General features: G+C 72.7%; 50 protein-coding genes and 1 pseudogene. 30 read left to right on the top strand and 21 right to left on the bottom strand.

Translation table 11 applies throughout. From position 1 onward, the window contains the following. Nucleotides 1-104: 104 nt before the first annotated feature. From rocD to AB0G63_RS31935, 3 genes are all read right to left on the bottom strand, one after another. Nucleotides 105-1331: an ornithine--oxo-acid transaminase gene (gene rocD / locus AB0G63_RS31945; protein ID WP_360757422.1), complete on the bottom strand. Its 1227-nt coding sequence runs from the start codon at nucleotides 1329-1331 to the stop codon at nucleotides 105-107. After that, nucleotides 1328-2140, bottom strand: a complete 813-nt coding sequence (gene ddaH / locus AB0G63_RS31940; RefSeq protein WP_360757420.1) for a dimethylargininase — start codon at nucleotides 2138-2140, stop codon at nucleotides 1328-1330. The genes rocD and ddaH overlap by 4 nt, the downstream gene beginning before the upstream one ends. Nucleotides 2141-2369: 229 nt before the next feature. Then, nucleotides 2370-2855 (bottom strand): Lrp/AsnC family transcriptional regulator, encoded by a 486-nt coding sequence (locus AB0G63_RS31935; RefSeq protein ID WP_324784928.1) that lies wholly within the window; start codon nucleotides 2853-2855, stop codon nucleotides 2370-2372. A gap of 77 nt (nucleotides 2856-2932) precedes the next feature. Here AB0G63_RS31935 and AB0G63_RS31930 point away from each other — a divergent pair, with 77 nt between their 5' ends. The 4 genes from AB0G63_RS31930 to AB0G63_RS31915 all read left to right on the top strand — a co-directional run bounded on the left by AB0G63_RS31930 (nucleotide 2933) and on the right by AB0G63_RS31915 (nucleotide 7215). Then, nucleotides 2933-3682: a response regulator transcription factor gene (locus tag AB0G63_RS31930; protein WP_360757417.1), complete on the top strand. Its 750-nt coding sequence runs from the start codon at nucleotides 2933-2935 to the stop codon at nucleotides 3680-3682. A gap of 2 nt (nucleotides 3683-3684) precedes the next feature. Then, nucleotides 3685-4080 carry a hypothetical protein gene (locus AB0G63_RS31925; RefSeq protein ID WP_360757427.1) on the top strand — a complete coding sequence of 132 codons (396 nt, stop codon included), beginning with the start codon at nucleotides 3685-3687 and terminating at the stop codon, nucleotides 4078-4080. Between the two features lie 211 nt (nucleotides 4081-4291). Next, on the top strand, nucleotides 4292-6004 hold the full coding sequence (locus AB0G63_RS31920; protein WP_360757415.1) for a cation acetate symporter: 1713 nt from the start codon (nucleotides 4292-4294) through the stop codon (nucleotides 6002-6004). Next, complete coding sequence (locus AB0G63_RS31915; RefSeq protein ID WP_360757412.1) at nucleotides 6001-7215, top strand: histidine kinase; 1215 nt, start codon at nucleotides 6001-6003, stop codon at nucleotides 7213-7215. Before AB0G63_RS31920 ends, AB0G63_RS31915 begins: the two co-directional genes overlap by 4 nt. A gap of 3 nt (nucleotides 7216-7218) precedes the next feature. Here AB0G63_RS31915 and AB0G63_RS31910 read toward each other — a convergent pair whose 3' ends face one another. The 5 genes from AB0G63_RS31910 to AB0G63_RS31890 form a co-directional block, all read right to left on the bottom strand. Next, complete coding sequence (locus tag AB0G63_RS31910) at nucleotides 7219-7389, bottom strand: hypothetical protein (RefSeq protein WP_360757409.1); 171 nt, start codon at nucleotides 7387-7389, stop codon at nucleotides 7219-7221. Nucleotides 7390-7583: 194 nt separating this feature from the next. Then, the gene (locus AB0G63_RS31905) at nucleotides 7584-8534 is read right to left on the bottom strand and encodes a cytochrome c oxidase assembly protein (protein ID WP_360757407.1); all 951 of its coding nucleotides are present in this window, start codon (nucleotides 8532-8534) and stop codon (nucleotides 7584-7586) included. 103 nt (nucleotides 8535-8637) lie between these two features. After that, nucleotides 8638-9663 (bottom strand): 6-phosphofructokinase, encoded by a 1026-nt coding sequence (locus AB0G63_RS31900; RefSeq protein ID WP_360757404.1) that lies wholly within the window; start codon nucleotides 9661-9663, stop codon nucleotides 8638-8640. Between the two features lie 246 nt (nucleotides 9664-9909). Further along, complete coding sequence (locus tag AB0G63_RS31895; RefSeq protein ID WP_324784936.1) at nucleotides 9910-10638, bottom strand: glutamine amidotransferase; 729 nt, start codon at nucleotides 10636-10638, stop codon at nucleotides 9910-9912. 23 nt (nucleotides 10639-10661) lie between these two features. Next, nucleotides 10662-11900 (bottom strand): MurT ligase domain-containing protein, encoded by a 1239-nt coding sequence (locus AB0G63_RS31890; protein ID WP_324784937.1) that lies wholly within the window; start codon nucleotides 11898-11900, stop codon nucleotides 10662-10664. 112 nt (nucleotides 11901-12012) lie between these two features. Between AB0G63_RS31890 and def the strand changes: the two genes are divergently transcribed. Further along, nucleotides 12013-12576, top strand: coding sequence for a peptide deformylase (gene def, locus AB0G63_RS31885; protein ID WP_360757401.1), 564 nt, complete (start codon nucleotides 12013-12015; stop codon nucleotides 12574-12576). Between the two features lie 79 nt (nucleotides 12577-12655). On the opposite strand, the gene AB0G63_RS31880 is transcribed toward def, so the two are convergent. Next, nucleotides 12656-13300: a TetR family transcriptional regulator gene (locus tag AB0G63_RS31880; RefSeq protein WP_324784939.1), complete on the bottom strand. Its 645-nt coding sequence runs from the start codon at nucleotides 13298-13300 to the stop codon at nucleotides 12656-12658. Nucleotides 13301-13469: 169 nt separating this feature from the next. On the opposite strand from AB0G63_RS31880, the gene AB0G63_RS31875 reads away from it, so the two are divergent. Further along, nucleotides 13470-14696: an acyl-CoA dehydrogenase family protein gene (locus tag AB0G63_RS31875; RefSeq protein WP_360757397.1), complete on the top strand. Its 1227-nt coding sequence runs from the start codon at nucleotides 13470-13472 to the stop codon at nucleotides 14694-14696. 886 nt (nucleotides 14697-15582) lie between these two features. After that, nucleotides 15583-16245 carry a transcriptional regulator gene (locus AB0G63_RS31870; RefSeq protein WP_360757394.1) on the top strand — a complete coding sequence of 221 codons (663 nt, stop codon included), beginning with the start codon at nucleotides 15583-15585 and terminating at the stop codon, nucleotides 16243-16245. An 8-nt stretch (nucleotides 16246-16253) separates the two neighbouring features. Here the strand turns inward: AB0G63_RS31870 and AB0G63_RS31865 are convergent, their stop codons facing one another. From AB0G63_RS31865 to AB0G63_RS31845, 5 genes are all read right to left on the bottom strand, one after another. Continuing rightward, nucleotides 16254-16490 carry a DUF6213 family protein gene (locus AB0G63_RS31865; RefSeq protein ID WP_324784941.1) on the bottom strand — a complete coding sequence of 79 codons (237 nt, stop codon included), beginning with the start codon at nucleotides 16488-16490 and terminating at the stop codon, nucleotides 16254-16256. A gap of 25 nt (nucleotides 16491-16515) precedes the next feature. Then, nucleotides 16516-17901, bottom strand: coding sequence for an NADP-dependent succinic semialdehyde dehydrogenase (locus AB0G63_RS31860; protein WP_360757391.1), 1386 nt, complete (start codon nucleotides 17899-17901; stop codon nucleotides 16516-16518). A gap of 72 nt (nucleotides 17902-17973) precedes the next feature. Next, a complete protein-coding gene (locus tag AB0G63_RS31855; protein WP_360757389.1) occupies nucleotides 17974-18441 on the bottom strand; it encodes an NUDIX domain-containing protein in 468 nt (155 codons plus the stop codon). Then, a complete protein-coding gene (locus AB0G63_RS31850; RefSeq protein WP_360757387.1) occupies nucleotides 18438-19976 on the bottom strand; it encodes an ATP-dependent DNA ligase in 1539 nt (512 codons plus the stop codon). The genes AB0G63_RS31855 and AB0G63_RS31850 overlap by 4 nt, the downstream gene beginning before the upstream one ends. Nucleotides 19977-20017: 41 nt before the next feature. Next, a complete protein-coding gene (locus AB0G63_RS31845) occupies nucleotides 20018-20980 on the bottom strand; it encodes an NAD(P)/FAD-dependent oxidoreductase (protein WP_360757384.1) in 963 nt (320 codons plus the stop codon). Between the two features lie 78 nt (nucleotides 20981-21058). Between AB0G63_RS31845 and AB0G63_RS31840 the strand changes: the two genes are divergently transcribed. The 6 genes from AB0G63_RS31840 to AB0G63_RS31815 all read left to right on the top strand — a co-directional run bounded on the left by AB0G63_RS31840 (nucleotide 21059) and on the right by AB0G63_RS31815 (nucleotide 26370). Continuing rightward, nucleotides 21059-21637, top strand: a complete 579-nt coding sequence (locus AB0G63_RS31840; RefSeq protein ID WP_360757381.1) for an XRE family transcriptional regulator — start codon at nucleotides 21059-21061, stop codon at nucleotides 21635-21637. Nucleotides 21638-21822: 185 nt separating this feature from the next. Beyond that, nucleotides 21823-22788: an NADPH:quinone oxidoreductase family protein gene (locus AB0G63_RS31835; protein WP_360757378.1), complete on the top strand. Its 966-nt coding sequence runs from the start codon at nucleotides 21823-21825 to the stop codon at nucleotides 22786-22788. Further along, entirely contained in the window at nucleotides 22785-23966 is a 1182-nt protein-coding gene (locus tag AB0G63_RS31830; RefSeq protein ID WP_360757376.1) for an acyl-CoA dehydrogenase family protein, read from the top strand. Before AB0G63_RS31835 ends, AB0G63_RS31830 begins: the two co-directional genes overlap by 4 nt. Continuing rightward, on the top strand, nucleotides 23963-25036 hold the full coding sequence (locus AB0G63_RS31825) for an acyl-CoA dehydrogenase family protein (protein ID WP_360757373.1): 1074 nt from the start codon (nucleotides 23963-23965) through the stop codon (nucleotides 25034-25036). Before AB0G63_RS31830 ends, AB0G63_RS31825 begins: the two co-directional genes overlap by 4 nt. Nucleotides 25037-25211: 175 nt before the next feature. Further along, the gene (locus AB0G63_RS31820) at nucleotides 25212-26075 is read left to right on the top strand and encodes a phosphatidylinositol-specific phospholipase C/glycerophosphodiester phosphodiesterase family protein (RefSeq protein WP_360757371.1); all 864 of its coding nucleotides are present in this window, start codon (nucleotides 25212-25214) and stop codon (nucleotides 26073-26075) included. A gap of 100 nt (nucleotides 26076-26175) precedes the next feature. After that, on the top strand, nucleotides 26176-26370 hold the full coding sequence (locus AB0G63_RS31815) for a hypothetical protein (RefSeq protein WP_360757368.1): 195 nt from the start codon (nucleotides 26176-26178) through the stop codon (nucleotides 26368-26370). A gap of 3 nt (nucleotides 26371-26373) precedes the next feature. Here AB0G63_RS31815 and AB0G63_RS31810 read toward each other — a convergent pair whose 3' ends face one another. Together AB0G63_RS31810 and AB0G63_RS31805 are read right to left on the bottom strand one after the other, a co-directional pair. Continuing rightward, entirely contained in the window at nucleotides 26374-27570 is a 1197-nt protein-coding gene (locus AB0G63_RS31810) for a phosphodiester glycosidase family protein (protein WP_360757425.1), read from the bottom strand. Between the two features lie 128 nt (nucleotides 27571-27698). Continuing rightward, a complete protein-coding gene (locus AB0G63_RS31805) occupies nucleotides 27699-28058 on the bottom strand; it encodes a DUF779 domain-containing protein (protein WP_360757366.1) in 360 nt (119 codons plus the stop codon). A gap of 137 nt (nucleotides 28059-28195) precedes the next feature. Between AB0G63_RS31805 and AB0G63_RS31800 the strand changes: the two genes are divergently transcribed. From AB0G63_RS31800 to AB0G63_RS31775, 6 genes and pseudogenes are all read left to right on the top strand, one after another. After that, a complete protein-coding gene (locus AB0G63_RS31800) occupies nucleotides 28196-29509 on the top strand; it encodes a phosphodiester glycosidase family protein (RefSeq protein WP_360757364.1) in 1314 nt (437 codons plus the stop codon). 132 nt (nucleotides 29510-29641) lie between these two features. Then, nucleotides 29642-33016, top strand: a complete 3375-nt coding sequence (locus AB0G63_RS31795; protein WP_360757362.1) for a pyruvate carboxylase — start codon at nucleotides 29642-29644, stop codon at nucleotides 33014-33016. Between the two features lie 153 nt (nucleotides 33017-33169). Further along, on the top strand, nucleotides 33170-33448 hold the full coding sequence (locus AB0G63_RS31790) for a metal-sensitive transcriptional regulator (RefSeq protein WP_324784955.1): 279 nt from the start codon (nucleotides 33170-33172) through the stop codon (nucleotides 33446-33448). Between the two features lie 86 nt (nucleotides 33449-33534). Next, nucleotides 33535-34026 carry a DUF1360 domain-containing protein gene (locus AB0G63_RS31785; protein ID WP_360757359.1) on the top strand — a complete coding sequence of 164 codons (492 nt, stop codon included), beginning with the start codon at nucleotides 33535-33537 and terminating at the stop codon, nucleotides 34024-34026. A 135-nt stretch (nucleotides 34027-34161) separates the two neighbouring features. Then, nucleotides 34162-34728 (top strand): hemerythrin domain-containing protein, encoded by a 567-nt coding sequence (locus AB0G63_RS31780; protein WP_360757356.1) that lies wholly within the window; start codon nucleotides 34162-34164, stop codon nucleotides 34726-34728. 11 nt (nucleotides 34729-34739) lie between these two features. Then, nucleotides 34740-35143: pseudogene (locus tag AB0G63_RS31775) on the top strand (MFS transporter); the annotation flags it as partial. Nucleotides 35144-35281: 138 nt separating this feature from the next. Here the strand turns inward: AB0G63_RS31775 and AB0G63_RS31770 are convergent. Together AB0G63_RS31770 and AB0G63_RS31765 are read right to left on the bottom strand one after the other, a co-directional pair. Further along, nucleotides 35282-35830 carry a hypothetical protein gene (locus tag AB0G63_RS31770; RefSeq protein WP_360757353.1) on the bottom strand — a complete coding sequence of 183 codons (549 nt, stop codon included), beginning with the start codon at nucleotides 35828-35830 and terminating at the stop codon, nucleotides 35282-35284. Nucleotides 35831-36002: 172 nt separating this feature from the next. Continuing rightward, complete coding sequence (locus AB0G63_RS31765) at nucleotides 36003-36539, bottom strand: hypothetical protein (RefSeq protein WP_360757351.1); 537 nt, start codon at nucleotides 36537-36539, stop codon at nucleotides 36003-36005. Between the two features lie 241 nt (nucleotides 36540-36780). Between AB0G63_RS31765 and ctaD the strand changes: the two genes are divergently transcribed. Next, complete coding sequence (gene ctaD / locus AB0G63_RS31760; protein WP_360757348.1) at nucleotides 36781-38478, top strand: cytochrome c oxidase subunit I; 1698 nt, start codon at nucleotides 36781-36783, stop codon at nucleotides 38476-38478. 67 nt (nucleotides 38479-38545) lie between these two features. Here ctaD and AB0G63_RS31755 read toward each other — a convergent pair whose 3' ends face one another. Further along, a complete protein-coding gene (locus AB0G63_RS31755; protein WP_360757346.1) occupies nucleotides 38546-38983 on the bottom strand; it encodes a lasso peptide biosynthesis B2 protein in 438 nt (145 codons plus the stop codon). Nucleotides 38984-39131: 148 nt separating this feature from the next. On the opposite strand from AB0G63_RS31755, the gene AB0G63_RS31750 reads away from it, so the two are divergent. Together AB0G63_RS31750 and AB0G63_RS31745 are read left to right on the top strand one after the other, a co-directional pair. Continuing rightward, a complete protein-coding gene (locus tag AB0G63_RS31750; protein WP_360757343.1) occupies nucleotides 39132-39584 on the top strand; it encodes a multicopper oxidase domain-containing protein in 453 nt (150 codons plus the stop codon). Beyond that, entirely contained in the window at nucleotides 39581-39952 is a 372-nt protein-coding gene (locus tag AB0G63_RS31745; RefSeq protein ID WP_360757341.1) for a hypothetical protein, read from the top strand. Before AB0G63_RS31750 ends, AB0G63_RS31745 begins: the two co-directional genes overlap by 4 nt. Nucleotides 39953-39988: 36 nt before the next feature. Here AB0G63_RS31745 and AB0G63_RS31740 read toward each other — a convergent pair whose 3' ends face one another. Continuing rightward, nucleotides 39989-40933 carry a LysR family transcriptional regulator gene (locus AB0G63_RS31740; protein ID WP_360757338.1) on the bottom strand — a complete coding sequence of 315 codons (945 nt, stop codon included), beginning with the start codon at nucleotides 40931-40933 and terminating at the stop codon, nucleotides 39989-39991. A 77-nt stretch (nucleotides 40934-41010) separates the two neighbouring features. Further along, nucleotides 41011-42264 carry an ROK family transcriptional regulator gene (locus AB0G63_RS31735; protein ID WP_360757335.1) on the bottom strand — a complete coding sequence of 418 codons (1254 nt, stop codon included), beginning with the start codon at nucleotides 42262-42264 and terminating at the stop codon, nucleotides 41011-41013. A gap of 364 nt (nucleotides 42265-42628) precedes the next feature. Here AB0G63_RS31735 and AB0G63_RS31730 point away from each other — a divergent pair, with 364 nt between their 5' ends. From AB0G63_RS31730 to AB0G63_RS31695, 8 genes are all read left to right on the top strand, one after another. Next, nucleotides 42629-43927: an ABC transporter substrate-binding protein gene (locus tag AB0G63_RS31730; RefSeq protein ID WP_360757332.1), complete on the top strand. Its 1299-nt coding sequence runs from the start codon at nucleotides 42629-42631 to the stop codon at nucleotides 43925-43927. Between the two features lie 76 nt (nucleotides 43928-44003). Beyond that, nucleotides 44004-44930, top strand: coding sequence for a sugar ABC transporter permease (locus AB0G63_RS31725; RefSeq protein ID WP_360757329.1), 927 nt, complete (start codon nucleotides 44004-44006; stop codon nucleotides 44928-44930). 14 nt (nucleotides 44931-44944) lie between these two features. Beyond that, complete coding sequence (locus tag AB0G63_RS31720) at nucleotides 44945-45787, top strand: carbohydrate ABC transporter permease (RefSeq protein WP_360757326.1); 843 nt, start codon at nucleotides 44945-44947, stop codon at nucleotides 45785-45787. Nucleotides 45788-45796: 9 nt separating this feature from the next. Beyond that, complete coding sequence (locus AB0G63_RS31715; protein ID WP_360757324.1) at nucleotides 45797-46186, top strand: DUF6379 domain-containing protein; 390 nt, start codon at nucleotides 45797-45799, stop codon at nucleotides 46184-46186. Further along, nucleotides 46183-47277, top strand: a complete 1095-nt coding sequence (locus tag AB0G63_RS31710; protein WP_360757322.1) for a sugar phosphate isomerase/epimerase — start codon at nucleotides 46183-46185, stop codon at nucleotides 47275-47277. The genes AB0G63_RS31715 and AB0G63_RS31710 overlap by 4 nt, the downstream gene beginning before the upstream one ends. Next, a complete protein-coding gene (locus AB0G63_RS31705) occupies nucleotides 47277-47675 on the top strand; it encodes a DUF6379 domain-containing protein (RefSeq protein WP_360757319.1) in 399 nt (132 codons plus the stop codon). The genes AB0G63_RS31710 and AB0G63_RS31705 overlap by 1 nt, the downstream gene beginning before the upstream one ends. A 9-nt stretch (nucleotides 47676-47684) precedes the next feature. Continuing rightward, complete coding sequence (locus tag AB0G63_RS31700) at nucleotides 47685-48710, top strand: TIM barrel protein (RefSeq protein WP_360757317.1); 1026 nt, start codon at nucleotides 47685-47687, stop codon at nucleotides 48708-48710. 2 nt (nucleotides 48711-48712) lie between these two features. After that, complete coding sequence (locus AB0G63_RS31695) at nucleotides 48713-49489, top strand: TIM barrel protein (protein ID WP_360757314.1); 777 nt, start codon at nucleotides 48713-48715, stop codon at nucleotides 49487-49489. Nucleotides 49490-50016 lie beyond the last annotated feature (527 nt).

The following is a 50016-nucleotide window of genomic DNA, read 5'->3' as shown; positions in this document are numbered from 1 at the left end:
GTGCTTGCTTTTGGCCCTTGGGGTGGGGGGCCCGGGGGGCAGGCGGGGGGCCGCCGCGGGGGGGGGGGGGGGGGGCCCCCGCGGCCGGGCCAGGGGGCCGGTGTTCAGGCCCCCTGCGTCAGCACCTTCTCCAGCGTTCCGAGCGCCGACTCCAGCTCCTCGCCGGTGATCGTCAGCGGCGGCGCCAGCCGGATCGTGGAGCCGTGGGTGTCCTTGACGAGGATTCCCTCACCCAGCAGCCGCTCGCCGATCTCCCGGCCGGTGCCGATCGCCGGGTCGATGTCGACGCCCGCCCACAGGCCCCGGGCGCGGAAGCCGGTGACGCCCTTGCCGACGAGGGCCTCCAGGCCGTCCCGCAGGACGACGCCCAGCTCGGCCGCCCGGCGCTGGTACTCGCCCGTCTCCAGCAGCTCGACCACCGCCGTGCCGACGGCCGCGGCCAGCGGGTTGCCGCCGAACGTAGAGCCGTGCTCGCCCGGCCCCAGCACGCCGAGCACGTCCCGCCGGGCGAGAACCGCGGACACCGGCACGATGCCGCCGCCCAGCGCCTTGCCCAGCAGCAGCATGTCGGGGACGACCGACTCGTGCTCCACCGCGAGGGTGCGGCCGGTGCGGCCCAGGCCCGACTGGATCTCGTCGGCGATGAACAGACAGCCCGCGCGGCGGGTCAGCTCCCGTACGCCGGCCAGGTAGCCGTCGTCCGGCACGATCACGCCGGCCTCGCCCTGGATGGGCTCCAGCAGCACCGCGGCCGTCGTCTCGTCGACCGCCGCCTCCAGGGCCGCGAGGTCGTTGTAGGGGACGATGCGGAAGCCGGGGGTGAAGGGGCCGAAGCCCTTGCGCGCCGTCTCGTCGGTCGAGAAGCTGACGATCGTCGTCGTGCGGCCGTGGAAGTTCTCCGCCGCGACCACGATCGTCGCCCGGTCGGCGGGGACGCCCTTGACCTCGTAGGCCCACTTGCGGGCCACCTTGATGCCGGACTCCACGGCCTCGGCGCCCGTGTTCATCGGCAGCACCATCTCCTGGCCCGTCAGCTCCGCCAGGCGCTCGGCGAACTCGGCCAGGCGGTCGTTGTGGAAGGCGCGCGAGGTGAGGGTGAGACGGTCCAGCTGGCGGTGTGCGGCCTCGACCAGCAGCGGGTGCCGGTGGCCGAAGTTGAGGGCGGAGTAGCCGGCCAGCATGTCCAGGTAGCGGCGGCCCTCCACGTCCTCCACCCAGGTGCCCTCGGCCCGGGCGACCACCACCGGCAGCGGGTGGTAGTTGTGGGCCAGGACCGGCTCCTCGGCGCGGATGAGGTCGGCGGACGTGCGCGTGGTGACGGGAGCGGTCATGAGCGGATCTCCTGAGTGCAGCACTTGATGCCGCCGCCTGCCTTGCGGAACTCCGACAGGTCGACGGGGACGGGGAGGTAGCCGCGGTCGGCGAGGGCGGAGGCGAGGGCCTCCGCCTGGGGCGCGATGAAGACGTGGCGGCCGTCGGACACGGAGTTGAGACCGAACGCCATCGCGTCCTCACGGGTGGCGAGCACCGCGTCCGGGTACAGCCGCGCGAGCACCTCGCGGCTGCCGGCCGAGAACGCCTCCGGGTAGTACGCGATGTTGTCGTCGTCGAGGACGAACAACGCGGTGTCCAGGTGGTAGAAGCGCGGGTCCACCAGCGTCAGGCTGATCACCGGGTGGCCGAAGAACTCCTGCACCTCGCGGTGGGCCTCGCGGGTGGTGCGGAATCCGGTGCCGGCCAGGACGTAGCGGCCCGTCCAGACGAGGTCGCCCTCGCCCTCGCAGACGGACTCGGGCCGGTGCACGTCGAAGCCGGCCGACTTGAACCACGTGTCGTAGTGCGTGGACTCAGGGCGCCTTTCGGGCGCGTGGAAGAGGGAGCCGAAGACGCGGCCGTCGACGACGACCGCCGAGTTCGCGGCGAAGACCATGTCGGGCAGGCCGGGGGCCGGCTCCAGTACGTCGACGGTGTGACCGTGGTGGCGGTAGGCGCGGATCAGCTCCTGCCACTGTTCCTGGGCCAGGTCGGCGTCGACGGGTGCGTCGGGCCGCATCCAGGGGTTGATCGCGTACTGCACGGCGAAGTGTCTGGGTTCACAGACGAGGAAGCGCCGCCGGCGCGGCACACGGGAGTCGGGCACAGAGGGGTTCCTCCGCTTCCTGGGGTGTGGGCTGGGTTGACACCACGGTAGGAAGCGACCGATACGACCGACAAGAAACGGATATTGCGCGTCAGCGCAGGAATGCTGCGTTCTTTCCGCTCATTGCGCACGCCTGCTGCGCATACTTCCGGTACTTTCGCTCATCCGGAGGACTTGGTCGAGGCCACCCGGTCGGCGGCACACAGTCGGAAGCACCATTCGTGAGCACTCATTCGGGCGCGGGCTGACTGGCGCCCGCCTCGGGGCTCTCCGGCAGCAGATGCGACAGCACCATCACGCTGATCGTCTTGCGGATGAACGGCTCCCGGCGGATCCGTTCCAGCACCTCCTCGAAGTGCTCGACGTCCCGCGCCCGCACGTGCAGCAACGCGTCCGCGCCGCCGGTCACCGTCATCGCGGCCGTGATCTCCGGATGGTTGCGGACCACCTCCGCCAGCCGCCGGGGCGGGGCGGCGCCCTCGCAGTACACCTCGACGTACGCCTCCGTGCGCCAGCCCAGCGCCGACGGCCGCACCGTGGCCGTGAACCCGGTGATCACCCCCGTGTCCCGCAGCCGGTCCACGCGCCGCTTCACCGCCGTCGACGACAGCCCGATGGCCGCCCCGATCTCGGCGAAGCTGGTCCTGGCGTTCGCCATCAGCGCGGTGACGATCTTCCGGTCGAGCTCGTCGAACGGGGCGGGCCTGCTGTTCATGGCGGCACTGTACCCAGCGTGAACGGCCGCTCCCGGCACATGTCCAGGCGCGCGGATTGCTCCTACACTCCGGGTTCATGCTGCGCGCCCTCGCCGTCGACGACGAACGCCCCTCACTGGAGGAGCTGCTCTATCTGCTCAACGCCGACCCCCGCATCAGCAGCGCGGAGGGCGCCGGCGACGCGACCGAGGCGCTGCGCCGCATCAACCGGGCCCTGGAGTCGGGGCCGGGCGGGGCCGAGGCCATCGACGTCGTCTTCCTCGACATCCACATGCCGGGCCTCGACGGACTCGACCTCGCCCGGCTGCTGAGCGGGTTCGCCGAGCCGCCGCTCGTCGTGTTCGTCACCGCCCACGAGGACTTCGCCGTCCAGGCCTTCGACCTCAAGGCCGTCGACTACGTGCTCAAGCCCGTCCGCAAGGAGCGCCTCGCCGAGGCGGTGCGCCGGGCCGCCGAGATCGGCAACGCCGCCCCGCGCATCCCCGTGCACGAGCCCGACCCCGACCAGCTGCCCGTCGAGCTCGGCGGCGTCACCCGGTTCGTCGCCGTCGACGACATCACCCACGTCGAGGCCCAGGGCGACTACGCCCGCCTGCACACCGACAAGGGCAGCCACCTGCTCCGCATACCGCTGTCCACCCTGGAGGAGCGCTGGCGCGCCCGCGGCTTCGTCCGCATCCACCGCCGCCACCTGGTCGCGCTGCACCACATCGGCGAGCTCCGGCTGGACGCGGGCACCGTGAGCGTGCTGGTCGGCGGCGAGGAGCTGCAGGTCAGCCGCCGCCACGCGCGCGAACTGCGGGACCTGCTGATGAGGAGGACGTGATCGTGCCGCAGGACCCCGCCGAGCGCCGCGTCGTCGTCACCGGCCCGCACCGGCGCGTTCTCCCCCACGCCCGGCTCCGCTCGCGGGGGCGGTACCCGCACACCTCCGGCTACTACCGGCCGCGCACCGAGATCGACGAGCAGACCACCCTCGGCCACACCTACGTCCGCTCGCTGATGCGCACCCAGTTGCGGGCCGCCCTCGGCGTCTTCGCGGTGCTCGTGCTGCTCGTCGGACCGCTGCCGCTGGTGTTCTCCGCCATGCCCTACGCCCACCGCCTCGAGTGGGCCGTCCTCGGCTTCTGCCTGTACGCCCCGCTGGTCCTGCTGGCCCGCTGGTACGTCCGCCGCGCCGAACGCAACGAACGGGACCTCGTACGACTGGTCGAGGACCGGTGAAGCGCAGCGGCCGACGAGACCGACCACACCGAGCGACCGACCACACCGAGCGACCGACCACACCGAGCGACCGACCACACCGAGCGACCGACGAGACCGAGCGACCGATGAAGCAGTGCGACCGATGCGATGAGGCAGAGCGGCCGACGCCACCGAGCGGCGCCTGCCACCGAGCGACCGACGGGACCGAGCGACCGATGAAGAACCGCCGATGAACTCCAGCTACGCCGTCCCCGCCGTCGCCCTCGTCGTCGTGGCGACCGTCCTCGTCGGCGCGTTCGGCCTGCGCATCTCCCGCACCACCTCCGACTTCTACGTCGCCTCCCGGACCGTCGGCCCCCGCCTCAACGCGGCCGCCATCAGCGGCGAGTACCTCTCCGCGGCCTCCTTCCTCGGCATCGCAGGCCTCGTGCTGGTACAGGGACCGGACATGCTCTGGTACCCGGTCGGCTACACGGCCGGGTACCTCGTGCTGCTGCTCTTCGTCGCCGCCCCGCTGCGCCGCTCCGGCGCCTACACCCTGCCCGACTTCGCCGAGGCCCGCCTCGCCTCGCAGACCGTGCGGCGGCTCGCCGGCGCCTTCGTCGTCGGCGCCGGCTGGCTCTACCTGCTGCCCCAGCTCCAGGGCGCCGGACTGACCCTGGCGGTGCTGACCGGCGCGCCCGACCCGCTCGGCGGGATCATCGTCGCCGTCGTGGTGGTCGCCACCGTCGCCGCCGGCGGCATGCGCAGCATCACCTTCGTACAGGCCTTCCAGTACTGGCTGAAGCTCACCGCACTGCTCGTCCCCGCCCTCTTCCTGGTCCTCGCCTGGCAGGGCGACGGGGCGCCCCGGCACGTCTTCGGGGAACCGCCGTCCTTCCGCGAGCAGCGCGTGGTCACCGTCGACACCGCCCTCGACCTGAAGCTGGACCGGCCGCTGACCGTCACCGTGAGCGGCACCGTCGACGGCCGCCCGCACGACGGCCGGCCGGTGCGGCTGCCCGCCGGCACCCACCGCATCGCCCAGGGCACCCGGCTGACCTTCGCCGAGGGCGCACGGGTCCCGGCCGCCGCCCGCGGCAGCGACGGCGGCATGTCCACCTCGCTGACCGCGAGCCGCGAGGAACGCCCGCTGTACGCCACGTACGGACTGATCCTCGCCACGTTCCTCGGCACCATGGGCCTGCCGCACGTCGTCGTCCGCTTCTACACCAGCCCGCACGGCGTCGCCGCCCGCCGCACCACCGTGGCCGTGCTCGGCCTGACCGGCGCCTTCTACCTCCTGCCCCCGGTCTACGGCGCACTCGGCCGCCTCTACGCCCCCGAACTCACGATCACCGGCAACGCGGACGCCGCCGTGCTGCTGCTGCCCGACCGCATGATCGGCGGCCTGGGCGGCGACCTGCTCGGGGCGCTGGTCGCGGGCGGGGCGTTCGCGGCGTTCCTGTCCACGGCGTCCGGGCTGACCATGGCCGTCGCGGGCGTGCTCACCCAGGACGTGCTGCCCTCGCGCGGCGTGCGGCACTTCCGGCTCGGGACGGTGCTCGCCATGGCCGTACCGCTCGCCGCGAGCGTCATCGTGGGCGGGCTGCCGGTCGCGGACGCGGTCGGGCTCGCGTTCGCCGTGTCGGCGTCGTCCTTCTGCCCGCTGCTCGTCCTCGGCATCTGGTGGCGGCGGCTGACCCCGCCGGGCGCGGCCGCCGGGATGATCGTCGGGGGCGGCTCGGCGTTCCTGGCCGTGACCGCGACCATGGCGGGCTTCCCGGGCTCGGGGCCGCTGCACGCCCTGCTCGCCTGGCCCGCGCTGTGGTCGGTGCCGTTCGGCTTCCTGACCATGGTGCTGGTGTCCCTGGCCACCCCGGGGCGGGTGCCGCCGGGCACCCAGGCGATCCTGGCCCGGTTCCACCTGCCGGAGGAGCTGAGGACGGAGGCGAAGGCGTGAGCGGTTTCCTCGCCGGCCTGTGCGTGGCCGCGCTGCCGCTGCTGGCGGCCGGGTTCTGGCTCGGGCGGCGCACCGCGAGCCCGCGGAACCTCGGCGAGCTCGGCACGCCCGTCGAGCACGCCACCTTCGAGACCCTGCACACCGCGTCCCTCGCCGCGCCCCCGCTGCGGGCGGGCCTGACGGAGGAGACCGCGCGCAGGTCGGCCCGCCGACTGCGCTCGCTGCTCGGCACGGACGCGCTGTGCCTGACGGACGAGAAGGAGGTCCTGGTCTGGGACGGCGTGGGCGCCCATCACCGCTCCGAGGTCATGGAACGGCTCGCCGGCCCCCTGGAGACCGGCCGCGGCGAGGCCTTCCCGCTGACCTGCGACGCGCCCGACTGCCCGGTGCGCTGGGCCGTCGTCGCCCCGCTCACCGTCGACGACCGGGTCCACGGCACGCTCGTCGCCTGCGCGCCCCGCGAGTCCGCGGTGCTGGTGCGCGCGGCCGGCGAGGTCGCCCGCTGGGTCTCCGTCCAGCTCGAACTCGCCGACCTCGACCAGTCGCGCACCCGGCTCATCGAGGCCGAGATCAAGGCGCTGCGGGCCCAGATCTCCCCGCACTTCATCTTCAACTCGCTCGCGGTGATCGCCTCGTTCGTCCGCACCGACCCCGAGCGCGCCCGCGAGCTGCTGCTGGAGTTCGCCGACTTCACCCGCTACTCGTTCCGCCGGCACGGCGACTTCACCACCCTCGCCGACGAACTCCACGCCATCGACCACTACCTGGCGCTGGTCCGGGCCCGCTTCGGCGACCGCCTCTCCGTCACCCTGCAGATCGCGCCCGAGGTGCTGCCGGTCACCCTGCCCTTCCTGTGCCTGCAGCCGCTCGTCGAGAACGCGGTCAAGCACGGCCTGGAGGGCAAGACGGCGTCCACCGGCAAGTGCCACATCCAGATCACCGCGCAGGACGCCGGCGCCGAGGCGCTGGTGGTGATCGAGGACGACGGCGCGGGCATGGACCCCGGACTGCTGCGCCGCATCCTCGCGGGCGAGGTCAGCCCGTCCGGCGGCATCGGCCTGTCCAACGTCGACGACCGGCTCCGTCAGGTCTACGGCGACGACCACGGCCTCGTGATCGAGACCGCGCCGGGCGCCGGCATGAAGATCAGCGCCCGGCTGCCCAAGTACCAGCCGGGCGTGCACTCGGCCGGGCGGCTCGCCCGGGAGTGAGGCTCAGGTGCTGCGGGTGACGACCATGCCGAGAGTGATCAGGCCCAGCACGACCCAGCCGAACCACAGCCAGCCGTTGCTGCCGAGCGCCACCGTGTAGGCCGTCACCGCGACGAGCCCGCCGACGGTGACCACCCCCATCGTCTTCGTGGAACCGTCCGGGGAACCGGGCATCGCGACACCCTCCTCATGGTCCGCTTCCCTCCATGGTGCCCCGGTTCTGCCCCCGGACGACGCCCCTGTGCGAAACTCGCGCCCCGGCGCACGCGCCCCTGCGCGCTTTTCACGCAGCGGGCGCACCACGCAGCGGGCTCAGCCCGGCCGGTGGCTCATCACGCCGGTGGCTCATCACGCCGGGGCGCGGACCGTCAGCGCCCGCGCGCGTCCAGCGAGGCCAGGTAGGCGTTGTACGCCTCGAGCTCCTTGTCCCCGTCGCGGTCGGCGGCCCGGTCCTTGCGCCTGGCCTGCCGCTGCTCGGAGCCGTACCACTGGAACAGCAGGGCCAGCAGCACCAGCACGGACGGGACCTCACTGAACGCCCAGGCGATGCCGCCGGCCGCGCTCTGGTCGGACAGCGCGTCGATGCCGAGGGAGGCGGGCGGGTTCTTGAACGTCTCCACCATGGTCGTGGACGCCATCATCAGCGCGATCCCGAAGAAGGCGTGGAACGGCATGCCGGCGAACAGCTCCAGCATCCGGATCAGGTAGCCGGGCCTGTTCGGTCCCGGGTCGACGCCCATGATCGGCCAGAAGAACACGACGCCGACGGCGAGGAAGTGCACCATCATCGCGATGTGCCCGGTCTTGGAGCCCATCAGGAAGTCGAACAGCGGGGTGAAGTACAGCGCGTACAGGCTCGCGATGAACATCGGGATGGTGAACAGGGGGTGCGTGATGAAGCGCATGTAGTGGCTGTGCAGCAGCATCAGCAGCAGCTCGCGGGGCCCCTTGCGGCCCCGGGGCGCCGTCGGCAGCGCGCGCAGCGCGAGCGTCACGGGGGCGCCGAGCAGTATCAGGATCGGCGAGAGCATGCTGATCACCATGTGCTGCACCATGTGCACGCTGAACATGACCATCCCGTAGTCGTTCAGCCTGGTGCACATCACGAGCATGATCGTCAGCACGCCGGTGACGAACGCCACCGTCCGCCCCACCGGCCACTTGTCACCGCGCCGGACCAGCCGCACGACCCCCCATCCGTACAGCGCCAGCGCGAGCAGGCAGGCGACGAGGAAGAAGGGGTCCGCGGACCACTCCAGCCCCCGTCCCAGGGTGAACGGCGGCAGGTCCATGGTCGTGCCGTGACCGCTGTGATCCATCGGCCGGCTCCTGATTCGTGGGGGTTGTGCGGCTCTGTCCGCACCAGAGTAGAACCGCCCCCGGTCACGGCTGCGACCGGGGGCGGGACAACGCTCCGCGGAGTCAGAGCACGCACTCCGCCTCGTCGTAGCGCTCCGCGGGAACCGTCTTCAGCGTCTCCACGGCCTCCGCCAGCGACACCATCACGATGTCGGTGCCGCGCAGCGCCGTCATCATGCCGAACTGCCCGCGGTGCACCGCCTCCACGGCGTGCCACCCGAAACGGGTGGCCAGCACGCGGTCGTACGCCGTCGGGGTGCCGCCGCGCTGCACGTGCCCGAGGATCACCGGCCGGGCCTCCTTGCCGAGCCGCTCCTCCAGTTCGACGGACAGCTGGCGGGCGATGCCGGCGAAGCGCTCGTGGCCGTAGACGTCCGTGCCGCCCTCGTCGAAGTCCATGGTTCCCGGGCGCGGCTTGGCGCCCTCCGCGGCGACGACGATGGCGAACCGCTTGCCCTGGTCGAACCGTTCACCCACCCGCGCGGCCAGCTCCTCGATGTCGAAGGGCCGCTCGGGGACGACGACGGCGTGCGCGCCGGCCGCCATGCCGGAGTGCAGCGCGATCCAGCCGGTGTGACGGCCCATGACCTCCACGACGAGCACCCGCTGGTGGGACTCCGCGGTGGTCTTCAGCCGGTCCAGCGCCTCCGTCGCCACGCCGACGGCCGTGTCGAAGCCGAAGGTGACGTCGGTGACAGCGATGTCGTTGTCGATGGTCTTCGGCACGCCCACCACGGGCAGCCCGCCGTCCGACATCAGACGGGCCGCCTTCAGCGTGCCCTCGCCGCCGATCGGGATGATCGCGTCCAGACCGAGTTCCTCGACGTGGCTCCTGGCCCGCTCGACGCCGTCACGCAGGTGCGAGGGCTGGACCCGGGAGGAGCCGAGGATCGTGCCGCCGCGAGCCAGGATGCCGCTCACCGCGTCGAGGTCGAGCTTGAGGTAGTCGCACTCCAGGAGGCCCTTCCAGCCGTCCCGGAAGCCGATGACCTCGTCGCCGTGGTCGACGACGGCGCGGTGCACGACGGACCGGATGACGGCGTTCAGGCCGGGGCAGTCGCCGCCGGACGTGAGGACACCAATGCGCATCGCCCGAAAACCTTCTCAACGTGGGCCGGGGCCGGACCGCGTCGTCCGGCTCGATCCCCGCCACCCTAGCGGCATTCGGGGGCGGGGCAGCACCGTGCGTCCGCCTGCTGGACGACCCCGCTCACCTGTGCGTTCGGGCCGTCAGACGGGCCCGCTCACCTGTGCGTACGGGCCCTCGGACGGGCTGGTGAAGGAGAGCTTGAGCGCAGGTGTCGGGCGGGTTGCCGGACCGCTGCGCTACTGCACTCACGCAGGCTGCTGCGCGGCCGCGATGCGCTCGTTGCGAAGCGCCTCGTACCACCGGTCGTCCGCCGGCGGCAGCGCGTTCACGTCGAGCGCCAGCTTCAGCAGCAGGTCCGCGATCAGCGGGTTGCGTGCGAGCACCGGACCGTGCATGTACGTGCCGAAGACGGTCTCGTTGTACGCGCCCTCCGTGCCGTCGCCCGTGCCGTTGCCGTTGCCCAGGCGCGTCTTGGCCAGGGGGCGGGCGGTCGGGCCCAGATGCGTGACGCCCTGGTGGTTCTCGAAGCCGGTCAGCGGGGGCAGGCCAAGCCGCGGGTCGATGTCGGCGAGCACGTCACCCACGCACCGCGCGCCCTCGCCGCGCACGGACACCACGTCCAGCAGGCCCAGTCCGGGCTCGCGCTGGCCGAGGTCGTTGATGAACTCGTGGCCGAGGATCTGGTAGCCGGCGCACACCGAGAAGACGATCGCGCCGTTGCCGACGGCCCGGTGCAGACCGCCGTCGCGGCGCAGCCGCTCGGCCGCGAGCCGCTGCGGACGGTCCTCGCCGCCGCCGATCAGGTAGATGTCCCCGGAGGTCGGGATCGGCTGGTCGCTGCGCACGTCGAGCCGGGCCACGTCGAGGCCGCGCTGCCGGGCCCGGCGCTCCACGACCAGCACGTTGCCCTGGTCGCCGTACGTGCTGAGCAGGTCCGGGTAGATCCAGACGATCCGCAGCTGGTTGTCGCTCACAAAAGTCCCCTGACGTCTCGTGCTCAGTTGCCGACGCGGCGGCGCAGGTCCTGGAAGGCGGTGTAGTTGGCGATGACCTCGATCCTGCCCGGCGGGCAGGCCTGCACCGCCTGGTCGAGGTTGTCGCACACCTGGAACTGCTGGTCGGCGACCTCCAGCCGCACCGCGAGGTCCAGCTTCCGGTCACCGATGACGCAGATCGGGTGGCCGGTCAGGCGCGTGTAGTCGACGTCCCACAGCCAGGAGGTGTCGGTGCCGTCGGCGCCGCGCGCGTTCACGGAGAGGATCACCGGGGTGGGCGGCGGATCGATCAGGCTGAACGTCTCCAGCCAGCCGGCCGGGTTCTTCGCCAGCAGCAGCCGGAGGTCGCGGCCCTGGAACTGGACGACGTCGTAGCGCCCGGCCACCGCCTGCACCTGGTACATCCGCTCCAGCGCCACCTGCGGCGGCACTCCGAAGACGGCGGCGACGGCCGCGGAGGAGGCGGCGTTGGCCTTGTTGGCGCGGCCCGGCAGCTGCAGGTGGATCGGCCAGGCCGAGCCGTGCGGGTCGAGGACGTGGTCGCCGGACAGCGCCCAGCTCGGCGTGGGCCGCCGGAAGCCGCACTCGCCGCAGAACCAGTCGTCGCCGGGCCGCTGCATCACGCCGCCGCAGGACGGGCAGGACCAGGCGTCGTCCTTCCACATCTGCCCGGCGGCGACCCAGACCACGTTGGGGGAGGAGGACGCGGCCCACACGACCAGCGGGTCGTCGGCGTTGGCGACGATCACCGCCTTGGACCCGGCGAGCCCCTCGCGCCAGTTCTCGGCGAGCATGCGGGTCTCCGCGGCGCGGTCGAGCTGGTCGCGGGAGAGGTTGAGCAGGGCGATGCACTTGGGGGCGGTGTCCCGGGCCACGCCCGCGAGGTACTTCTCGTCGACCTCGATGACGCCGTAGCGCGCGTCCGAGCCGCCGGCCAGCGCCGAGGTGATGCCGGCGGGCATGTTGGCGCCGAGCGCGTTGGAGACCACCGGGCCCGCGGCCCGCAGCGCCTCGGCGATCAGCCTCGTGGTCGTGGTCTTGCCGTTGGTGGCCGAGACCAGTACGACGTCGAGGTTCTGGGCCAGCCGGGCGAGGAGGTCGGGGTCGAGCTTGAGCGCCACCCGGCCGCCGATCACCGAACCGCTGCCGCGCCCTGCGGCGCGCGATGCCGCCGCGACCGCCTTGCCGGCGGTGACGGCGATCTTGGCCCGCGGCGTGAGCGGGTCCGAGTTGCCTGCCATCAGTTCTCGATCCTCCTTGCGTACGCGCCGCGCTTCTGCCTGACGGCAACGTGGTGGTGGTCAGCCTATTCGAGATCCATTCGCACTCCCGAATCGCCGTACCCTAGCGGCCATGCGAAACGGCTCCATTCCGGGCACACGCGGACGCGTCCGGCCCCTCACCTTGTTCGGCGACCCGGTGCTGCACGCGCCCTGCGCGGAGGTCACGGACTTCGGCGACGAACTGGCGGCCCTGGTGGAGGACTTGTTCGCGACGATGTACGCGGCGCGCGGCGTGGGGCTGGCGGCGAACCAGGTGGGGGAGCCGGTGCGGGTGTTCGTCTACGACTGCCCGGACGACGAGGACGTGCGGCACCTCGGACACGTGGTCAACCCCCGGCTCGTGGAGGCCGACGGGGTGGTCGTGCGGGGCCCGGAGGGCTGCCTGTCCCTGCCCGGACTGGAGGCCGGCACACCACGCTACGACCATGCCGTGGTCGAGGGCTTCACGATGACCGGGGAGCCCGTCACCGTGCACGGAACGGGGTTCTTCGCGCGGTGCCTGCAGCACGAGTGCGACCACCTCCGGGGCCGGGTGTACGCGGATCACCTCACGGGGTGGCGCGGCCGCAGGCTGCGCAGGCAGGTGGCGAAGGCGTCCTGGAGCCGGGGCGGCGCCGCGTCGGACGGGGAGTGACCGGGACCTGGAAACCGGGGAGCTGGAATCCGGGGAGCCGGAAACCGGGACCTGGAAACCGGGACCTGGAGACCGGGACTTAGAAACCCGGACCGCCCACCCGGTCGCCGGCCGCCGCCAGCCTGCCCCACAGCAGGTCGGCCAGGCTCCGCACCAACTCCGCGCGCGAGCAGGGCCGTTCGCCGAGCCACCAGTCGCCCGCCGCGTGCATCATCCCGACGATCCCGTGTCCCCACACCCGCGCCAGCTGCTGGGTGCCCGGTCCGAGGTCCAGCCGTTCCTCGATGACCTGCGCCAGTTCCTCGCCCATCCTGCGCAGCAGCGGCGCGGAGTGCTTGCCCACGTCGAAGCCGGGGTCGCCGGGATGGCCGCCCTCCGCCGGATGCATCAGGAAGCGGTAGACCTGCGGCCGTGCCTCGATCGCCGCCAGGTACGTGTCCAGGGTGGCCTCCACGCGTTCCCTGCGGTCCGCCGGGGCGTCCAGCGCGGCCCGCAGCGAGGCGAGGAGGGCGTCCGTGTGCCGCTTGGCCAACGCCGCGTAAAGTCCGCCCTTGTCACCGAAGTGCCGGTACAGGATCGGTTTGGTGATGCCGGCCTCCGCCGCGATGGCGTTCATCGAGGCCTGCGGCCCGTCGCGCAGCACCACTCTGTCGGCGGCCTCCAGCAACTCGCGCCGGCGGCGGTCGGCGGACCGCTGCTGATCGGTCCGCTGCGTGGTGTCCATGAGCTCTCCCCACCCGTGCTGATTCGGTGACGCCAGCGCAAACTAACACCCAAGCCGCCCTCCGCATCGAACGGGCTGCCGACCGGTCATCGGGAGTTGACTTTTCCTACCGACCGGTAACAGACTCCTGTTACCGCTAGTAACACATTGCACCGCCGCTGGAGGGGACATGGCCGAGTTCACCATGGAGCTCAACGACGAACAGAAGGAGGTCCGAGACTGGCTGCACGGCTTCGCCGCCGACGTCATCCGGCCCGCGGCCGCCGAATGGGACGAGCGTGAGGAGACTCCCTGGCCGGTCATCCAGGAGGCCGCGAAGGTCGGCATCTACTCCCTGGACTTCTACGCCCAGCAGTACTTCGACGCCACCGGCCTCGGCATCCCGATGGCGATGGAGGAGCTGTTCTGGGGCGACGCCGGCATCGCCCTGTCGATCGTCGGCACCGGCCTCGCCGCGGTGGGCGTCCTCGCCAACGGGACCGAGGAGCAGATCGGCACCTGGATCCCGCAGATGTACGGCGACGTCAACGACGTCAAGGTCGCCGCCTTCTGCTCCTCCGAGCCCGACGCCGGCTCCGACGTGGCCTCCATGCGCACGCGCGCCGTCTACGACGAGGCCAAGGACGAGTGGGTGATCAACGGCACGAAGACCTGGGCGACCAACGGCGGCATCGCCAACGTCCACGTCGTCGTCGCGGTCGTCGACCCCGAGCTGGGCTCCAAGGGCCACGCCTCCTTCATCGTCCCGCCGAACACCCCGGGACTGTCGCAGGGGCAGAAGTTCAAGAAGCACGGCATCCGCGCCTCGCACACCGCCGAGGTCGTGCTGGAGGACGTCCGGGTCCCCGGCTCCTGCCTGCTGGGCGGCAAGGAGAAGCTGGACGAGCGGCTGGCCCGAGCCCGCGAGCGGGCGAAGTCGGGCGGCGAGCGCGTCAAGAACGCGGCGATGGCCACCTTCGAGGCCTCCCGCCCGGCCGTCGGCGCGATGGCGGTCGGCACCGCGCGCGCCGCCTACGAGGTCGCCCTCGACTACGCCAGGACCCGCGAGCAGTTCGGCCGCCCGATCATCGACAACCAGGGCGTCGCCTTCCAGCTCGCGGACATGCGCACCCAGATCGACGCCGCCCGCCTGCTCGTCTGGCGCGCCTCCTGGATGGCGATCAACGGCAAGCCGTTCACGGCGGCCGAGGGCTCCATGTCGAAGCTGTTCGCGAGCGAGACCGCCAAGAAGGTCACCGCGCAGGCGATCCAGATCCTCGGCGGCAACGGCTACACCCGGGAGTACCCGGTGGAGCGGATGCACCGCGACGCCGCGATCTACACCATCTTCGAAGGCACGAGCGAGATCCAGCGCCTGGTGATCGCCCGCACCCTGTCCGGGATGCCGATCCGCTAGCGCGGCGCACCTGGTCCGGCGGCACCCGCCGCCCGCCCGATCCCGAGCAACCGCCCCGTCCGGAGGCGCCGCCCGCGTCCGGGCGCCAGGCCCACCGGCCCGGCGCCCGGACGGCGGCACGACGGGGGCGGGGCGGCCCGGCCGATCCGGCCGCGCGTGGCGGCGCGGGCGCGGTGAGCCGCGCCGCCTGGTGGCGATGGGCGCGGCCGGGTGGCGGGGACGCGTCCGGGGGTGCCGGCCCGGCGGTTGGCCGGCGGCACGACGACGAGTGTGCTGGGGGGCGCAGCGTCTCCGGCCGGTCCGGCCACCCGCAGCGGCAGAGGCACGGTGAGCCGCGCCGCTCGGTGGCGGTGACGCGTCCGGGGTGCCGGCTGGCGGTCGGCTCGATGACGGGCGTGCCGGGGGCTCGCACGACCCCGGCCGATCCGTCTGCCCGTGGCGGCACAGGCACGTCTGCGGTACCGGCCCTGCGGTTGGCTCGACGACGGGTGTGGCGGGGGCTCGCAGCGGTTGCGACCGGTCCGGCCACCCGCAGTGGCAGCGGCACGTGAGCCGCGCCGCCCGGTGGCGGCGGGTGTGGTCGGGTTGCGGGGCCGCGTCTGGGAGTGGCGGCCCTGCGGTGGACTCGACGACGAATGTGCCGGGGCTCGTAGCGATGGCTCCGGTTCGGCCGTGCGGGGCGGCAGCGTTCGCCGCGCCGGCAGCGGCGCGGTGGTCGGCGCCGATCGGCTGTCCGGCGGCCGGTCGCCGGGCTGCCGCGGACGTCGGGACCGGACGCCGTTCGGCCGAACGTGTCTCGCGGGACCGCGGCGGGTCCGGGACGCTTGGCGTCGAGGCGGGGGCTCGGCACCCCGGAGACCTCGCACCCGGACCCACGGAGGACGCGATGGCGCGGACGGCCACGGAACTGCTGGAGACGACCACCGCGCAACTCGCCCCGGACCCGCGGGCCAACCCCCTCGTCCCGCTCATCGAGCGAGGCGCCGCCCCGCGCGAGACGCTCGCGGCGCTCGCCCTGGAACAGGGCTGGGTGATCCCGGCGGACCGCCGGGCCTTCCTGCACCTGGCGCGGCGCGCGGCGGACCGGCCGGAGACGGCCGCGTTCTTCACCACGCTCGCCGAGGGAGAGGCGCTGGCGCAGCAGCGGCTGGCGGCGTTCGCGCGGGCCTGCGGCGTCGACGAGACCCGCGCCCGCGAGTACCGGCCGCTGCCGGGCTGCCAGGCGTATCCGGCCTGCGTCGCCTGGCTGGCGCTCAACGCCGCACCGGCCGACGCGGTCCTCGCGCTCACCGCCAACTTCTCCGCCTGGGGCGGCTACTGCGCGCGGATCGCCGCATCCCTGCGCTACCACTACGACTTCACGGACGAGGCCTGCACGTTCTTCGACTTCTTCGCCCGGCCCGCTCCGGAACTGGAGCGCGCGGCGACGGAGGCGGTCCGGGCGGCCCTGGACGAGGGGACCCTCGACGAGTCCCGCGCGTACACCTACGGCCGCCTGCTCCAGAACTACGAGGCGATGTTCTGGTCAACGCTGACGCAGACGGCCTGACCGGCCGCTCACCCGGTCCGGCCGCTGCTGTGCGCGATGCACGCCACGTCGATGCGGTCGGCGAGCTTGGCGAGCTCGATCGTCAGCGCGGCCACCGTGTCCTCGTCGAGTCCGCCCTCCCCGGCCTCCACCAGATGCAGCCACCGCCCGCCCACGGTCCGTAACAACTTGCTTACGTCGGCCGCGGCCACCTGCAAGGTACCGCGGTCGTCGACGATCAGAGGCAGGGTCACTTCGCGGTTCACAGACGGGATGGTAGCCGCGCGGCGCTCACGCACCGTGCCAAACCGTGGTGATGTTGCAGAACTCGCGTATTCCGTGCCCGGACAGCTCACGCCCGAACCCGGACCGCTTGACCCCGCCGAAGGGGAAGGCCGGGTGGGAGGCGGTCATCCCGTTGAAGAACACGCCGCCCGCCTCCAGGTCCCGGGCGAACCGGTCGGCCTCGGCGTCGTCCCGCGTCCAGACACTCGAACTCAGCCCGAACGGCGAGTCGTTGGCGATCAGCAAGGCCTCGTCCAGGTCGCCCGCCCGGTACAGCGTGGCCACCGGACCGAAGGCCTCCTCCCGGTGGATCCGCATCTCCCGGGTGACGCCGGCCAGCACGGTCGGCGGGTAGTACCAGCCGGGCCGGTCCGGCCGTTCACCGCCGCACAGCACGCTCGCCCCGCCGCGCCTGGCGTCGTCGACCAGTTCCTCCAGGTCGGTGCGCCCCTGCTCGCTGGCCAACGGCCCGATCTCGGTGTCCTCGTCCATCGGGTCGCCGACCTTCAGCGCCGCCATCCCCGCGACGAACCGCTCGGCGAAGGCGTCGTAGACGTCGGTGTGCACGATGAACCGCTTGGCGGCGATGCAGGACTGCCCGTTGTTCTGCACCCGCGCGGTCACCGCGACCCGCGCGGCCCGGTCGACGTCGGCGGACGGCATCACCACGAACGGGTCGCTGCCGCCCAGTTCCAGCACCGTCTTCTTGATCATCTCCCCGGCGGTGGAGGCGACCGCACGGCCCGCGGGCTCGCTGCCGGTCAGCGTGGCCGCCTTGACGCGCTCGTCCCGCAGCACGTCGTCGACCTGCGCGGAGCCGATCAGCAGGGTCTGGAAGCAGCCCACCTCGAAGCCGGCCCGGTGGAAGAGGTCCTCCAGGTACAGCGCGGTCTGCGGGACGTTCGAGGCGTGCTTGAGCAGGCCCACGTTGCCGGCCATCAGCGCGGGCGCGGCGAACCGCACCACCTGCCACAGCGGGAAGTTCCACGGCATCACCGCGAGGACGGGGCCCAGCGGCCGGTAGCGCACCCGGGCGCGGGTGGCGCCGGAGTCGTGCACGTCGGACTCGTCCGGCTCCTCGTCGGCGAGCAGCGCCTCGGCACGCTCGGCGTACCAGCGCATCGCCCTGGCGCACTTGGCGGCCTCGGCGCGGGCCTGCCCGACCGGCTTGCCCATCTCGGTGGTCATCACCCGTGCGATGTCCCGCTGGTCCTGGTCCAGCAGTTCGGCGGCCCGGTTCATCAGGCGTGCGCGGTCGGCGAAGCCGGTCGTGCGGTAGGTGCGGAAGGTGGCCTCGGCGAGCTGGAGCCGCCGCTCGACCTCCTCCTCGTCCATGGCCTCGTACGTCTTGACCGTCTCGCCGTTCGCCGGGTTCACCGTCGCGATGGGCATGACCGACCTCCTCCTGAGCGGACCTGCTTCGACCTTCCCGCGCGGCGCGGGGCGGCGCAACGCGTGGGACCGTCAGGCCGAGTGCTCAGCCAGGCGGTCGAGAAACGCCGTCTGCGCCCTGACGATCACCTCGCGGGCCCGCTCCAGGGCGAACCAGGCCACGCGGTCCAGTTCCGGGAACTCCTCCAGGCGGCCCGATCGCGGCGGCCACTCCATGCGGAACGTGCCCGGGACGACCGTGGCCGGATCGAGGTCGGCCTCGACCGCCCAGGCCGTGACGACCTTGCCGCCGGACTGCCGGACCTCGCCGAGCGGGACGGCCTCCCCGTCGGGCGGCGGCAGTCCCAGCTCCTCTTGGAACTCGCGGCGGGCGGCCTCCCGCGCGCTCTCCTCGCCGGGCTCGTACTCGCCCTTCGGCACGGTCCAGGCGCCGGCGTCGCGCCGGGCGAAGAACGGGCCGCCCATGTGACCGAGCAGCACCTCCAGGCCCTCGCCGGTGCGCCGGTACAGCAGCAGGCCCGCGCTGTGCCGGGCCGTCACGGGCGCACCCGCGGATGTGCGGCGAGCAGGGTCTCGACGGTGTCGGCCTCCTCGGGGCGCTTGTCCTCGCGGTAGCGCAGCACGCGGGCGAAGCGGAGCGTGACGCCGGCCGGGTAGCGCGTGGACCGCTGCAGGCCGTCGTAGGCGATCTCGACGACGAGTTCGGGGCGTACGGTCACCCCCCACCCCTTGTCCTCGACGGCCAGTTCCCGCAGGCGCTCGGTCTGCCAGGCGAGCATCGCGTCGGTCATGCCCTTGAAGGTCTTGCCGAGCATGGCGAAGGAGCCGTCGGCGTCGCGGGCGCCCAGGTGCAGGTTGGACAGCTTGCCCGTGCGGCGGCCGTGGCCCCATTCGGCGGCCAGGACCACCAGGTCGAGCGTGTGCACGGGCTTGACCTTCAGCCAGGACGCGCCGCGCCGGCCCGCGCTGTAGGCGGCGTCGAGGGCCTTGACCACCACACCCTCGTGGCCGCGCGCCAGCGTGTCGGCGAGGAACCGCTCCGCCTCGGCGGTGTCACCGGGGCCGGAGACCACGGTGCGGCGCACCCGCATCGGCGCGGGCACCAGCCGCGCCAGCTCCGCGTGCCGCTCGGTGAACGGCAGGTCGAGCAGGTCGCGGTCCGCCACCGACAGCAGGTCGAAGAAGACGGGACTGACCGGGACCGTCTCCGCGGCCGTGGCCACGTCCAGGCTGGAGCCGACGCGGCCGGCGATCTCCTGGAAGGGGCGCGGCCGGCCGGCCTCGTCGAAGGCGATGACCTCGCCGTCCAGGACGAAGCGCTCGCCCCTCAGCCGCAGCGCCGCACCGGCCACCTCGGGCAGCCGGGCGGTGATGTCGTCGAGGGTGCGGGTGTAGATCCGCACGGCGTCGCCGTCGCGGTGCACCTGCACCCGGATGCCGTCCAGCTTCTCCTCCACCGCCGCGGCGCCGAGCTTGCCGACCGCCTCGGCCACCGACGAGGCGCTGTGCGCCAGCATCGGCAGGACCGGCCGGCCGACGGTGAGCCGGAACCGCTCCAGCGCCGCCGGCCCCTCCCCGAGCAGGGCCTGCGCCACCGCCTGCAGCGAGCCCGCCAGCATCACCGCCCGGCGCACGTCCGCGGGCGGCGCCCCGGTGGCCTGCGCCAGCCCTTCGACCGCGACGGCGTCCAGGGCGCCCTGCCGTACCTCGCCGGTGATCAGGCCGATCAGGAACCGCTGCTCGTCCGCCGTGGCCGCGCCCATCAACTCCCCGACCAGCCGGACCCGTTCGGCCTGGGCGCCGGCGCCCGACACCTTGCCCAGCCCGGTCAGTCGGGCGTCGACCTCGCGCACCGTCAGGGACGGCTCGGCGGCCGGGGGGACGGGCCGGCTCAGCACCTTCCAGCCGATGCCGAGCCGCCCCTGCGGCAGCCGTCCCGCCAGGTAGGGGATGACCACCGGCACGTCGTCCGCCCCGGCCTCCCGGAACAGCTCGGCGAGCAGGGCTTGCTTCCGGGACCGCGCCGAGGTGGCGGCGACCTCCCGGGACACGTGGGCCAGCCGGGCTAGCAGCATGCAGTCATGGTGCACCGCGGGCGGCCCCGCTACACCTGCGCCTATGCCCGCACCGCGCTGTCGAGGTCGCTCATCAGCAGCTCCCCGTTGAGCGTGGCGGCCGCGCGGTAGCCGCCGGCCGCCGCGTTCACGACCTGCTCGGCGAAGCCCCGCACGTTGCCGGCCGCCCACACGCCGGGCACGGTCGTCAGGCCCGTCTCGTCGACCACCGGATAGGCGCCGAACGGCGTCTCGTGCAGCTCGGCGCCCAGCCGCCGCAGCAGGTCCGTGCGCGGGACGGCGCGGGGCGCGGTGAACAGGACCTCCAGGCTGTGCGTGGTGCCGTCCGCCAGCCGCACGCCGGTGAGCCGGTCGTCGTCGGCCACCAGCCCGGCGACCTCGCCGGGCACCGTCCGCACACCGGCCGCGGCGAGCCGGCGCAGGTCGTCGTCCGACAGGTCCGACTCGGTGACCGTGTGCGGGAAGAAGGTCACGTCCTTCGACCACTGGGTGACCATCAGCGCCTGGTGCACGCTCGCCGGCGTCGTCGCCAGGACGCCGAAGGCCCGGTCGCGGACCTCCCAGCCGTGGCAGTACGGGCAGTGCAGCACGTCCCGGCCGAAACGCTCGGTGACGCCGGGAACGCCCGGCAGCTCGTCCGCGAGGCCCGTGGCGACGATCAGGCGGCGGGCGCGCACGGTACGGCCGCTCTCCAGCGACACGGTGAAGCCCGGCGCGACATCGACCGCCCGGTCCCGGACCAGCTCGACGCCGTAGCGTGCGATCTCCTCGCGGCCGACGGCCAGGAACTCGGCCGGGGACATGCCGTCCCGGGACAGATAGCCCTGCATGTGGGCGGCCGGCGCGTTGCGCGGCTCGCCCGCGTCCACGACCAGGGTGCTGCGGCGGGCCCGGCCGAGGACCAGGGCGGCGGACAGCCCGGCCGCGCCGCCTCCGACGACCACCACGTCGTACTTCTCCGCCTTTTCCGCCTGCTGGGGCTTCCGGGTCGTGCTCTGGGTCATCGATGACCACCTCCACGCAGAAGGTGGCCCGGGCGCTGCCGCATTGACAAACCTGTTTGCCGAAACTGCAATGACCGCATGAGTGACGACACGGACGAGGTCCTCGCGGAGGTCGGCCCGCGGCTGAGGCGGCTCCGCAAGGAGCGGGGCGCGACACTCGCCGCGCTGTCGGCGGCGACCGGCATCTCGGTGAGCACGCTGTCGCGGCTGGAGTCCGGGCTGCGCAAGCCCAGCCTGGAGCTGCTGCTGCCGCTCGCGCGGGCCCACCAGGTGCCCCTGGACGAGCTGGTCGGCGCCCCGCCGGCCGGCGATCCGCGGGTGCGGTCGAAGCCGGTCGTGCGGGGCGGGCGCACCCACTGGCCGCTGACCAGCAGGCCCGGCGGCCTCCGGGCGTACAAGGTGCTCGAACCGCGGCGGAAGGAGGCGCCCGAGCCGCGCAGCCACGAGGGCTACGAGTGGCTGTACGTGCTGTCCGGCCGGCTGCGGCTGGTGCTGGGCGAGCACGACGTCGTGCTGACGGCGGGCGAGGCGGCCGAGTTCGACACGCGGACGCCGCACTGGTTCGGGTCGACCGGGGAGGGGCCGGTGGAGTTCCTGAGCCTGTTCGGGCCGCAGGGCGAGCGGATGCACGTCCGGGCGCGGCTCAAGCGGTCGTGATGCGGTGCCGGGTGCGGCCCGGGCGGTCGTGATGTGGTGCCGGGCGTGGCCCGGGCGGCAGTGACGCGGTGCCGGTTGCGGGAGGGCTGTTCCCTGATGGGCAAGCGACCGCTTAGTATGCGGTCGGTCCCGGTCCACGCCGGGGCCGGCCCCGGTCCGACGACGCAGTCCCGTGGAGGCACGGCATGCAGGCATGGCAAGTGCACGAGAACGGCGAGCCGAGCGAGGTGATGCGGCTCGAGGAGGTGCGGACGCCCACGCCGGGCGACGGCCAGGTCCTGCTGAAGGTGCGCGCCGCGAACATCAACTTCCCGGACGCCCTGCTGTGCCGGGGCCAGTACCAGGTCCGCCCGCCGCTGCCCTTCACGCCGGGCGTGGAGATCTGCGGCGAGACCGAGGACGGGCGCCGCGTGATCGCCAACCCGGCGCTGCCGTACGGCGGCCTCGCCGAGTACGCCGTCGCGGACGCCGCCGCCCTCCTGCCCGCGCCCGGCTCCCTGGACGACGCCGAGGCCGCCGCCCTGCACATCGGCTACCAGACGGGCTGGTTCGGGCTGCACCGCCGGGCCGGTCTCCAGGCCGGCGAGACGCTGCTGGTGCACGCCGCCGCCGGAGGCGTCGGCAGCGCGGCCGTCCAGCTCGGGAAGGCGGCGGGCGCCCGGGTCATCGGCGTCGTCGGCGGCGCCGAGAAGGCCGCCGTCGCCCGCGAGCTGGGCTGCGACCTCGTCGTCGACCGGCGCGCCGAGGACGTCGTCGCCGCGGTCAAGGAGGCCACCGGCGGGCGGGGCGCCGACGTGATCTACGACCCCGTCGGCGGCGCGGCGTACGCGCAGTCCGCGAAGGTCGTCGCCTTCGAGGGGCGGATCGTGGTCGTCGGCTTCGCCAGCGGCACCATCCCCAGCCCGGCGCTCAACCACGCCCTGGTGAAGAACTACTCGATTCTCGGCCTGCACTGGGGCCTGTACAACACCAAGAACCCGAAGCTGGTCCGGCACTGCCACGAGGAGCTCACCGAACTGGCCGCCCGGGGCGCCATCAAGCCGCTGGTCAGCGAGCGCGTGCCGCTGGGCGGGGCGGCGGGCGCCGTGCAGAAGGTGGCGGACGGCCTGACCACCGGCCGCGTCGTCGTGACCCTGGAGGAGACGGCATGACCGACGTCGAGGAACTGCGCCGCCGTACCCGCGACCTGCTGGCCGCCAACCCGCCCGCGACCACCGGCCGCCTGGACTTCCTGCGGGCCCGCTTCGACGCCGGTCTCGCCTGGGTGCACTACCCCGCGGGCCTCGGGGGTCTCGGCGCGCCACGCTCCCTCCAGGCCGTCGTGGACGCCGAGCTGGAGGCCGCCGGCGCCCCCGACAACGACCCCCGCCGCATCGGCATCGGCCTCGGGATGGCCGCGCCGACCGTTCTGAAGTACGGCACCGAGGAGCAGAAGCGGCGCTATCTGCGGCCCCTGTGGACCGGCGAGGAGGTCTGGTGCCAGCTCTTCAGCGAGCCCGGCGCCGGGTCCGACCTGGCCGCGCTGGGCACCCGCGCCGTCCGTGAGGGCGACACCTGGGTGGTCGACGGGCAGAAGGTGTGGACCTCCAGCGCCCACCTCGCCCGCTGGGCCATCCTCATCGCCCGCACCGACCCGGACGTGCCCAAGCACCAGGGCATCACCTACTTCGTCTGCGACATGACCGACCCCGGCGTCGAGGTCCGCCCGCTGCGCCAGATCACCGGCGAGGCCGAGTTCAACGAGGTCTTCCTCACCGGCGTGCGCATCCCCGACTCGCGCCGGCTCGGCGAGGTCGGCGACGGCTGGCGGGTCGCGCAGACCACGCTGAACAACGAACGCGTCGCCATCGGCGGCATGCGGCTGCCCCGCGAGGGCGGCATGATCGGCCCGGTGTCGAAGACCTGGCGGGAACGCCCGGAGCTGCGCACCCACGACCTGCACCAGCGGCTGCTGAAGCTCTGGGTGGAGGCCGAGGTCGTCCGGCTCACCGGCGAACGCCTGCGCCAGCAGCTCACCGTCGGCCAGCCCGGCCCCGAAGGCGCCGGCATGAAGCTCGCGTTCGCCCGCCTCAACCAGGAGATCAGCGGCCTGGAGGTCGAACTCCTCGGCGAAGAGGGCCTGTTGTACGACGACTGGACCATGCGCCGGCCGGAGCTGGTGGACTTCACCGGCCGCGACGCCGGATACCGCTACCTGCGGTCGAAGGGCAACAGCATCGAGGGCGGGACCAGCGAGGTCCTGCTGAACATCGTCGCCGAGCGCGTTCTGGGCCTGCCCGCCGAGCCGCGCACCGACAAGGACGTCGCCTGGAAGGACCTGGCCCGATGACCGACCTGCTGTACTCGGAGGAGGAAGAGGCGCTGCGCGCCGCCGTCCGCGCCCTGCTCGCGGACCACTGCGACGCGGCGGGCGTCATCGCACGCACCGAGTCGGACGCCCCGCACGACATCCGGCTGTGGAAGGCGCTCACCGACGGCATGGGCCTCGCCGGTCTGCTGGTGCCCGAGGAACTGGACGGGCAGGGCGCCACCTATCGGGAAGCCGCCGTCGTGCTGGAGGAACTGGGGCGGGCGGTCGCGCCGGTGCCGTATCTGACGAGCGCGGTCGTCGCCACCGAGGCCGTGCTGGCCTGCGGGGCCGACGACCTGCTCAGCGAGTTGGCGTCCGCCACGACCGTCGGCGCGCTCGCCGTCGGCCTGCACACCGCGCCGGGCGCGGCCTTCCCGGCCGTACGCGTCGACGACGGCGCGCTGCACGGGGAGCTGACGGGCATCGCCGACGCGGCCGGCGCCGACGTGCTGCTGGTGCCCGCGGACGACGGCGGGCTGTACGCGGTCGCCGCCTCGCACGCCACGGTCACCCCGCAGGTGTCCTTCGACCTCACCCGGCCGCTCGCCACCGTCGCCCTCGACGGAGCCCCGGGCCGCCGGCTGGGAGACGCCGAACCCGCCGTGCGGCGTGCCCTGCGCGCCGGCGCCGGGCTGCTCGCCTCCGAGCAACTCGGCCTCGCCGAGTGGACGCTGACCGAGACGGTGCGCTACCTGAAGGAGCGCAAGCAGTTCAACCGGCCGGTCGGCGGCTTCCAGGCGCTCAAGCACCGGCTCGCCCAGCTGTGGCTGGAGGTCGTCGGCCTCCGCGCCGCCGCCCGCAACGCGGCCGACGCGCTCACCGTCGGCGAGGACGCCGACATCGCGGTCGCCGTCGCCCAGGCGTACGCGGCGCCCGTCGCCGTCCACGCCGCCGAGGAGGCGCTGCAGTTGCACGGCGGCATCGGCATGACCTGGGAGCACCCGGTCCACCTGTACCTCAAGCGGGCCAAGGCCGACTCGATCGCCTACGGCACGGCGGGCGCCCACCGCGCCTCGCTCGCCGGACTGGTCGACCTCCAGGCCCCCTGAGATCACACGGAACGAGCCCGCCCGGACCAGGGCGGGCTCGTTCGCGAGCCCGGACACCGGGGCGGCGGTGAACACACGGCGGCACTCCGGCCAACTCCTCTGCGCGGCAGGCCCTTTGCGGGCTCGGGCAGCTCATACTCCTTGAGGTTCCCCCGGCCCTCAAAGGGAGGCAGAGATGGCCCTCACCACCCGTCGCAGAGCCCTCACCACCTTCGGCGCCGCCCTCGCGGGCACCGTCGCCCTGCCCGCGGCAGACGCACTCGCCGGCGAACGCGGGCGCGGACCGCGCCCGTTGTGGCGCGCCCACGCCCACAACGACTACGAACACCCGCGCCCCCTCCTCGACGCCCTCGACCACCGCTTCGGCAGCGTCGAGGCCGACATCTACCTGGTCGGCGACCAACTCCTCGTCGCCCACGACCCGGTCGACCTCGACCCCGCCCGCACTCTCGAATCCCTCTACCTCGACCCGCTGGCCGCCCGGGTCAGGGCCAACCACGGTTCCGTCCACCGGGGTCACCACAAGCCGCTGCAACTGCTCATCGACATCAAGACCGAGGGCTCGTCGACCTACCTCGAACTCGACCGCCACCTCCGGCGCTACCCGCACCTGTTCACCGCCTGCGCCCATGGCCGGGTCCGGCCCGGACCGGTCACGGCCGTCGTCTCCGGCGACCGCGCGGCCCGCGTCCCCATGGCGGCGCAGACCGTGCGCCACGCCTTCTACGACGGCCGGCTCACCGACCTCGGCAGCTCCGCGCCCGCCTCCTTCATCCCGTTGATCAGCGACAACTGGACCCTGAACTTCAGCTGGCTCGGCGTGGGCGCCTTCCCGGACGCCGAGCGGGCCAGGCTGCGGGGCATCGTCCAGCAGGCCCACGCGCGCGGCCGGCAGGTGCGGTTCTGGGCCACGCCGGACGCGGCGGGACCGGCCCGCGACGCGCTGTGGGCGGAACTGCTCGCCGCCGGCGTCGACTACCTCAACACGGACGACCTGGCCGGCCTGGAGGCGTTCCTGGACGCCCACGAAGCCGCGTAACCACACGTTCGGGGGACAGGTCAGCCGCCCGAAGCGCCCCTCCGCTGCGCCACACTTGCGGCCGAACGCCGCGAAACGGGCGTGGCGGAGGAGGTTGACGATGGTGATTTCCATCTCTGTGGTGCTGCTGCTCCTGATCCTGGCGGTGATCTTCGTGCGCAGCGGCGGACTGAAGTTCTCGCACGCCCTGGTGTGCGGGCTGCTCGGCTTCTACCTGGCGAGCTCCAGCATCGCGCCCACCATCCACAGCGGCTTCACCGCGACGGCGGACATCGTCGGCAGCCTTCGGCCGTGACGTTCACGGCGTGCTGAACACCCCGATGCCGTTCGGGACCGGGCGCTCCGCGCCCCCCGACGGATGGTTGCGGACCGTCGCGGAGTCCGCGCCCGGCCCGCGGGTGACCAGGGTCGTTGACCCGCCGCCGTCGAGGCTGAAGGCGTCCAGCGATCCCAACGCCCGCATCGCACGCGCCACTTCGGCGATCGTCAGGCCGGTGCGGTACTCCGGGGAGCCGTCCAGCGCCAACAGCAGCAGACGGCGTCCGCCGTCCGCGGCGCCGACGGCGGTGCGCACGGCCGAGGCCGCGTCGTCGAGTCCCGGCAGAAGCCGTCCGTCCTTCAGGACCGGATAGCCGCCGATCGCGAAACGGTAGGGCGTGCCCGCGGCGGCCGCCACCAGCCGGTGCGACACCGTCACCGGCTCGCCCTCGGAGAACTTCCGCAGCCGCTGCGCGCCCGCCTCCCGGCCGACGAGCACCGTGGTCCCGGCGGCGATGGCGCCCCCGCCCGGGGTGTCGGACCGTTCCACCACGCGCCCGTGACGGATCGTCACCTCGTAGGTGTCCGTGCTGCACGGCGCCGCCCGGTCGGTGTCCGTGCCGCACGTGGCGCGCACCCGGGAGGCGCTGCCCCAGTCGGAGGTGAAGGCCCCGATCGACCCCACCGGCAGCGCGTACTGGTTGAGCCCGCCGAGCGGCACACTCCCCTCCGGAGTACGGACCGAACCATCCAGCGACAGGCGGTCGAGGCGGGCCCGGCGGTCGGCGTCCACGCCGAACACGTCCCGCGTGGTGGTCCCCGGCGGCAGCGCCGGGCCGAAGCGCTGCCCGGCCGGCACCGCGGCCTTCAGCGCCCGCCCGTCCGCGACCGCCGGCCCGACGGTCGCGCCCGTCGCCTCGACGCCCGGATGCTGGGACTCGGAGATGTCGAAGAAGTCCCCGTTGACACCCGCGACGGCGCCCTGGGCGTCCGCCAGCGCGGACACCGCGGCCCGCGCGGCCACCGCCCGCGGATACAACAGGCCGACCCGCACGTGCTCGTCGCTCAGGTCCACGGTCAGCACATGGGCGCGGGCGGTGCCCTTGGCGCCCTGGAGGTCCACCTCCTCGTACGTGACACCCGGCGCGAGAACCGTGGCGCGCTGCGCTGCGCCGGCCTGCGGCGCCCCCGTGAGGGCGGCCCCGGCCAGCGCGCCGAGCGCCGTCAGGAACGCCAGTACCGCTCTGCCGGATCCGTATGCCGCCCAATGCCTCTGACGTAACGTCACCCTTGCCCCCTGAGGTCTCGTCGTCTGTCCAGCACTTCCGGTGAAGTGCAGCAGACGGCGACGGCTCGCGGGGGCGGTCAGGCGTCGACAACGCGTGAACGGGTGAGAAAACGCACCCCCTCGGGTGCTTCCAGCGAGAATCCGCTGCCCCGTCCCTCGACGACGTCCACGATCAGCCGGGTGTGGCTCCACACCTCGTACTGACTGCGCGACATCCAGAACGTCACCGGCTCCGCCACGCCGTCGACCTGGAGTTCCGCCAGCAGCACGTCCGAGCCGCCGGTGCGGAACTCGCCCTCCGGGTAGCACATCGGCGCGCTGCCGTCGCAACAGCCGCCGGACTGGTGGAACATCAGCGGACCGTGCACCGCGCGCAGCCGCCGCACCAGGTCGGCGGCCGCGGGCGTCAACTCGACGCGGGGGATCTCCTCATACATGAACCCAGCGCAGCACACCCGACGTTGCGACAGGGTTGCGCGCCGCGGACCAGGCTCCCGGGTGTTCCCGCACCCGTCGCCGGTGGCTCGAAAGGCGCCGTGGCGAGGGTTCGCACCGGGCGGCCACGCTGACGGGCATGACTGCCGACTCCTTGCGCGGAAAAGGCTCCGGAGGAAAAGGCTCCGGACACGTACTCCTGCGCGCGGCCGCCGTCACGGCCGCCGCCCTGCTGACCCTCGTGCTCGCCCCGGCCGCGCACGCCACGGCCACCGGCGTCCCGGGCGGTGAGGCGGCGCTGCCGCTCGGCGACGCCGACCTGGTGGAGACCCGCTCCACCGAGACCCTGGCCGACGGCGTCACGCTCACCCGGATCGTCCGGGGCACCGAGCCTGCCCCGGCGGACCGGATCAACACCACCACGCGCGGCCCGTGGCGGGTGAACGTCCTCACCGTGGACCCGCACCGCACCCGCGGGCACCTGGAGGCCACCTACGGGCCGGACCTGGCCGGCGTCGAGAAGACGACCGACCTGGTGAGCTCTTCCGGCGCCCTCGCCGGGGTCAACGCCTCCTTCTTCACGTTCACGGCGAACCGCCAGTACCCCGGCGACCCGGTGGGGCTCGGGCTGTACGGCGGACGTCTCCTCAGCGAGCCGGCCGGCGACCCGGCCGAGGCGGACTTCGTCGTGGACGCCCGCAGCGGCAGGGTCCTCATGGGCCACCTGGGCTGGACCGGCAGCGTGCGCAACCGGAGTACCGGCGCCGTGCTGCCGCTGGAGTACGTGAACCACCCGCCGGTGGTGCCGGTGGCCTGCGCCGGTCTCGGCGACCCGACGCGGTGCGCCGTCCCCGGCGATGTCGTCGAGTTCACCCCCGAGTTCGCCGCCGCCACCCCGTCCGGAGCGGGCGTGGAGGTGGTCCTCGACCGGCGCGGCTGTGTGGTGCGCACGTCGGCGCAGCGGGGCACGGAGCTGATGTCCGGGCAGACCTCGCTGCAGGCCACCGGCCGGGACGCGGCGGCCCTGCTGCGGGCGGCGGACGGCGGATGCCTGCGGACCACGTCCCTGCTGACCGACGAGGAGGGCGAGGAACTGCCCCTGCGGTCCGGCCTGTCCGGCGTCAACGGCCGCTACCGCCTCACCCGGGACGGCCGCGTCGTCGTCCCGGCGGGCACCGGCAGCTTCTTCGACCGCAACCCCCGCACGATCGCCGGCACGACGAAGGACGGCAGGATCGTGCTCGCCACCATCGACGGCCGCATGACCACCAGCGTCGGCACCACGATGGACGAGACCGCCGCCGTCGCCCGGGCGCTGGGATTGCGGGACGCGGTCAACCTCGACGGCGGCGGCTCCACGGCGATGTCGGTCCGCGGACAGCTGGTCAACCGGCCGAGCGGGACGGCCGAGCGGGCCGTCGGCGACGCCCTGGTCTTCCTCGACCGCCCCTGACGCCGCGGCTGAGCGACGCCCCGCGAGGGGGCTGGCGGGCCCGCACGACGACAGAGTGACTTGGCTCACATGGCGTGTCGGCGGTGCCCCCGCGACGATGGTGCAGTCACTGGCAGGCTGAAGGGAGCGGCGATGTTCCGCAAGGTACTGGTCGCCAACCGCGGTGAGATCGCGATCAGGGCATTCCGGGCGGGTTACGAGCTGGGAGCCCGGACCGTCGCCGTCTTCCCGCACGAGGACCGCAACTCGCTGCACCGGCTCAAGGCCGACGAGGCCTACGAGATCGGCCAGCCCGGGCACCCGGTGCGGGCCTACCTCTCCGTCGAGGAGATCGTCCGCGCCGCGCGGCGGGCGGGAGCGGACGCGGTGTACCCGGGGTACGGGTTCCTGTCCGAGAACCCCGAGCTGGCGCGCGCCTGCGAGGAGGCCGGCATCACCTTCGTCGGCCCCAGCGCCGGCACCCTCGAGCTGACCGGCAACAAGGCCCGCGCGGTGGCCGCCGCCCGCGCGGCCGGCGTCCCCGTGCTCGGCTCCTCCGCGCCCTCCACGGACGTGGACGAACTGGTCCGCGCCGCCGAGGAGATCGGCTTCCCCGTCTTCGTCAAGGCGGTCGCGGGCGGCGGCGGCCGCGGCATGCGGCGGGTGACGGAGCCCGCGCAGCTGCGCGAGTCGATCGAGGCCGCGTCCCGGGAGGCGGCGTCCGCGTTCGGCGACCCCACCGTCTTCCTGGAGAAGGCCGTCGTCGACCCCCGCCACATCGAGGTGCAGATCCTCGCCGACGGCGAGGGCAACGTCATCCACCTCTTCGAGCGCGACTGCTCGCTCCAGCGCCGGCACCAGAAGGTGATCGAGCTGGCGCCCGCGCCCAACCTGGACCCGGAGCTGCGGGACCGCATCTGCGCCGACGCGGTCCGCTTCGCCCGCGAGATCGGCTACCGCAACGCGGGCACCGTGGAGTTCCTGCTGGACCGTGACGGCAACCACGTCTTCATCGAGATGAACCCGCGCATCCAGGTCGAGCACACGGTCACCGAGGAGGTCACCGACGTCGACCTGGTCCAGGCCCAGCTGCGCATCGCCTCCGGCGAGACGCTCGCCGACCTCGGCCTCTCCCAGGACACGGTGAAGCTGCACGGAGCGGCCCTGCAGTGCCGTATCACCACCGAGGACCCCGCCAACGGCTTCCGCCCGGACACCGGCCGGATCAGCGCCTACCGCTCGCCCGGCGGCTCCGGCATCCGGCTGGACGGCGGCACCACGCACGCCGGCACGGAGATCAGCGCCCACTTCGACTCGATGCTGGTCAAGCTCACCTGCCGGGGACGCGACTTCCGGGCCGCGATCGGCCGGGCCCGGCGCGCCGTGGCGGAGTTCCGCATCCGGGGCGTGGCCACCAACGTCCCGTTCCTGCAGGCGGTCCTCGACGACCCGGACTTCCAGGCCGGCCGGGTGACGACGTCGTTCATCGAGGAGCGCCCGCACCTGCTGACCGCGCGCTCCTCGGCCGACCGCGGCACCAAGCTGCTCACCTACCTCGCCGACGTCACCGTGAACCGGCCGCACGGCGAGCGGCCCGACCTGATCGACCCGGTCACCAAGCTGCCCCCGCTGCCCGCCGGTGAGCCGCCCGCGGGCTCCAGGCAGCGGCTCGTCGAACTCGGCCCCGAGGGCTTCGCCCGCCGGCTGCGCGAATCGCCGACCATCGGCATCACCGACACCACCTTCCGCGACGCCCACCAGTCGCTGCTCGCCACCCGGGTGCGCACCAAGGACCTGCTCGCCGTCGCGCCCGTCGTCGCGCGGACCCTGCCCGAGCTGCTGTCCCTGGAGTGCTGGGGCGGCGCCACCTACGACGTCGCCCTGCGCTTCCTCGCCGAGGACCCGTGGGAGCGGCTGGCCGCGCTGCGTGAGGCCGTGCCCAACATCTGCCTCCAGATGCTGCTGCGCGGGCGCAACACCGTCGGCTACACCCCGTACCCGACCGAGGTGACGGACGCCTTCGTCGAGGAGGCCGCCGCCACCGGCATCGACATCTTCCGGATCTTCGACGCGCTCAACGACGTCGGCCAGATGCGCCCCGCCATCGACGCCGTACGGGCCACCGGCACGGCGGTCGCCGAGGTCGCCCTCTGCTACACCTCCGACCTGTCCGACCCGAACGAGCGCCTGTACACCCTCGACTACTACCTGCGCCTGGCCGAGCAGATCGTCGAGGCGGGCGCCCACGTCCTGGCGGTGAAGGACATGGCGGGCCTGCTGCGCGCGCCGGCCGCCGCGAAGCTCGTCTCCGCGCTGCGCCGCGAGTTCGACCTGCCGGTGCACCTGCACACCCACGACACCGCGGGCGGCCAGCTCGCCACCTACCTCGCCGCGGTCCAGGCCGGGGCCGACGCGGTCGACGGGGCGGTGGCCTCCATGGCGGGCACCACCTCGCAGCCCTCGCTGTCGGCGATCGTCGCCGCGACCGACCACTCCGAGCGGCCCACCGGGCTCGACCTGCAGGCCGTCGGCGACCTGGAGCCGTACTGGGAGAGCGTCCGCAGGATCTACGCCCCGTTCGAGGCGGGCCTCGCTTCTCCGACCGGGCGCGTCTACCACCACGAGATCCCCGGCGGCCAGCTCTCCAACCTGCGCACCCAGGCCGTCGCCCTCGGCCTCGGCGACCGCTTCGAGGAGATCGAGGCGATGTACGCCGCCGCCGACCGCATCCTCGGCCACCTGGTCAAGGTCACCCCGTCGTCCAAGGTGGTCGGCGACCTCGCCCTGCACCTCGTCGGCGCGGACGTGACGCCGGAGGACTTCGAGGCGGAGCCGAACCGGTTCGACATCCCCGACTCCGTGATCGGCTTCCTGCGCGGCGAGCTGGGCACCCCGCCCGGCGGCTGGCCGGAGCCCTTCCGCACCAAGGCGCTGCAGGGCCGCGCCGAGGCCAGGCCGGTGCGGGAGCTGACGGCGGACGACCGCACGGGCCTGGCCAAGGACCGGCGCGCCACGCTCAACCGGCTGCTGTTCCCCGGCCCGACCCGCGACTTCGAGACCCACCGGCAGGCCTTCGGCGACACCAGCGTCCTCGACAGCAAGGACTTCTTCTACGGGCTGCGCCCGGGCAAGGAGTACGCGGTCGACCTCGAGCCCGGTGTGCGGCTGCTCATCGAGCTGGAGGCGGTCGGCGAGGCCGACGAGCGCGGCATGCGCACGGTGATGTCCACGCTCAACGGCCAGCTGCGCCCCATCCAGGTCCGCGACCAGGCGGCGGCCTCCGACGTGCCGGTGACGGAGAAGGCCGACCGCGGCAACCCCGGCCATGTCGCCGCTCCGTTCGCCGGTGTGGTGACCCTCGCGGTCGCCGAGGGCGACGAGGTGGCGGCCGGGGCGACCGTCGCCACCATCGAGGCGATGAAGATGGAGGCCGCGATCACCGCGCCCAAGGCCGGCACGGTCGCCCGCCTGGCCATCAACCGCATCCAGCAGGTGGAGGGCGGTGACCTGCTCGTCGAGCTGGCCTGATCCCGTACGCCACGACGAGCGGGCGGGTGACAATCGGTCCGGGCGGCGTCAGGCCGCCCGGCCGCTGTCGCCGCCGTCACGGGAACAGAATGCTTCCGGGGCGTGTTGCCCCAGCGGGTAAGATACCCGCGGGGGTATATACGAGGAGGAAGTGTGCAACTCGACATGTCGGCCGACGAGCTGAAGTCGGCGCTCAACCGGCTGCGGCGCGCCCAGGGCCAGCTCGCCGGCGTCATCCGGATGATCGAGGAGGGCCGGGACTGCGAGGACGTGGTCACCCAGCTCGCGGCGGTCTCCCGGGCCCTGGACCGGGCCGGGTTCTCGATCATCGCGACCGGGCTGGAACAGTGCATGACCAGCGAGGACCCCGAGGTGCGGGACTCCGTCCAGATGCGCGCCCGCCTGGAGAAGCTCTTCCTGTCCCTGGCCTGACCCCGCCTGCGGCGCAGGTGTGGCCGTCACCGCGCGGGGGAACCCGGGGCCGGCACACCGGACGGGCAGTGTTCCAGGGAGGCCCCATGACGACGGACGCCGCGCGCTACGACGACGAGTCCGACGAGCCGCTGGCGGGCTACGCCGTGCTCAGTGGCGTCTTCGCGACGGGCCTCGCGGCGTTCGCCGCGGTGGCGCGGCGCCGCGGCGTACGGCTGCCGCAGCAGGTGCCGCCTTGGGACGTGGCCCTGCTGGGAGCGGCGACGTACAAGGCGTCCAGGCTGCTGTCCAACGACAAGGTCACCAGCTTCGTGCGGGCGCCGTTCACCCGCCGCACGGGCGAGGGCGCAGGCCCCGAGGTCATGGACGAACCGCGCGGAGGCGGCGTACGCCGCGCCGTCGGCGACCTGGTGTCGTGCCCCTTCTGCACCTCGGTCTGGCTGGCCGGCGCCCTGGTCTGCGGCTACACCGCCGCGCCCCGCGCCACACGGCTGGTCTGCGCCGGCCTCGGCGCGGTCACCGTCTCGGACTGGCTGCAGTACGCCTGGACGTGGACCCAGCGGACCGCGGAGGAGTGACGGCGCGTCCCTGGGTCACGTCCCCGGACCCGGGGACGCGCCGCGGACGGGGCGGTGTGGCCGTGCCGACGCGGGGCACCCGGGGCCGAGGCGGGTCCGGCCGGACCCGCCGTCCGCAGGCAGGAGGTGGTGGACATGGGTCATGGTGGGAACGTCATCGACGAGCTGATGACCGATCATCGTGAGGTCGAGGAGATCTTCGGCCGCATCGAGGCGCTGCCACTCGGTGCGAAGGACCGCAAGACCTACGCCGAGCAGGCCACGATGGAGCTGGTCCGGCACTCGGTGGCGGAGGAGGCCTACCTCTACCCCGCAGTCCGCAAGCACGTCGACGGCGGCGACGCGCTGGCCGACCGGGAACTGCAGGATCACGCCCGGGCCGAGCAGATCATGAAGGACCTGGAGAGCCGCGAGCCGGGCGACCCCGAGTTCGACCGGCTCATCGGGACGCTGATGACCGAGATCCGCGAGCACGTCGCGGACGAGGAGCGGAACCTCTTCCCCCGGCTGCGTGCCTCGTGCTCCGCCGAAGCGCTGGACGAGATCGGCGACAAGGTCCGGCAGGCGAAGAAGACGGCCCCGACCCGTCCCCACCCGTCCGCTCCGGACAAGCCGCCGGCCAACAAGCTCCTGGCGCCGGGCGCCGGACTGGTCGACCGGCTGCGCGACGCGCTGACCGGCCGCGGCAAGACGGACGACTGACGACCGGGGCGGGCGCCCTGGCCGCGGCAGGCGGGCTGCTGCGACTGGCGGCGGGACTGCCGCCGTCACCGGCCGTGCTGCTGGTGCTGGTCCTGCCCATGGCCGGGGTGGAGTCCGTCTCGGACACCGCGGGGACGGCCGTCCTGCCGACCGACCCGCCCGCCCACCTGCGCGGTCGCGTCCTCGGCGTGTGGAACGGCGTCGGCACGGTGTGGAGCCTCGGCGGCCCGCCCGTCCTGGGCCTGCTGATGGAACTCGCGGGACCGCGCGAGCCCTGGTGACCGGTGGCCTGCTCGTCGCCGGCGCGATCGGTGCGGGCCTGCCGGCCCGGTCCCGCCGCGCCCTACAGCCGGCGCCGCTCGCGCCGGAGCCCGCCGACCCGGCGGCCCGGGAGGCGCTGCGCACGGCGGCCTGACCGCCCGCCGCCGCCCGTTCCCGGGCGGCGATGTCTCACCCGTCTCGCCCGTCTTGTCTCGCCAGTCTCACCCATCTCGCCAGTCTCATCGGTCTCGCCATTCTCACGGTCTCGCCCGCCTCGCCGGTCCCGTCCCTCTCAGGCGATGAGTGCCTGGTCCGGTCCGAGCCGGTCCAGGAGCGGGGCGCGGTGGAGGCCGGCCACGGGGGCGAGCAGGTCGGGGTGGCGCAGCAGCGCTGCTGCCCGGCGGTCGCGCTCGTCCGGCCGGACCAGGCGCCGGAACTCCACCGGCACGCCCGCCGCGTGCTCGCCGTCGGCCAGCCCGGCCACCGCCGCCGCGGCGAGCGCCGGATCGGTGAGCAGGCAGGCCGCCCAGCTCGCCACGACCTCGTCCACCCAGCTGCGCCAGGCCGAGTCCTCCGCGTCCTGAACGTCCTCAGCGTCCTGCGCGTCCTGGCCGACGTCCGAACCGATGACCCAGTCGAGCCGGGCCGAGCCGCCCGGGCCCGTCATGCCGAGCAGCGCGGCGTCCATCGCCGTCGGATAGCGCAGCCATGCCGCCACGGTGACCGCCTGACGAGCCTGCACCTCGCACAGGGCGGAGGCCAGCGCCCCGCCGGACGCCGGATAGGCACTGATCAGCCATTGCGTGGTCGCGGCGATGACGGGGGAGAGGTCTGCGAGCACAGCGGGCCGTCCGAACTGCTTCCAGGGGGAACGGGGGACTGCTGAAACGGTAGCTCTCGGCGCCCGCCCCGGGACATGCCCGAGCCGCCGCCACCGACGTGGGCTCGGCCACACCCGCCCCCGAAGGGGTCACACCCGCCCCCGAAGGGGCCACACCCGCACCGAAGGGGCCTCACTGCTCCCGGAAGGCCGTGACGACCTGCCGGCGGCGCAGTTCCTCCAGCGCGTCCCGCTGGCGGCGGGCCCGTTCCAGCAGGCCGTCCAGGAGGTCCGCGTCGAGCCGCTCCTCCCCGCCGTCGGCGAGCTCGCGCAGCGCCCGCCACGCGGCCACCTTGCCCTCGACCCCGAGCCGCAGCGCCTCCACCTCCACCAGCGGGGTCAGCGGAGAACGGCGTACGAGGCGGCCGTTGGCCTTGAACCGGCCCGCCCGCTCGGCCGCCCGCCCCGCGTACACCTTGTACTGCCGTACCGGGATGCCGAGCCGCCGCATGATGTCCAGCAGGGCCGCCCGGTCCTCGGCGAGGTCGGCGGCCAGCGGCTCCAGCGCGGCGGCGAGGGCCGAACCGCGGTACGACCGCACCATGTGCCGGGCCCGCCCGGCGCCTGCGGTGGCGGCCGCCAGGTGGTCGTTGAGGTAGATGCCCAGAAGAGGCGAGACGCCACCCGGCGACGAGCCCTGGTGGCCGGTGACGGGGAGCAGCCGGTTCATCATCTCGGTCCTTCGATCGCCTCGTCGCCGTCCGCGCGGCCCGGCGACGGCAGCGATCGAGTACCCGTTCGCAGGGGCCGTACAGCTCAATCGCTCAGTCGATCAGGGCGTGGCGTCGAAAAACGCGAATGGATTCCCTTGTCCTGGTAACGCAATGCCCGACACCCCGAGGGATTCGGTGGGCGCTCGATTACCGGTCGCAGCCGAACCTTCCGTGGACAGACGGATCCCGAGGTAGCTGATGGCGACACACACCGAACCGGTCGCACCCGTCCCGGCGGCGAAACCCCGCGGCAAGGCCCGGATGACCGTCACCTGGCTGACCACGACCGACCACAAGAAGGTCGGGCATCTGTATCTGATCACCTCGTTCTGCTTCTTCCTGGTCGGCGGGGCGCTGGCCATGGTGATGCGGGCGGAGCTGGCCCGGCCGGGGATGCAGCTGATGTCCACCGAGCAGTACAACCAGGCGTTCACCATGCACGGCACGATCATGCTGCTGCTCTTCGCGACCCCGACGTTCGCGGGGTTCGCCAACGAGATCATGCCGCTGCAGATCGGCTCCCCGGACGTCGCCTTCCCGCGGCTGAACATGCTCTCGTACTGGCTGTTCCTCTTCGGCGGCCTGATCGTCCTCGGCAGCTTCCTCACCCCGCAGGGCGCCGCCGACTTCGGCTGGACCGCCTACACCCCCCTCAGCGGACCCGTCCGCAGCGCCTACGTCGGCGGGGACCTGTGGATCATGGGCCTGGCGCTGGCCGGGTTCGGCACGATCCTCGGCTCGGTCAACTTCGTCACCACGATCATCTGCCTGCGCGCCCCCGGCATGACCATGTTCCGCATGCCGATCTTCACCTGGAACGTGCTGCTCACCTCGGTGCTGGTGCTGCTCGCCTTCCCCGTGCTGGCCGCCTCCCTGCTCGTGCTGGAGGCCGACCGGCGCTTCGGCGCGCGCGTCTTCGAGGCCGCCAACGGCGGGGCGCTGCTGTGGCAGCACCTGTTCTGGTTCTTCGGCCACCCCGAGGTGTACATTCTCGCGCTGCCGTTCTTCGGCGTGATCAGCGAGATCATCCCGGTGTTCTCCCGCAAGCCGGTCTTCGGCTACATCGGCCTGATCGGCGCCACCATCTCCATCGCGGGCCTGTCCATGACCGTGTGGGCCCACCACATGTTCGCCACCGGGGCGGTGCTGCTGCCGTTCTTCTCCTTCTTGAGCTACCTCATCGCCGTACCCACCGGCGTGAAGTTCTTCAACTGGATCGGCACCATGTGGAAGGGGTCGGTGTCGTTCGAACCGCCGATGCTGTGGGCGCTCGGCTTCCTCGTCACCTTCCTCTTCGGCGGACTGACCGGTGTCATCCTGGCCTCCCCGCCCATGGACTGGCAGGTCACGGATACCTACTTCGTGGTCGCGCACTTCCACTACGTCCTGTTCGGCACGATCGTCTTCGCGATGTTCGGCGGGTTCAGCTTCTGGTGGCCCAAGATGACCGGGAAGATGCTCGACGCGCGACTGGAGCGGATCCAGTTCTGGACGCTGTTCGTCGGCTTCCACACCACCTTCCTCGTCCAGCACTGGCTGGGCACCTCGGGCATGCCCCGCCGCTACGCCGACTACCTGGCCGCCGACGGCTTCACCGCCCTCAACACCATCTCCTCCATCGGCGCCTTCCTGCTGGGGCTGTCCACCCTGCCGTTCCTCTACAACGTGTGGAAGACCGCCCGGCACGGCGAGCGGATCGAGGTCGACGATCCCTGGGGCTTCGGGCGTTCCCTCGAATGGGCCACCTCCTGCCCGCCCCCGCGCCACAACTTCACCACCCTGCCGCGCGTCCGCTCCGAGTCCCCGGCCTTCGACCTGCACCACCCGGAGACGGCACGGTACGACGCGAAGGAGGACACCGGACGACGCGACGCCCTGGACGCCCCGGGGCACTGAACCCGACTCCCGGCGGACCTGTCCGCGCCGGGCGTGGCCCGCTCGCCGTGCGGGACCGCCGTGCCCGTCACCGGTCCGTCGGCCGTGGCGGCGGCCCGACGGCCATCAGCCGTGCGAAGCAGCCCTCCGGCATGCCCTCGCCGACGGGAGCGCCGTCCGCCTCGATCCAGGCGTGCGCGGTGAAGGGCGGGACGACCCGCACGCCGGTGCACCAGGTCGGCCACGTCCCGCCGAGCCGGCACAGCAGCGCGGCCCCGAGAGAACGCGGCAGGCACCTCTTCGGTCCGGCGCAGCGCAGGCCGGCGGCGCACATCGCGTCCCCCGCGCTGCGGGCCTGCTCGGCGGTGGCGGGCGCGGCGCCGCGCCGCAGGACGGCGCGGACGGCGCGGACGGCGCGGACGGCGCGGACGGCGCGGACGGCGCGGATGCGCCGGGGTGACAGCAGGACGATGACGACCGCGGGGAGCAGCACGAGGCGGGCGGTCAGACGGCGTGTCAGGGGCACGCCGGTTGGCCCGTTCGAGGGCGCTGGGCGTGGTCGTGAGGCGAGCCCCGAGCCGCGGAGCCGCCGCACGAGCTCCTCGACGTCCGCAGGGCCTGCGCCCGGTCGACGTCGAACTCCTCGACGAGCGCGGCAGCCGCGTCCGCGCCCCATGGCCGGACCGCCCGCCGGTTTCACCGGCCGCGACGCCCGGCTGCTTCCCGCCCGGGGTGCCGGGCACACGGTGCACCGCGAGACCCGCACCGTGCGGGACCTCGTACGAGAGGTGGCGCGTGGTGTCAGGCAGAAGCTGTGGACCTTCGACGGGACCGCCCCCGGCCCCGTGCTGCGCGGCCGCGTCGGCGACACCTTCGAGATCACACTGGTGAACCGGGGGACCACCGGCCACTCGGTGGACTTCCACGCCGGAGCCCTGGCGCCCGACCGGCCGATGCGCACCATCCAGCCCGGCCGGTCGCTGACGTACCGGTTCACCGCCACCCGCAGCGGGATCTGGATGTACCACTGCTCCACGATGCCCATGTCGCTGCACATCGCCGACGGCATGTACGGGGCCGTCGTCATCGATCCCCCGGACTTCCGCACGTCGACCGGGAGTACGTGATCGTCCAGTCGGAGCTGTACCTCGGCGCGCAGGGCGGGACGGCCGACCCGGAGAAACTGTCGGCCGGGCGGCCCGACTCCGTCGTCTTCAACGGCTACGCCAACCAGTACACCCGCGACCGGCCGACCGCTCGCGTCGGCGAGCGGGTCCGGGTGTGGGTGCTGGACGCGGGGCCCGACCGGGCCGGCGCGTTCCACGTCGTCGGCGGCCAGTTCGACACCGTCTACCAGGGGGCGCCTACCGGCTCCGCCCGGACGACCCCGGACACGGCGGTGCGCAGATCCTCGACCCGGCCCCGGGATGGGGAGGGTTCGTCGAGCTCTCCTTCCCGCAGGCGGGCGACTACCCGTTCGTCTCGCACCTCATGAGCGAGGCCGAGCGGGGAGCCCGCGGGGTCTTCAGGGTCACGGCCCGGTGATGCGCGGGGGGCCACCCGGCTCCCCGCGCACCTGCTCGGCGGCCCGTAGCACCAGGCCGCGGAAGAAGACGTGCTCGGCGTCGCCGTGGTGGACCGGGTGCCACCACATGGCGTCGACCAGCGGGCCTACGCCGAAGGGGCAGGGGAGCGCGCGGATGCCCGCGTCGGCCGGGAGCCGGCGTACCAGCCGCTCCTGGAGCAGCGCTATCCGGCGCGTCCCGGCGACGAGGTCGGGGACGGCCAGGAAGCTCTCCGTCACGACCTGCACCCGCGGTTCGATCCCGAGGATGCGCATCTGCCGGGCGGCAGAGGTGGAGGACGTCAGCCCGTGATAGGTCGCGACCCACGGCAGGGCTTCGAGCTGTTCGACCGTGAGGGTGTCGCCGACGTCGGGATTGTCGGCGGAGGCGACGACGACCCACGTGTCGGTGAGCACGTCCGCGTGCGGAAGGTCGGTGACGAATCCGTGCGGGACCACCATCAGGTCGGCGGTGAGCAGGGTCTGCTCGGCCTGGTCGACGGCTTGGGTGGTGGAGTGGACGAGCCGCAGCCGGGCGTTGGGCGCTTCCCGGCCGAGCAGTTCGGCGACGGGGTTGCCGAGGACGACGCACGCGTAGTCGCTGAGGATGACGCTGAACTCTCGCGTGGTCTCCTTCGCGTCGAAGGCCAGCCGCGCGGAGAACACCCGCTCGGCGTCGTCGAGGGCGAGCCGTACCCAGGGCTTGAGCTGTTCGGCCAGGGGGGTCAGACGGTATTCGTTGCCGACCCGGGTGAGCAGTTCGTCGCCGAAATGCCTGCGGAGCTGGGACAGGGAGGCCGACAGCGACGGCTGGCTCAGGCCGAGCTGCTGGGCGGCCCTGGTGACGCTGCGCTGGTCGAGCAGCGCGGCCAGGGACACCAGCAGGTTGAGGTTCATGTTCGCGAGCCGCACCGCTCCCGCCTCTCAGTGACGCCGATACGGAACACTTTCCGGCAATTCCCGCGAGATGTCGCGTGTGCCGGCGTGTGTCAGACCGTCGTACCGGCCAGGTCCGGGTGTCCGACCGGGGTCGAGTACGGGAGCCACTGTTCGAGCCGGGGCGGGGCGAACAGTTCGTCCAGAGTCAGGTGCACGGCCCCGGAGAGGCCCGCGTGCAGGCTGGACGATGGCTCGATGCGCAGTGTCCGGGTGGCCAGCGGCAGCGAGCGGCGGTAGACGGTCTCGCGGATGGCGGCCAGCACGTAGTCGCCGGCGCTCACCACTCCGCCGCCGAGGACGACGAGCGCCGGATTGTAGAAGCTGACGAGCGTGGCGAGCGTGGTCCCGACCAGGCGTCCGGCGCGGGCCAGCAGGGCGCGGGCCGCGGCGTCGCCGTTCGCGGCGGCCCGCGCGATGTCCGCCGAGGTGAGCGTGCCCGTCGTCGAAAGTGTCTCCAGCATGGCCTGGCTGCCGCCGTTCTTGGCCAGCCGGCGGCCTTCCCGGACGAGTGCCGCCCCGCCCGCGACCGCCTCCAGGCATCCGTCGTTGCCGCAGCGGCAGGTGACGTTCTCGGCTTCCGCGACCAGGACGTGCCCGATGTCCCCCGCGCAGCCGTTGGCCCCGCGGTGCAGGCGGCCGCCGGACACCAGCCCGGCGCCGATCCCGGTGCCGATCTTCACGTACAGCAGGTCGGTGGTCTCGTCGGCGGCGGGGTTGCCGCGCAGCTCGCCGAGCGCGAGCAGGTTGACGTCGTTGTCGACCCAGGTCGGGGCGTTGTAGCGGCGGGAGAACCGCTCACGGATCCGGTACCCGTCCCAGCCCGGCATGATCGGAGGGGCCACCGGGAGGCCGGTGCTGAACTCGACGGGGCCCGGGACGCCGATGCCGACGCCCCAGACGGGCTGACCCTCGCCGGCCCTGGCCAGCATCCCGTCGACGACCTCCTCGACCCGGGTGAGGACCACCTCGGGGCCGTCGGCGATGTCGATGGGCTCGGCCGCGCTCTCCAGGATGCGGCCCGACAGGTCGGCCAGGCCGAGCTCCATACCGGTCGCGCCGATGGCCACGCCGATGACCAGGCCCGCTTCGGTGCGCAGGCGGAGCAGGCGGGGAGCGCGGCCGCCACTGGAGGGCCCCACTCCCGCGCGGGTCACGAGTCCCGCCGACTCCAGCTCCGCGATGCGTGCCGCGATGACGCTGCGGCCGAGGCCGACCTGCTGGGTGAGCAGGGGCTGCGTCATGCCGTCACTGCCGCGGATCGCCGCCAGGACGGCGGCGAGGCTGTCGATTCGCCCAGAGGGCACGTCCCCTCCTTCATCGACCCGTCCTGTCCGGCGCGGGCTTCATTTCTCCGTTGCCCGGCAAAAGTACCACCCATTCCGGATCAACCGCATGGCCGATCGGAGGAAGCCGGGGGGATGGGCTCCGCTCAGCCCCGGCTCCCCGGGAAGCGGCGCCGCGGAGGGTCTCCCGGCCGTCTTCCAAGGGTTCCCGGCGAGCAGTGAAGCGTAAACCGCCTGCGATGCGAATAGACCGATCCTATGACCACTATCAGCAAACTTTTGTTGATGAGCGGCGGAAGCTCTGTAACACTCGCGACACACAGTCAGTGAACCCGGCGGGCTCCCGCTCCTCCGGTCGCCCCCTGGCCACGTCGAAAGGCTCCCCATGACGTTCTCGATCGCCCGGCGCCGCCGCAGCGCCACGGCCGTGGCGCTGCCTCTGGCCGCCGGACTCCTTCTGACCGCCTGCGGAAGCGGGGGCGGCACCTCGGCCAACGGCGAGGAGCCCAAGACCATCACGCTGTCCTACGCGAGCGCCAACACAGGGGAGAAGGCGTTCGAGACCCTCGCCAAGGACTACATGGCCGCGCACCCCGGGGTCCACATCAAGACCAACCGGATCGCGCTGAACACCTACAACCAGACCCTGACGACGCAGATGCAGGCCGGGAACGGCCCGGACGTCATGTACGTGAACGCCGGTACCGGACAGGCCGGCTCGGTGGGCCAGCTCGGCAAGGCCGGCCTCCTGCTGGAGCTCGACTCCAGCCTGAAGAGCGTCCTGCCCGAGGGGACGGAGGAGCTCTACTCGGCCGGCGGAAAGTTCCTGGGGGTCCCGGTCTCCCTGGCCGTCAGCGGGATCGTCTACAACAACGACCTGGCCGAGAAGAGCGGCGTCACCATCACGCCCGCCTCCACCCTCCAGGACGTGCTGTCGCAGTGCGCCAAGGCCAAGAAGTCGGGCAAGTCGGTCTTCGGCCTGGCGGGTTCCATATCGCAGAACACCGGCCTGCTGACGATGGCGATCGCCTCGTCCACGGTGTACGGCCCGAACCCGAACTGGAACCAGGACCGTGCCGCGGGCAAGACCTCGTTCGCGAAGACCGAGGGCTGGCGCGAGGCCCTGCAGGCGGTCGTCGACCTGAAGAAGGCCGGCTGCTTCCAGGACGGCGCGGCCGGGGCCGGCTTCGACGCCCTCACCAACGGCGCCAGCCAGGGCAAGCTCTTCGGCTTCTTCGCGCCGAGCGGAGCGACCAAGGACATCATGGACGCGGCCCACGGCGCGGTGAAGCTGACCGCCCTGCCGTTCCCGGCGCCCAAGGGCACGAAAACCTACCCGGCGCTGACCGCGAACATCGGTCTGGCGGGGAACGCCAAGACGAAGAGCCCGAAGCTCGTCCAGAGCTTCATCGAGTTCGCCGTCTCCCCGGCCGAGGCGAAGAAGTTCGCCGACGCGCAGGGCAGCATCCCGGTCGGGAAGAGCATCTCGCCGTCCGACCTGCTGCCGCAGTACCAGCCGATCGCGGACATGCTCAAGAACAAGCAGTACCGCCCGTACGGAATCGACGCCTGGCCGAACGGCCAGATCTACGACGCCCTCGGCAGCGGCGTCACCGGCCTGCTCACCGGCCAGAAGTCGATCGGCGACGTGCTCAAGGCGGCCGACGCCGCCTGGACCAGCTGAAGCTGACCGCTGCGCGGGACGGGTCAGGCCCGTCCCGCGCACCGGCCGGACCGTGAACAGGACGAGGAACGGCAGAATGACGACGACGGAGAGCCGCGCCGCCGCGGCCGTGAAGGTGAAGACCACGGCGGCTGAACCACGCCCGTTCCGCATGGGCTTCGGCTACTGGTGGTGGGCGCTGCCTGCCATGCTGCTCATGCTGGCCTTCATCTACGCGACGACCGCGAGCGGTGCCTTCTACGCCTTCACCGACTGGTCGGGAATCGGTTCCTTCCATTTCGTCGGCCTGAAGAACTTCTCCAAGATCTTCCAGACCGAGGAACTCACCGGAGCGCTCGTCAACACGTTGCTCCTGGCGTTCGGCTTCCTGTTCTTCAGCAACGTGGTGGGGCTGCTGTTCGCACTGGCCCTCAACCGCGGCCTGAAGAGCCGGTTCGTGCTGCGGACCCTGCTGTTCATGCCCGTGGTGATCGCGCCGGTCGCGGTCTCGTACATCTGGAAGTTCATCTTCGCGTACGACGGCCCGCTGAACGACACGCTGCAGGCGGTCGGGCTGAAGAGCTGGCGGCACGACTGGCTGGCCGAGCCGAAGCTCGCGCTCGCGGCCGTCCTCATCGTCATGGTCTGGCAGAGCATCGGCTTCACGATGGTGATCTACCTGGCCGGGCTGGCGGGCGTGCCCGAGGAACTGGAGGAGGCCGCCGCCCTGGACGGGGCGGGCCCGCTGCGGCGGTTCCGGTCGGTGACGCTGCCGATCATCCAGCCGTCCGTCGCCATCGCGACGACGCTGTCGCTCATCCAGGGCCTGCGGATCTTCGACCAGGTGCTCGCGCTGACCGGTGGCGGCCCGTCGGGGGCCACGCAGACCCTGGCGACCGAGGTGTACCAGCACACGTTCGTCTTCGGCAACTTCGGTTTCGGTGCGGCCCTGGCCCTGATGCTGAGCGTCCTCATCCTCATCTTCACCGCCGTCCAGCAGTTCCTCACCCGCGACCGTCTCTAGACAGGACTCGAGCCGTGTTCCGTTATACGAAGAAGACGCTGGTCCTCGAGATCGCCACGCTCCTGGCGACGCTCGCGATGCTGATGCCCTTCTACTTCCTGATCTCCACCTCGCTGAAGACCCAGAGCCAGGTGCTCGACACGTCGGCGCTGTCCTTCCCGACGAGCCCGACCTTCGAGAACTTCACCACACTGCTGTCGCCGTCCGGCGACGCCTCGTCGAGCATCTTCCAGGGGCTGTTCAGCAGCGTCCTCATCACGGCGGGGACCATCGTCGCCCTCATCGTGATCGGCGCGCCGGCGGCGTACGTCTTCGCACGGAGCACCAGCCGCTGGAGCACCTACACCTTCTACCTCTTCACGATCGCGATTCTGCTGCCGACCCAGCTCGGTGTCGTGCCGCTGTACGTCGAGGCCCGCAATTTCGGGCTCGTGGGCACGCCGTTCGGCATGGTCGTGATCTACACGGGGATGCTGATCCCGCTCGCCGTCTTCCTCTACAGCGGGTTCGTCAGGCGGCTGCCGCGCGACTACGAAGAGGCCGCGACGGTCGACGGGGCGTCCCGGACCAGGGTGTTCGTGCAGGTCGTGTTCCCGCTGCTCGCCCCGGCGACGGGCACCGTCGCCATCCTGGCGGGGCTCATCGTGTGGAACGACTTCTTCACCGCGCTGATCTTCCTGAACGGCTCGGGATACCAGACGCTGCCGGTGGTCATGTACAACTACGTCGGCTCGCTGGTCTCGCAGTGGAACCTGATCTTCGCGGTCGTGATCATCTCCATGATCCCCATTCTCGTCTTCTACTTCTTCGCCCAGAAGAAGTTCATCCAGGGCTACGCAGGCGGACTGAAAGGCTGACCCCCCCGCATGATGTCCGAACAGATCATCGAACCCGGAACTCTGGCGTTCCACGGGGACCGGGTACGCGTCTCCGTCCGCATGCCCTGGTACCGGGCGCTGCCCCTGTCGTCGGTCGCCGGCGTCGGCTGGACCGTGGACGGGGCCGAGGTCCCGCACGAGTCGATCACCTGGACCGTGGACGGCCGCACGTACCGGCTCGACGAACTGCCCGCCCGCCACGACCTGTGGTGGTACGTCCTCGACTCCGCGGAGATCGAGGGCGCGCTGCCGGCCCTCGCGGACCGGGACGAGCACGAGGTGAGCGTGACGCTGAGCCTCTACATCCCCTACATCACGACCGACCTCGGGGTCCTCAGGATCGAGGAGAGCGACACCAAGACGATGGCGGAGGCATGAGCACTCTCGGAACGCCCGTCCAGGGCGTCACGCTGTACAGCTTCACCCGCGCCTTCCACGGGCGCCGTCACTCCTTCGAGGAACTGGTCCGGGAGGTCGCCCGGCGCGGCCTCGGGCCGGGCCTGGAACTCGTCGGCTTCCAGAGCATCAAGGGCTTCCCGGACGTCGCCCCGGCGTTCGTGGACCGCTTCCGGGCGCTGACCGACGAGACGGGCCTGGTGCCGACGTGTCTCAGCGCGAACGCGGACTCGGGGCTGCGCCGCGACCGGATGCTCACCGACGACGAACTCGTCGACTACATGCGCCCCCAGATCGCCGTAGCCCGTGAACTGGGCTTCCCCGTCGTGCGCGTGCAGATCTCGCTCACCCCCGACGACATGGAGCGCCTGCTCCCGGTGGCCGAGCGGTACGGCGTGCGGCTCGGCCTGGAGATCCACTCCCACCAGCACCCCCGCCACCCCCGCATCCAGGCACTGCTGGAACGCTACGAGAAGCTCGGCTCCCCGCTGCTCGGCTTCGTGCCCGACTGGGGCGCGTCGCTGCGGGCGGTGCCGTCCACGCTGCTGCGCAAGTACCGCGCGGCCGGATACCCCGAGGACCTGGTGCAGGGGCTCGAACGGCTGTGGCACGAGCACCACGCCGAGGGCCCGCCGATGACCGAGCCCCAGCACGGGCGCTGGTTCCGGCAGGTCATGGAGCTGGCGCACCGCCACGGCGCCGGCGAGCGGGCCATCGAGATGGCCGTCAACATCACCGGACTGTTCGGCCACGCCCCCGCCTCCGACTGGGCCGACGTGCTGCCCTGGACCGTCCACACCCACGGCAAGTTCTACGAGATCGACGCCGACGGCGACGAACCCTCCGTGCCCGTGCGGGAGTTGGTGGACCTCTGGGTCAACAGCGGCTACTCCGGGGCGATCTCCAGCGAGTGGGAGGGCTTCCACTGGAACGACTGGGACGACCCCTTCGACGTCGTCGCCGGTGAGCAGGCCCTGGTCCGTGCGAGCGCCGAAGCGGCCGGCTCGCGCGTCATCGTCGATCCGGCCGAGGCCCGCGTCCTGGTGGGCCGGCCGGCAGAGAGGAACAACTGATGGCCACCGATGACACCGTCCTGACCGACGACAGTCTCACCCGGCGCCCCGACGGCCTGGCCGTCGCCCTGAAGGTCCCCTGGTACCGCAGCCTGTGGCTGTCCAGCGTCAGCTCCATCGACGTGACGCTGGACGGCGAGCGCGTCCCCCGCGACGAACTCCGGGTCGAACTGGGCGGGCGGACCTACCGGGTGGACGAGCTGCCGGACCAGTGGGACACGCTCTGGTTCATCCAGGACCGTCTTCAGGTCGTGGTCCCGCGCGACGAGCCGCCGGGCGAGGGAAGCGAGGTCGAGGTCGAGGTGGCCGTCGAGCTGCGGCTGCCGTACATGCAGATCGCCCCCCAGAAGTACGTGACCAACCACGCGACCAACCGCCGCACGCTGACCGCGCGCTGAGAGGCCCCGATGACCACCCTCACCTCCCCCATCAAGCTCGGCCTCACGCTCTACTCGCTGACCAGCGAGTGGGCCGCGGGCCGCTACGACCTGCGCGGCCTGCTCGACGTGGTCGCCGAAGCCGGCATCGGGCCCGGCATCGAGATCGTCGCCTCGCAGACGGTCCGCACCTACCCGCACGTCACCGAGGAGTTCGTCCGCGACTGGCACGACGCCTTCGACCGGCACGGCTTCACCCCCAGCTCGTTCGGCGCCAACCTCGACATGGGCCGCCGCCGCGACCGCGACATGACTCTCGACGAGGAGTACGAGTTCACGGCCGCCCAGTTCCGCAGCGCGCGGGCGCTGGGCTTCCCGCTGGTGCGCATCCAGAGCGCCAAGCCGGAGCTCATCCGCCGGCTGATGCCACTGGCCGAGGAACTCGACCTGACGCTCGGCTGGGAGATCCACGCCCCGCTCGGCCCCAACTCGCCGCAGGTCATGCGGATCCGCGAGCTGTACGACGAGATCGGCTCGCCGCGCCTGGGCTTCGTCGCCGACTTCAGCTCGACGATGCACTCGATGTCCCCGACGCTGCTGCGCGCGCTCACGAAGAAGGGCCTCGCCCCCGAGGACCTGACACGGCTTCAGGAGATCTGGGCCAAGGACTCCGGCATCGACGAACGGCACGCCGAGTTCGTCGACCACCTGCGCTCGCGCGGCATCGCGCCGGAGAGCCTCGGCTCGTTCGCCCGGCTCGCGTTCAACATGCACGGACACGTCGACCCGCGCGAATGGTCCGACATCATGCCGCAGATCGTGCACGTCCACGCCAAGTTCTACGACATCGACGAGGACGGCGACGAGCCCGCCATCGACTACCCGGCCATCGTCCGCGAGTTCGTGGCCGGCGGCTACACGGGCTTCTTCTCCAGCGAGTGGGAGGGCCACGCCTTCGCCGACCTGGACGAGGCCGACCCCGTCGATCTCGTACGCAAGCAGCACGACCTCATCCGCCGCTCCGTCGCGGACGCCCTCACCGAAAGCCGGGCCTGACCATGTACCAGCTGGCACCCAACATCGAACTGCTCTTCACCGAGGCGGGCCCGGACGCCGCCGACCGCGTGCGGGCTGCGGCCGCCGCGGGCTTCGACGCCGTCGAGATGTGGGGCACCTCAGACAAGGACGTCGCCTCGCTCGCCGGCGCCCTCCAGGAGACCGGGGTCAGCCTGACCTCCCTCCTCGCCGAGCCGCGGACCAACTTCACGCTGCCGGGAACCGACCTGGGGCCGTTCTTCACCGGCCTGGACCGGGCCGTCGAGAACGCCGGGCTGCTCGGCTGCCCGCGCGTCGTCCTCGGCTCGGGCATCGGCTTCCCCGGCGCGAAGCGCCCCCAGAACCTGGCCCGGCTCGTCGAGGTGTTCACCGAGGCCGTCGAGCGGACGCGCGGCTCGGGCGTGAGGCTCGTGCTCGAACCGGTCAACACGCGCGTCGACCACCCGGGCGCGCTGCTCGACCGCACCGCCGACGCCGTCCTGGTCGCGCGCGAGGTCGGCTCCGACTCCTTCGGCCTCCTGTACGACCTCTACCACTCGATCACCGAGGGGGAGGACCCCGCGGCGGAACTGGCGAACGCGGCCGGCCTCGTCGACTACGTGCAGATCGCCGACGCCCCCGGACGCGGCGAGCCGGGCAGCGGCGCGATCGACTGGGCCGAGCGCCTGTCGGTGCTCCGCGCCTCGGGGTACGACGGTCCGATCGGCCTGGAGTACTTCCCGACCACCCCGTCGGTGGAGTCCCTGGCGCACATCAAGGCCGTGGCACGCGACGCGTAGCCGCTGAAACCCGGGCCCGTCGGCCACCCGCCCCCGGGTGGCCGATGGGCCCTTCGGCGCTCCACGGCGCATGCCCGGCACCTGTGCGCACGTACCGCGCCCACCCGCGGCGGAGCCGACGAGAACAGCACGGCCCGCGAAGGACCGGCCGGGCACGCGTGGTCCCTGACAGCCACCGCGTGCCCGGCCTCTTCCCTGCCCCGCACCGGCGCTCTCGGGTGGGGGACGGCTCGCCGCGCCAGCGCGGCCCGCGGAGGACCGGCCGGGCACGCGTGGTACCTGACAGCCACCGCGTGCCCGGCCTCTTGCCTGCCCCGCACCAGCGCTCTCGGGTGGGGGACGGCTCGCCGCGGGACATCCGGACCTGGACGGGAGCCGGAGCCCTGCCGGCCGGCAGCGGCGTGCGGCGCCCCGGCTACCGCCGGGCGGACGAGGAGCCGTCCGGCCGGTGCGGTCCGCGACCGGACGTCGGTCGCGGCAACGCCGAAGCCGCCGGCTGCGAACCGTCCTGATCCCGAGGAAGCAGC

Source organism: Streptomyces sp. NPDC020996 (assembly GCF_040641355.1).
In the GTDB taxonomy this organism is placed as follows: Bacteria; Actinomycetota; Actinomycetes; order Streptomycetales; family Streptomycetaceae; genus Streptomyces.
Note: the sequence above shows the minus strand (reverse complement) of the source record. Positions and strands in the feature narration are given on the sequence as shown.

Excerpts from the sequence above, each read along its gene's own strand:
- AB0G63_RS31835 (WP_360757378.1), top strand. The coding sequence starts at position 21,823 with ATGCAGGCATGGCAAGTGCACGAGAACGGCGAGCCGAGCGAGGTGATG.
- AB0G63_RS31845 (WP_360757384.1), bottom strand. The coding sequence starts at position 20,980 with ATGACCCAGAGCACGACCCGGAAGCCCCAGCAGGCGGAAAAGGCGGAG.
- AB0G63_RS31725 (WP_360757329.1), top strand. The coding sequence starts at position 44,004 with ATGACGACGACGGAGAGCCGCGCCGCCGCGGCCGTGAAGGTGAAGACC.
- AB0G63_RS31695 (WP_360757314.1), top strand. The coding sequence starts at position 48,713 with ATGTACCAGCTGGCACCCAACATCGAACTGCTCTTCACCGAGGCGGGC.
- AB0G63_RS31700 (WP_360757317.1), top strand. The coding sequence starts at position 47,685 with ATGACCACCCTCACCTCCCCCATCAAGCTCGGCCTCACGCTCTACTCG.
- AB0G63_RS31920 (WP_360757415.1), top strand. The coding sequence starts at position 4,292 with ATGAACTCCAGCTACGCCGTCCCCGCCGTCGCCCTCGTCGTCGTGGCG.
- ctaD (WP_360757348.1), top strand. The coding sequence starts at position 36,781 with ATGGCGACACACACCGAACCGGTCGCACCCGTCCCGGCGGCGAAACCC.
- AB0G63_RS31805 (WP_360757366.1), bottom strand. The coding sequence starts at position 28,058 with ATGTATGAGGAGATCCCCCGCGTCGAGTTGACGCCCGCGGCCGCCGAC.
- AB0G63_RS31825 (WP_360757373.1), top strand. The coding sequence starts at position 23,963 with ATGACCGACCTGCTGTACTCGGAGGAGGAAGAGGCGCTGCGCGCCGCC.
- AB0G63_RS31715 (WP_360757324.1), top strand. The coding sequence starts at position 45,797 with ATGATGTCCGAACAGATCATCGAACCCGGAACTCTGGCGTTCCACGGG.
- rocD (WP_360757422.1), bottom strand. The coding sequence starts at position 1,331 with ATGACCGCTCCCGTCACCACGCGCACGTCCGCCGACCTCATCCGCGCC.
- AB0G63_RS31765 (WP_360757351.1), bottom strand. The coding sequence starts at position 36,539 with ATGAACCGGCTGCTCCCCGTCACCGGCCACCAGGGCTCGTCGCCGGGT.
- AB0G63_RS31820 (WP_360757371.1), top strand. The coding sequence starts at position 25,212 with ATGGCCCTCACCACCCGTCGCAGAGCCCTCACCACCTTCGGCGCCGCC.
- AB0G63_RS31900 (WP_360757404.1), bottom strand. The coding sequence starts at position 9,663 with ATGCGCATTGGTGTCCTCACGTCCGGCGGCGACTGCCCCGGCCTGAAC.
- AB0G63_RS31705 (WP_360757319.1), top strand. The coding sequence starts at position 47,277 with ATGGCCACCGATGACACCGTCCTGACCGACGACAGTCTCACCCGGCGC.
- AB0G63_RS31710 (WP_360757322.1), top strand. The coding sequence starts at position 46,183 with ATGAGCACTCTCGGAACGCCCGTCCAGGGCGTCACGCTGTACAGCTTC.
- AB0G63_RS31830 (WP_360757376.1), top strand. The coding sequence starts at position 22,785 with ATGACCGACGTCGAGGAACTGCGCCGCCGTACCCGCGACCTGCTGGCC.
- AB0G63_RS31930 (WP_360757417.1), top strand. The coding sequence starts at position 2,933 with ATGCTGCGCGCCCTCGCCGTCGACGACGAACGCCCCTCACTGGAGGAG.
- AB0G63_RS31890 (WP_324784937.1), bottom strand. The coding sequence starts at position 11,900 with ATGGCAGGCAACTCGGACCCGCTCACGCCGCGGGCCAAGATCGCCGTC.
- AB0G63_RS31850 (WP_360757387.1), bottom strand. The coding sequence starts at position 19,976 with ATGCTGCTAGCCCGGCTGGCCCACGTGTCCCGGGAGGTCGCCGCCACC.
- AB0G63_RS31870 (WP_360757394.1), top strand. The coding sequence starts at position 15,583 with ATGGCGCGGACGGCCACGGAACTGCTGGAGACGACCACCGCGCAACTC.
- AB0G63_RS31840 (WP_360757381.1), top strand. The coding sequence starts at position 21,059 with ATGAGTGACGACACGGACGAGGTCCTCGCGGAGGTCGGCCCGCGGCTG.
- AB0G63_RS31815 (WP_360757368.1), top strand. The coding sequence starts at position 26,176 with ATGGTGATTTCCATCTCTGTGGTGCTGCTGCTCCTGATCCTGGCGGTG.
- AB0G63_RS31785 (WP_360757359.1), top strand. The coding sequence starts at position 33,535 with ATGACGACGGACGCCGCGCGCTACGACGACGAGTCCGACGAGCCGCTG.
- AB0G63_RS31750 (WP_360757343.1), top strand. The coding sequence starts at position 39,132 with ATGGCCGGACCGCCCGCCGGTTTCACCGGCCGCGACGCCCGGCTGCTT.
- AB0G63_RS31910 (WP_360757409.1), bottom strand. The coding sequence starts at position 7,389 with ATGCCCGGTTCCCCGGACGGTTCCACGAAGACGATGGGGGTGGTCACC.
- AB0G63_RS31860 (WP_360757391.1), bottom strand. The coding sequence starts at position 17,901 with ATGCCCATCGCGACGGTGAACCCGGCGAACGGCGAGACGGTCAAGACG.
- AB0G63_RS31880 (WP_324784939.1), bottom strand. The coding sequence starts at position 13,300 with ATGGACACCACGCAGCGGACCGATCAGCAGCGGTCCGCCGACCGCCGC.
- AB0G63_RS31780 (WP_360757356.1), top strand. The coding sequence starts at position 34,162 with ATGGGTCATGGTGGGAACGTCATCGACGAGCTGATGACCGATCATCGT.
- AB0G63_RS31800 (WP_360757364.1), top strand. The coding sequence starts at position 28,196 with ATGACTGCCGACTCCTTGCGCGGAAAAGGCTCCGGAGGAAAAGGCTCC.
- AB0G63_RS31875 (WP_360757397.1), top strand. The coding sequence starts at position 13,470 with ATGGCCGAGTTCACCATGGAGCTCAACGACGAACAGAAGGAGGTCCGA.
- AB0G63_RS31730 (WP_360757332.1), top strand. The coding sequence starts at position 42,629 with ATGACGTTCTCGATCGCCCGGCGCCGCCGCAGCGCCACGGCCGTGGCG.
- AB0G63_RS31795 (WP_360757362.1), top strand. The coding sequence starts at position 29,642 with ATGTTCCGCAAGGTACTGGTCGCCAACCGCGGTGAGATCGCGATCAGG.
- def (WP_360757401.1), top strand. The coding sequence starts at position 12,013 with ATGCGAAACGGCTCCATTCCGGGCACACGCGGACGCGTCCGGCCCCTC.
- AB0G63_RS31935 (WP_324784928.1), bottom strand. The coding sequence starts at position 2,855 with ATGAACAGCAGGCCCGCCCCGTTCGACGAGCTCGACCGGAAGATCGTC.
- AB0G63_RS31905 (WP_360757407.1), bottom strand. The coding sequence starts at position 8,534 with ATGGATCACAGCGGTCACGGCACGACCATGGACCTGCCGCCGTTCACC.